Source organism: Micromonospora sp. A200 (assembly GCF_029893845.1).
Classification (GTDB): domain Bacteria; phylum Actinomycetota; class Actinomycetes; order Mycobacteriales; family Micromonosporaceae; genus Micromonospora; species Micromonospora purpureochromogenes.
On sequence record NZ_JARXXY010000007.1, the window covers coordinates 57672 to 115342 of the forward strand.

General features: G+C 73.2%; 45 protein-coding genes, 2 pseudogenes and 1 riboswitch (2 of these 48 cut by a window edge). Of the genes and pseudogenes, 29 read left to right on the forward strand and 18 right to left on the reverse strand.

Going from position 1 to position 57671, the window contains the following annotated elements:
- Together M2302_RS09090 and M2302_RS09095 are read left to right on the forward strand one after the other, a co-directional pair.
- On the forward strand, nt 1-1820 hold the 3' portion of the coding sequence (locus M2302_RS09090) for a M14 family metallopeptidase (protein ID WP_280837469.1). 1297 nt of this gene lie to the left of the window's left edge; only the last 1820 of its 3117 coding nucleotides appear in the window; its start codon lies beyond the left edge, outside the window; its stop codon occupies nt 1818-1820.
- Between the two features lie 88 nt (nt 1821-1908).
- Nucleotides 1909-2838, forward strand: a complete 930-nt coding sequence (locus M2302_RS09095; protein WP_280837470.1) for an NAD(+)/NADH kinase — start codon at nt 1909-1911, stop codon at nt 2836-2838.
- Nucleotides 2839-2853: 15 nt separating this feature from the next.
- Here the strand turns inward: M2302_RS09095 and pgm are convergent, their stop codons facing one another.
- Nucleotides 2854-4497 carry a phosphoglucomutase (alpha-D-glucose-1,6-bisphosphate-dependent) gene (gene pgm, locus M2302_RS09100; RefSeq protein WP_280837471.1) on the reverse strand — a complete coding sequence of 548 codons (1644 nt, stop codon included), beginning with the start codon at nt 4495-4497 and terminating at the stop codon, nt 2854-2856.
- Nucleotides 4498-4566: 69 nt separating this feature from the next.
- Nucleotides 4567-5799, reverse strand: coding sequence for a glucose-1-phosphate adenylyltransferase (gene glgC, locus M2302_RS09105; RefSeq protein ID WP_280837472.1), 1233 nt, complete (start codon nt 5797-5799; stop codon nt 4567-4569).
- A gap of 72 nt (nt 5800-5871) precedes the next feature.
- On the opposite strand from glgC, the gene glgA reads away from it, so the two are divergent.
- The 4 genes from glgA (at nt 5872) to M2302_RS09125 (ending at nt 13267) form a co-directional block, all read left to right on the forward strand.
- Nucleotides 5872-7080, forward strand: a complete 1209-nt coding sequence (gene glgA / locus M2302_RS09110; RefSeq protein ID WP_280837473.1) for a glycogen synthase — start codon at nt 5872-5874, stop codon at nt 7078-7080.
- A 38-nt stretch (nt 7081-7118) separates the two neighbouring features.
- Complete coding sequence (locus M2302_RS09115) at nt 7119-9212, forward strand: alpha-1,4-glucan--maltose-1-phosphate maltosyltransferase (RefSeq protein WP_280837474.1); 2094 nt, start codon at nt 7119-7121, stop codon at nt 9210-9212.
- Nucleotides 9200-11302 carry a 1,4-alpha-glucan branching protein GlgB gene (gene glgB / locus M2302_RS09120; protein ID WP_280837475.1) on the forward strand — a complete coding sequence of 701 codons (2103 nt, stop codon included), beginning with the start codon at nt 9200-9202 and terminating at the stop codon, nt 11300-11302. The genes M2302_RS09115 and glgB overlap by 13 nt, the downstream gene beginning before the upstream one ends.
- Nucleotides 11303-11929: 627 nt before the next feature.
- Nucleotides 11930-13267 carry a hypothetical protein gene (locus tag M2302_RS09125; protein WP_280837476.1) on the forward strand — a complete coding sequence of 446 codons (1338 nt, stop codon included), beginning with the start codon at nt 11930-11932 and terminating at the stop codon, nt 13265-13267.
- A 36-nt stretch (nt 13268-13303) separates the two neighbouring features.
- Here M2302_RS09125 and M2302_RS09130 read toward each other — a convergent pair whose 3' ends face one another.
- Nucleotides 13304-14347 (reverse strand): phosphatase domain-containing protein, encoded by a 1044-nt coding sequence (locus M2302_RS09130; RefSeq protein WP_210775143.1) that lies wholly within the window; start codon nt 14345-14347, stop codon nt 13304-13306.
- A gap of 124 nt (nt 14348-14471) precedes the next feature.
- On the opposite strand from M2302_RS09130, the gene M2302_RS09135 reads away from it, so the two are divergent.
- From M2302_RS09135 to M2302_RS09150, 4 genes are all read left to right on the forward strand, one after another.
- Complete coding sequence (locus M2302_RS09135; RefSeq protein WP_280837477.1) at nt 14472-16082, forward strand: hypothetical protein; 1611 nt, start codon at nt 14472-14474, stop codon at nt 16080-16082.
- Between the two features lie 21 nt (nt 16083-16103).
- A complete protein-coding gene (yaaA, locus tag M2302_RS09140; protein WP_280837478.1) occupies nt 16104-16898 on the forward strand; it encodes a peroxide stress protein YaaA in 795 nt (264 codons plus the stop codon).
- 99 nt (nt 16899-16997) lie between these two features.
- Entirely contained in the window at nt 16998-17645 is a 648-nt protein-coding gene (locus M2302_RS09145; protein WP_280837479.1) for a hypothetical protein, read from the forward strand.
- Between the two features lie 120 nt (nt 17646-17765).
- Nucleotides 17766-18668, forward strand: a complete 903-nt coding sequence (locus tag M2302_RS09150) for a TAXI family TRAP transporter solute-binding subunit (RefSeq protein ID WP_280837549.1) — start codon at nt 17766-17768, stop codon at nt 18666-18668.
- Between the two features lie 215 nt (nt 18669-18883).
- On the opposite strand, the pseudogene M2302_RS09155 reads toward M2302_RS09150, so the two are convergent.
- Nucleotides 18884-20242, reverse strand: a pseudogene (locus M2302_RS09155) (HAMP domain-containing sensor histidine kinase); the annotation flags it as partial.
- A gap of 10 nt (nt 20243-20252) precedes the next feature.
- Nucleotides 20253-20909, reverse strand: a complete 657-nt coding sequence (locus M2302_RS09160; protein WP_088962950.1) for a response regulator transcription factor — start codon at nt 20907-20909, stop codon at nt 20253-20255.
- A 134-nt stretch (nt 20910-21043) separates the two neighbouring features.
- Between M2302_RS09160 and M2302_RS09165 the strand changes: the two genes are divergently transcribed.
- Entirely contained in the window at nt 21044-21514 is a 471-nt protein-coding gene (locus M2302_RS09165; RefSeq protein ID WP_280837480.1) for a DUF952 domain-containing protein, read from the forward strand.
- On the opposite strand, the gene M2302_RS09170 is transcribed toward M2302_RS09165, so the two are convergent.
- From M2302_RS09170 to M2302_RS09180, 3 genes are all read right to left on the reverse strand, one after another.
- Nucleotides 21442-23184 carry a CDP-glycerol glycerophosphotransferase family protein gene (locus M2302_RS09170; protein ID WP_280837550.1) on the reverse strand — a complete coding sequence of 581 codons (1743 nt, stop codon included), beginning with the start codon at nt 23182-23184 and terminating at the stop codon, nt 21442-21444. The genes M2302_RS09165 and M2302_RS09170 overlap by 73 nt on opposite strands.
- Before the next feature lie 234 nt (nt 23185-23418).
- Nucleotides 23419-25503 carry a DUF6077 domain-containing protein gene (locus M2302_RS09175; RefSeq protein WP_280837481.1) on the reverse strand — a complete coding sequence of 695 codons (2085 nt, stop codon included), beginning with the start codon at nt 25501-25503 and terminating at the stop codon, nt 23419-23421.
- 170 nt (nt 25504-25673) lie between these two features.
- Nucleotides 25674-26273 (reverse strand): TetR/AcrR family transcriptional regulator, encoded by a 600-nt coding sequence (locus tag M2302_RS09180; protein WP_280837551.1) that lies wholly within the window; start codon nt 26271-26273, stop codon nt 25674-25676.
- Nucleotides 26274-26489: 216 nt separating this feature from the next.
- On the opposite strand from M2302_RS09180, the gene M2302_RS09185 reads away from it, so the two are divergent.
- The 9 genes and pseudogenes from M2302_RS09185 to M2302_RS09220 all read left to right on the forward strand — a co-directional run bounded on the left by M2302_RS09185 (nt 26490) and on the right by M2302_RS09220 (nt 37506).
- Complete coding sequence (locus M2302_RS09185) at nt 26490-27383, forward strand: ABC transporter permease (protein ID WP_280837482.1); 894 nt, start codon at nt 26490-26492, stop codon at nt 27381-27383.
- On the forward strand, nt 27376-28194 hold the full coding sequence (locus tag M2302_RS09190; protein WP_280837483.1) for an ABC transporter ATP-binding protein: 819 nt from the start codon (nt 27376-27378) through the stop codon (nt 28192-28194). Before M2302_RS09185 ends, M2302_RS09190 begins: the two co-directional genes overlap by 8 nt.
- A 111-nt stretch (nt 28195-28305) precedes the next feature.
- On the forward strand, nt 28306-29817 hold the full coding sequence (locus M2302_RS09195; protein WP_280837484.1) for a bifunctional cytidylyltransferase/SDR family oxidoreductase: 1512 nt from the start codon (nt 28306-28308) through the stop codon (nt 29815-29817).
- Nucleotides 29818-29844: 27 nt separating this feature from the next.
- The gene (locus M2302_RS09200) at nt 29845-31560 is read left to right on the forward strand and encodes a CDP-glycerol glycerophosphotransferase family protein (protein ID WP_280837552.1); all 1716 of its coding nucleotides are present in this window, start codon (nt 29845-29847) and stop codon (nt 31558-31560) included.
- A gap of 732 nt (nt 31561-32292) precedes the next feature.
- Complete coding sequence (locus M2302_RS09205; RefSeq protein WP_280837485.1) at nt 32293-33066, forward strand: maleylpyruvate isomerase N-terminal domain-containing protein; 774 nt, start codon at nt 32293-32295, stop codon at nt 33064-33066.
- A 138-nt stretch (nt 33067-33204) separates the two neighbouring features.
- On the forward strand, nt 33205-33597 hold the full coding sequence (locus tag M2302_RS09210; protein WP_280837486.1) for a hypothetical protein: 393 nt from the start codon (nt 33205-33207) through the stop codon (nt 33595-33597).
- 1875 nt (nt 33598-35472) lie between these two features.
- On the forward strand, nt 35473-36684 hold the full coding sequence (locus M2302_RS09215) for a helix-turn-helix transcriptional regulator (RefSeq protein ID WP_280837487.1): 1212 nt from the start codon (nt 35473-35475) through the stop codon (nt 36682-36684).
- Between the two features lie 193 nt (nt 36685-36877).
- Nucleotides 36878-37201: pseudogene (locus tag M2302_RS33075) on the forward strand (hypothetical protein); the annotation flags it as partial.
- On the forward strand, nt 37198-37506 hold the full coding sequence (locus M2302_RS09220) for a hypothetical protein (protein ID WP_280837488.1): 309 nt from the start codon (nt 37198-37200) through the stop codon (nt 37504-37506). The pseudogene M2302_RS33075 and the gene M2302_RS09220, both read left to right, overlap by 4 nt.
- 237 nt (nt 37507-37743) lie before the next feature.
- Here M2302_RS09220 and M2302_RS09225 read toward each other — a convergent pair whose 3' ends face one another.
- The 5 genes from M2302_RS09225 to M2302_RS09245 all read right to left on the reverse strand — a co-directional run bounded on the left by M2302_RS09225 (nt 37744) and on the right by M2302_RS09245 (nt 42857).
- Nucleotides 37744-38499 (reverse strand): alpha/beta fold hydrolase, encoded by a 756-nt coding sequence (locus tag M2302_RS09225; RefSeq protein WP_280837489.1) that lies wholly within the window; start codon nt 38497-38499, stop codon nt 37744-37746.
- A gap of 106 nt (nt 38500-38605) precedes the next feature.
- Nucleotides 38606-39430, reverse strand: coding sequence for a C39 family peptidase (locus tag M2302_RS09230; RefSeq protein WP_280837490.1), 825 nt, complete (start codon nt 39428-39430; stop codon nt 38606-38608).
- 236 nt (nt 39431-39666) lie between these two features.
- Nucleotides 39667-39807, reverse strand: a riboswitch (cyclic di-AMP (ydaO/yuaA leader).
- Between the two features lie 303 nt (nt 39808-40110).
- Nucleotides 40111-40869 carry a hypothetical protein gene (locus M2302_RS09235; protein WP_280837491.1) on the reverse strand — a complete coding sequence of 253 codons (759 nt, stop codon included), beginning with the start codon at nt 40867-40869 and terminating at the stop codon, nt 40111-40113.
- Between the two features lie 152 nt (nt 40870-41021).
- Nucleotides 41022-41417, reverse strand: coding sequence for a hypothetical protein (locus M2302_RS09240; protein WP_280837492.1), 396 nt, complete (start codon nt 41415-41417; stop codon nt 41022-41024).
- Nucleotides 41418-41621: 204 nt separating this feature from the next.
- Complete coding sequence (locus tag M2302_RS09245) at nt 41622-42857, reverse strand: acyltransferase (protein ID WP_280837493.1); 1236 nt, start codon at nt 42855-42857, stop codon at nt 41622-41624.
- Between the two features lie 303 nt (nt 42858-43160).
- Between M2302_RS09245 and M2302_RS09250 the strand changes: the two genes are divergently transcribed.
- From M2302_RS09250 to pseI, 3 genes are all read left to right on the forward strand, one after another.
- Nucleotides 43161-44486: a polysaccharide pyruvyl transferase family protein gene (locus M2302_RS09250; protein WP_280837494.1), complete on the forward strand. Its 1326-nt coding sequence runs from the start codon at nt 43161-43163 to the stop codon at nt 44484-44486.
- A gap of 89 nt (nt 44487-44575) precedes the next feature.
- Nucleotides 44576-45718, forward strand: a complete 1143-nt coding sequence (locus M2302_RS09255) for a glycosyltransferase (RefSeq protein WP_280837495.1) — start codon at nt 44576-44578, stop codon at nt 45716-45718.
- 142 nt (nt 45719-45860) lie between these two features.
- The gene (gene pseI / locus M2302_RS09260; protein ID WP_280837496.1) at nt 45861-46910 is read left to right on the forward strand and encodes a pseudaminic acid synthase; all 1050 of its coding nucleotides are present in this window, start codon (nt 45861-45863) and stop codon (nt 46908-46910) included.
- Between the two features lie 320 nt (nt 46911-47230).
- Here the strand turns inward: pseI and M2302_RS09265 are convergent, their stop codons facing one another.
- The 4 genes from M2302_RS09265 to M2302_RS09280 are packed head-to-tail and all read right to left on the reverse strand — an operon-like array spanning nt 47231 to nt 49862.
- A complete protein-coding gene (locus M2302_RS09265; protein WP_280837497.1) occupies nt 47231-47653 on the reverse strand; it encodes a hypothetical protein in 423 nt (140 codons plus the stop codon).
- Nucleotides 47637-48383 carry an SDR family NAD(P)-dependent oxidoreductase gene (locus M2302_RS09270; protein WP_280837498.1) on the reverse strand — a complete coding sequence of 249 codons (747 nt, stop codon included), beginning with the start codon at nt 48381-48383 and terminating at the stop codon, nt 47637-47639. Before M2302_RS09270 ends, M2302_RS09265 begins: the two co-directional genes overlap by 17 nt.
- Nucleotides 48376-49605, reverse strand: coding sequence for an AMP-binding protein (locus tag M2302_RS09275; RefSeq protein WP_280837553.1), 1230 nt, complete (start codon nt 49603-49605; stop codon nt 48376-48378). Before M2302_RS09275 ends, M2302_RS09270 begins: the two co-directional genes overlap by 8 nt.
- A gap of 5 nt (nt 49606-49610) precedes the next feature.
- Nucleotides 49611-49862 carry an acyl carrier protein gene (locus M2302_RS09280; protein ID WP_170285331.1) on the reverse strand — a complete coding sequence of 84 codons (252 nt, stop codon included), beginning with the start codon at nt 49860-49862 and terminating at the stop codon, nt 49611-49613.
- Nucleotides 49863-49951: 89 nt separating this feature from the next.
- On the opposite strand from M2302_RS09280, the gene M2302_RS09285 reads away from it, so the two are divergent.
- Complete coding sequence (locus M2302_RS09285) at nt 49952-50461, forward strand: GNAT family N-acetyltransferase (protein WP_280837499.1); 510 nt, start codon at nt 49952-49954, stop codon at nt 50459-50461.
- 69 nt (nt 50462-50530) lie between these two features.
- Here M2302_RS09285 and M2302_RS09290 read toward each other — a convergent pair whose 3' ends face one another.
- The gene (locus M2302_RS09290; RefSeq protein ID WP_280837500.1) at nt 50531-52261 is read right to left on the reverse strand and encodes a hypothetical protein; all 1731 of its coding nucleotides are present in this window, start codon (nt 52259-52261) and stop codon (nt 50531-50533) included.
- Nucleotides 52262-52697: 436 nt separating this feature from the next.
- Between M2302_RS09290 and pseB the strand changes: the two genes are divergently transcribed.
- The 5 genes in view from pseB to M2302_RS09315 are tightly spaced (at most 17 nt apart) and all read left to right on the forward strand, a layout consistent with a single transcriptional unit that may run on beyond the window.
- Nucleotides 52698-53681 carry a UDP-N-acetylglucosamine 4,6-dehydratase (inverting) gene (pseB, locus tag M2302_RS09295; RefSeq protein ID WP_280837501.1) on the forward strand — a complete coding sequence of 328 codons (984 nt, stop codon included), beginning with the start codon at nt 52698-52700 and terminating at the stop codon, nt 53679-53681.
- Nucleotides 53678-54838: a DegT/DnrJ/EryC1/StrS family aminotransferase gene (locus M2302_RS09300; protein WP_280837502.1), complete on the forward strand. Its 1161-nt coding sequence runs from the start codon at nt 53678-53680 to the stop codon at nt 54836-54838. The genes pseB and M2302_RS09300 overlap by 4 nt, the downstream gene beginning before the upstream one ends.
- A gap of 11 nt (nt 54839-54849) precedes the next feature.
- On the forward strand, nt 54850-55686 hold the full coding sequence (locus tag M2302_RS09305) for a hypothetical protein (protein WP_280837503.1): 837 nt from the start codon (nt 54850-54852) through the stop codon (nt 55684-55686).
- Nucleotides 55683-57503, forward strand: coding sequence for a class I SAM-dependent methyltransferase (locus M2302_RS09310; protein WP_280837504.1), 1821 nt, complete (start codon nt 55683-55685; stop codon nt 57501-57503). The genes M2302_RS09305 and M2302_RS09310 overlap by 4 nt, the downstream gene beginning before the upstream one ends.
- A 17-nt stretch (nt 57504-57520) precedes the next feature.
- Nucleotides 57521-57671 carry the start of a glycosyltransferase family protein gene (locus tag M2302_RS09315; RefSeq protein ID WP_280837554.1) on the forward strand. 581 nt of this gene lie beyond the right edge of the window, so only the first 151 of its 732 coding nucleotides appear in the window; it begins with the start codon at nt 57521-57523; its stop codon lies beyond the right edge, outside the window.

Genomic DNA, 57671 nt, shown 5'->3' on the forward strand with positions numbered 1-57671 from the left:
TGTCGGTGGCGAAGTCCGCGGCCGACCCGGACGACCCGGTGTCGGTGGTCGGCCGCAGCACCCCCGACTTCGTGGTCGACTCCTTCGACACCTCCTACGGACGCACCCAGCAGGTCGCGTCGATCACCCGGCGGGCGATGAAGGACGTCCGGATGCACTACGTGGTCAACGGCGGCCGTCCGAAGACGGTCAAGGTCCGCGAGTGGCGCGGCGGCGAGCGGTACGGCGACACCCACGACGACTACTACGCCGAGCTGCGCGGCACGGTCACCGGCACCAAGCCGGGTGACCGGGTCGAGGTGTGGTTCACCGGGGTCAAGCCGCGCCAGGGCCCGGTGGCCAGCGAGCACTTCACCTACCGGGTGCACACCGACATCGGCGGTGACGTGCTGGTGCTGGCGGTGGAGGACGTGACCGGGCTCAGCCCGGTGCAGACCGGCGGCGGAGGCGCCAAGTACGCCGACGAGGTGGCCGAGTCGCTAACCAAGGCGGGCCGCAGCAGCGACGTGTACGACTTCGACGCGATGGGCCGTAAAGCCCCGCACCCGCTGGGTGTGCTCTCGCACTACCGGGCGGTGGTCTGGGAGACCGGCGACGACATCATCCTGCGCTCGCCCGGCCAGGTCGGCGGCACCGCCGCCCGGGCGGCGCTCGACACCGAGCTGGCCGTCCGCGACTACCTCAACGAGGGCGGCAAGCTCCTGGTCAGCGGCAAGTACGCGCTCTTCGCCCAGGCCGCCAACGGCAGCTACGTCTACCAGCCCGATCCGGCAGCGCCGGAGTGCGCCGACCCGGACGACCCCGCCTGCCTGCCGCTGTTGAACGACTTCCAGCAGTACTACCTGGGGGCCTACAACTACGTCAGCGACGGCGGCAGCGACCCGGACGGCACGCCGTACCCGCTGCGCGGCGCGGGCGGGGCCTTCGCCGGCTTCCAGGGGCAGCTCAACGCGGCCGGCTCGGCGGGGAACCAGGACCACACGGCCTCGTTCCTCACCACGTCGAGCTTCCTGGCCCCGGACGAGTTCCCGCAGTTCGCCAGTTCGGCGGCGGTGGACTGGGCCCGGCCGGGCAGCGCGCCGTTCGACCCCCGCACCGGCGACTGGTACCTGTACAGCGGGCGGTCCGACGAGTCGTACAAGCGGCTCACCCGGACCGTCGACCTCACCTCGGCGACCAGCGGGCAGCTGCGCTTCTTCGCCTCGTACGACATCGAGCAGAACTGGGACTTCCTGATCGTCGAGGCGCACGAGGTGGGCAGCGACGACTGGACGACGCTGCCCGACGCCAACGGCCGCACCGGCACCGAGACCGGCGACAGCTGCGAGTCGGGCTGGGCGGAGACCCTGCATCCGTTCCTCGCCCACTACCAGGGCGCCGACTGCTCTCCGACGGGCAGCACCGGTAGCTGGAACGCGGCCACCGGCAGCTCCGGCGGCTGGCGGGAGTTCGCCGTCGACCTGTCGGCGTACGCCGGCAAGCAGGTCGAGATCTCCATCTCGTACGTCTCCGACTGGGGCACCCAGGGCCTGGGTGTGTTCCTGGACGACGCGCGGGTGATCACCGACGGCGAGGTCGTCTCGGAGACCTCCTTCGAGACGCCGGACCTGGGTGGGTGGACGGTGGCCGGGCCGCCGCCCGGCTCCGCGCCGGGCGGCAACGACTGGGCCCGTAGCCAGCAGGCGTTCACCGAGGGCGCGGCGGTGGTCACCGACGACACCGTGTACCTCGGCTTCGGCCTGGAAGGGCTGGCCCCGGCGATCCGGGACGACCTGGTCGCCCGGTCGCTGGCCCACCTGAGCGGCCGGCCGCGCCGCTGACGGACGCGGGTGCGGCGGCGGGCTCCCACCGCCGCCGCACCTGTCCGTACGGCTGCCGGACCGTCCGCCCGTGTGATGAGCTGTACCGGTGGCGGGGTACGTGTTCGGTCTGGTGCTGCATCCCACCCGGGACGCCTCCGAGGTCGTGGAGATCGTCGAACGGTGGGCGACCCGGCACGGCAAGAGCCTCGCCGTCCGCGCCGAGGACCGGCACCGGGTGCCACCGTCGGTGGAGCCGGTGCCGGCGGCGGAGCTGGCCCACCGGTCGGACGCTTTGATCAGCATCGGTGGGGACGGCACCATGCTCGGTGCGCTGCGCTCGGCCGTGCGGGACCCGAAGCCGGTGCTCGGGGTGCACCTGGGCAAGCTCGGCTTCCTCGTCGAGGTCGAGCCGCCGGATCTGCCCCGGGCGCTGGACCGGCTGGTCGCCCACGACTTCACCGTCGAGTCGCGCGCCTGCCTGGCCTGCGACGTGTGCGGGGACGACGTGGTGGCGTTCAACGACATCGCCCTCGTCCGCCATCCGGGTTCCGGCTTCGTCACCGCCACCCTCGCCGTCGACGGGCAGCGGTACGGCTACTACCGCTGCGACGCGCTGGTGATCAGCACGCCGACCGGCTCGACGGCGTACAGCTACGCGGCGGGCGGGCCGCTGATCTCGCCGGCGACGCAGGCGCTGGTGCTGACGCCGTCGGCGCCGATGAGCGGCATCTCCCGGTCGATCGTGCTCTCCCCCGACGAGACCATCCGGTTGGAGCTGCTGCCCGAGTCGGCGCCGGTGGCCGTGGAGATGGACGGCGTGATCATCCGGGACGCCTCGACCGAGGGTGCGGTGCACGTGCGGTACCAGCAGAACGCCGGGCTGGTGGTGCGCCTCGACCCCCGCCGCTTCCAGGAGCGCAAACAGCTCAAGCTCAGCCTGCTGGACCTGCCGCTGCTGCCGGAGCAGCTGCGCGAGCTGCTGCCGGACGGGATGCGCGAGCACCTGAACCGCCGCGAGCTGCCCCCGCCGCGCTGACCGCGTGCCCCGCGCTCAGGCCTTGGCCAGCACCCCGTCGACGAGCGCCTTCGCCTCCTCCTGGATGCGGGCCAGGTGCTCCGGCCCCCGGAACGACTCGGCGTAGATCTTGTAGACGTCCTCGGTGCCCGACGGGCGGGCGGCGAACCAGCCGGACTCGGTGGTCACCTTCAGCCCGCCGATTGCCGCGCCGTTGCCGGGGGCGGTGGTGAGCGTCGCGGTGATCGGCTCGCCGGCCAGCTCGGTGGCGCCCACCTGCTCCGGGGAGAGCTTGCCGAGCACGGCCTTCTGCTCGCGGGTGGCCGGGGCGTCGATCCGGGCGTACGCGGGGGCGCCGAAGCGCCCGGTCAGCTCGGCGTAGTGCTGGCTGGGGGTCCGGCCGGTGGTGGCGATGATCTCCGAGGCGAGCAGGCAGAGCAGGATGCCGTCCTTGTCGGTGGTCCAGGTGCTCCCGTCGCGGCGCAGGAAGGACGCGCCGGCGCTCTCCTCGCCGCCGAAGCCGACCGCGCCGTCGAGCAGCCCGGGCACGAACCACTTGAAGCCCACCGGGACCTCCAGCAGCGGACGACCCAGGTCGGCCGCGATCCGGTCGATCATGGAGGAGGAGACCAACGTCTTGCCGACCGCCGCCGCCGGGCCCCACTGCTCCCGGGTACGGAACAGGTGCCCGATCGCCACCGCCAGGTAGTGGTTGGGGTTCATCAGGCCGCCGTCGGGGGTGACGATGCCGTGCCGGTCCGCGTCGGCGTCGTTGCCGGTGGAGACCTGGTAGTCGGCGCGGGCGGCGATCAGCGAGGCCATCGCGTTGGGCGAGGAGCAGTCCATCCGGATCTTGCCGTCGCCGTCCAGGGTCATGAACCGCCAGGTCGGGTCGACCGTCGGGTTGATCACGGTCAGGTCCAGCCGGTGCCGCTCGGCGATCTCCCCCCAGTAGGCGACGCTGGCCCCGCCGAGCGGGTCGGCGCCGATGCGCACCCCGGCGTCGCGGATCGCGTCGATGTCGATCGCGGCGGGCAGGTCGTCGACGTAGCCGGCGAGGAAGTCGTACCCGGCGGTGGTGTCGGCGGCGCGGGCCCGCGCGTACGGGATCCGCCGGACCTCCTTGAGGCCGGCGGCCAGGATGGCGTTGGCCCGGTCCTGGATCCACTTCGTGACGTCGCTGTCGGCGGGCCCGCCGTGGGTGGGGTTGTACTTGAACCCGCCGTCATCGGGCGGGTTGTGCGACGGGGTGATGACGATGCCGTCGGCGAGGCCGCTGGTGCGCCCCCGGTTGTGGGTGAGCACGGCGTGCGAGAGCGCCGGGGTGGGGGTGTAGCCGTCGCGGCTGTCCCGCAGCACGGTGACGCCGTTGGCGGCGAGCACCTCCAGGGCGTCCGCCTCGGCGGGGGCGGAGAGCGCGTGGGTGTCCCGGGCGAGGAAGAGCGGGCCGTCCAGGCCCTGCTCCCGGCGGTAGTCGCAGAGCGCCTGGGTGACCGCGAGGATGTGGTCGGAGTTGAAGGCGTTGCGCAGCGACGACCCGCGGTGCCCGGACGTGCCGAAGGAGACCTGCTGCGCCGGGTCGTCGGGGTCCGGGTGCTCGGCGTAGTAGGCGGTCACCAGCCGCGGCACGTCCACCAGGTCGGCGGGCTCGGCGGGCTGTCCGGCGCGGGGATGTGCCACTGCTGCAACCTCCAAGGGCGGTACTCCGACGCTCATTGCTTCCCGGCCACGGCCGGGGTCACACCTGGTTCACGGCTCCACGCGCTGGCCCTTGCCGATCACCACGATGCCGTTGTCGGAGACGGTGTAGCGCTGCCGGTCCTTCTCCAGGTCGACGCCGATCTCCGCGCCCTCGGGGACGAAGACGTTCTTGTCCAGGATGGCCCGGCGGACCACGGCGTGCCGGCCGATCTCGACGCCCTCCATCAGCACCGCGCCGTCCACGTGCGCCCAGGAGTGGACCTTGACCTTCGGCGACACGATCGAGTTCTCCACCAGCGAGCCGGAGACCACCGCGCCGGGCGAGACCATCGAGCCGACCGCCCGGCCGACCCGCTCGCCCCACTGGTGGACGAACTTCGCCGGCGGGTACGGCGGCTGGTTGCTGTAGATCGGCCAGTCGAAGTTGTAGAGGTTGAACACCGGGTGCACGTTGATCAGGTCCATGTGGGCGTCGTAGAAGGAGTCCAGCGTCCCGACGTCCCGCCAGTAGCCGCGGTCCCGGTCGGTGCTGCCCGGCACCTCGTTGTCCTTGAAGTCGTAGACGTTGGCCTCGCCCCGCTCCACCAGCATCGGGATGATGCTGCCGCCCATGTCGTGCTTGCTGGTCTTGTCCTCCGCGTCCCGCTCGACCGCCTCGCAGAGGGCGCCGGTGCTGAACACGTAGTTGCCCATCGAGGCGTAGATCTGGTCCGGCGCGTCGGGGAGGCCGACCGCGTCGGTGGGCTTCTCGCGGAACGCCCGGATCCGCCGGCCGTCCTCGCCGACCTCGATCACCCCGAACTGGTCGGCCATCGACAGCGGCTGCCGGATGCCGGCCACGGTCACGCCGGCGCCGGAGGCGATGTGGTCGTCGACCATCTGCCGGGGGTCCATCCGGTAGATGTGGTCGGCCCCGAAGACGATCACGTAGTCGGGCTGCTCGTCGTTGATCAGGTTGAAGCTCTGGTAGATCGCGTCGGCGGACCCGGCGAACCACCACGGGCCGCGGCGCTGCTGCGCCGGCACCGGGGTGACGTAGTTGCCGAGCATCGTCGACATCCGCCAGGTCTGGGTGATGTGCCGGTCCAGCGAGTGGGACTTGTACTGGGTCAGCACGACGATCTTGAGAAAGCCGGCGTTCGCCAGGTTGGACAGGACGAAGTCGACCATGCGGTACATCCCGCCGAACGGGACGGCCGGCTTGGCCCGGTCCGCGGTGAGCGGCATGAGGCGCTTGCCTTCTCCGCCGGCCAGGACGATCGCGAGCACCTTGGCAGCCATGCACCGACGCTATCCATCCCGCTGCGACTTCACCACTCGTACGGGCACAGTTCTGCACTAGGGTGCGGGGGCATGACGGAATCGGCACGGCTGCGCGTGGATCTGCTGACCCGGGAGTACCCGCCCGAGGTGTACGGCGGCGCCGGCGTGCACGTCGAGTACCTGGCCCGCGAGCTGCGCCGACTCGCCGACGTACGGGTGCACTGCTTCGGCGCGCCGCGCATCGAGCCGGGCGTCACCGCGTACGCCGAACCGGCCGGCCTGGCCGGCGCGAACGCCGCGCTGCGCACCATGGGCGTCGACCTGGCGATGGCCGCGGGCTGCGCCGGCACCGACGTGGTGCACAGCCACACCTGGTACGCCAACCTGGCCGGGCACACCGCGAAGCTGCTGCACGGCGTGCCGCACGTGGTGACCGCGCACAGCCTGGAGCCGCTGCGGCCGTGGAAGGCCGAACAGCTCGGCGGCGGGTACGCGCTCTCGTCCTGGTGCGAGCGTACGGCGGTGGAGGCGGCCGACGCGATCATCGCGGTCAGCGCGGGCATGCGCCGCGACGTCCTCACCGCCTACCCGGAGGTGAACCCGGACCGGGTCCGCGTGGTCCACAACGGCATCGACACCGCCCAGTACGCCCCGGACACCGGCACCGATGTCGTGGACCGGCTCGGCATCGACCCGTCCCGCCCCAGCGTGGTCTACGTCGGCCGGATCACCCGGCAGAAGGGACTGCCCTACCTGCTGCGCGCGGCCCGGGAGCTGCCCGCCGACACCCAGCTGGTGCTGCTCGCCGGCGCACCCGACACCCCGGAGATCGCCGCCGAGGTCGAGGGCCTGGTCGGCGAGCTGCGGGCCAACCGTTCCGGGGTGGTCTGGGTGGCCGAGATGCTGCCCAAGCACGAGGTGATCCAGGTGCTCACGCACGCGACGATCTTCGTCTGCCCGTCCGTCTACGAGCCGATGGGCATCGTCAACCTGGAGGCGATGGCCTGCGAGACGGCCGTGGTGGCGACCGCCACCGGCGGCATCCCCGAGGTGGTCGCCGACGGCGAGACCGGGCTGCTGGTGCCGATCGAACAGGCCGGCGACGGCTCCGGCCGGCCGCTGGAGCCGGAGCGGTTCGTGGCCGACCTGGCCGCCCGGATCAACGAGGTGCTGGCCGACCCGGCGCGCGCCGCCGAGCTCGGCCGGGCCGGGCGCCGGCGGGCGGTGGCGCACTTCTCCTGGGACGCCGTCGCGGCCCGCACCATGGAGGTGTACCGGTCGGTGGGCGCCGCAGGCTGACCCGAGCGCGAAGCGATCTCGGGCAGTAGGTTGGCGGGGTGAGCGGACGGTTCCCGATCGAAGACGTCTCCCCCGTCGTCGCCTGCGGTCGCTATCCGGCCAAGGCGGTGGTCGGCGAGGTGGTGCCCGTGTCGGCCCGCGCCTACCGGGAAGGGCACGACGCGCTCGGCTGCAACGTGGTCTGGCTCGGCCCGGACGGCGCGGCGCGGCCCTTCACCCGGATGCGCCCCGGCGAGCCGGGCCAGGACACCTGGCACGCCACCATCCGGCCCGACGCGGTCGGCGACTGGGTCTTCACCGTCGAGGCGTTCGGAGACCCCTACCTCACCTGGCAGAACGCGGTGACCAAGAAGATCGCCGCCGGGCAGGGGCCGGCGGACCTGGCCAACGACCTCGCCGAGGGCGCCCGCGTGCTGACGGCGGCGGCCGAACTGGTGCCCGCCGCCGACGTCGTGCGGGTGAAGGCCGCCGTGGCCGCGCTGCGCGACACCGAGCTGGACCTGCCCCGCCGGGTCGCCCCGGCGCTGGAGCTGGCCGACCTGCTCTGGGAAAACCCGGTGCGCGAGCTGGTCACCACTGGCGAGGAGCACCGGCTCTGGGTGGACCGCCCCCGCGCGCTCTACTCCGCCTGGTACGAGTTCTTCCCCCGCTCCGAGGGCGCGATCCCGGCCACCGTCGACTCCCCGGCCCGCTCGGGCACCTTCGCCACCGCGATGGAACGGCTGCCGGGCGTCGCGGCGATGGGCTTCGACGTGCTCTACCTGCCGCCGATCCACCCGATCGGCCGGGTCAACCGCAAGGGCCCCAACAACTCGCTCACCGCGGGGCCGGACGACGTGGGCTCGCCGTGGGCGATCGGCGCCGCCGAGGGCGGCCACGACGCCATCCACCCCGACCTGGGTACGCCGGAGGACTTCCGCGACTTCGTCGCGGCCGCCGCCGAGCAGGGCCTGGAGGTGGCGATGGACCTGGCGTTGCAGTGCGCGCCGGACCACCCCTGGGTGACCGAGCACCCGGAGTGGTTCACCACCCGGGCCGACGGCAGCATCGCGTACGCGGAGAACCCGCCGAAGAAGTACCAGGACATCTACCCGCTGAACTTCGACAACGACCCGGAGGGGATCCGGGCCGAGGTGCTGCGGGTGGTGCTGCACTGGGTCGGCGAGGGCATCCGGATCTTCCGGGTGGACAACCCGCACACCAAGCCGTTCGACTTCTGGCACTGGCTGATCGCCGAGGTCAAGAAGGTCGACCCGGACGTGCTCTTCCTCGCCGAGGCGTTCACCCGGCCGGCCATCATGCACGGGTTGGGCAAGATCGGGTTCACCCAGTCGTACACGTACTTCACCTGGCGTACGTCGGCGGCGGAGATGCGGGCGTACTGCGAGGAGCTGGTCGCCGCGGCCGACTACATGCGGCCGAACTTCTGGCCCAACACCCCGGACATCCTGCACTCCTCGTTGCAGCACGGCGGCCCGCCGATGTTCAAGATCCGGGCGGTGCTGGCCGCGCTGCTCTCCCCCTCCTGGGGCGTGTACGCCGGGTTCGAGCTCTTCGAGCACGTCGCCCGCCCCGGCGCCGAGGAGTACCTGGACAACGAGAAGTACGAGCTGCGCCCCCGGGACTGGGCCGGCGCGCAGGCGCAGGGCCGCTCGCTGGCGCCGTTCATCGCCACCCTCAACCGGGTACGCCGGGACAACCCCGCCCTGCACCAGCTGCGCAACCTGCGTTTCCACGACATCGACAACCCGGCGCTGCTCTGCTGGTCCAAACACGACCCGGACAGCGGCAACACCGTCATCGTGATCTGCTCGTTCGACTCCCGCGGCGTGCAGTGGGGCAACACCACCCTCGACATGCCCGCCCTCGGCCTCGACTGGCACGAGCGGTTCACCGTCCACGACGAGCTGACCGGCGCCCGCTACGAGTGGGGGCAGCGCAACGCCGTCCGCCTCGACCCGTATCTTCAGCCCGCCCACGTGTTGACGGTGCGCCGTCCGGCCGCCGCGGCCGCGGCGGAGCCCACCGGGCACGCCCCGGCCGACCTCACCGTCGCCGACGTGCCGACCGACCTTTCGGGCGGCACCGCCCCGACCGCTCCCGCCCCGGAGGACGCGCGATGGACCAGCTGATCGCCGGCGAGACCCACGACCCGCACGCCCTGCTCGGCGCGCATCCCGCCGACGGGTGGACCACGATCCGCGCGATGCGCCGGGGCGCCGGCGACGTGATGCTGCTGGTCGGCGAGGAGCGGCACCCGATGAAGCGGGTGCACGACGTCGGCGTCTTCGAGACCCGGGTCGAGGGCGCCGTGCTCGACTACCGGATCGAGGCCGACGGGCAGGTCACCGACGACCCGTACCGCTACCCGCCGACGATTGGCGAGCTGGACCTGCACCTGATCGGCGAGGGGCGCCACGAGCGGCTCTGGGAGGCGCTCGGCGCGCGGGTCTTCGACGAGGGCGTGGCGTTCTCGGTGTGGGCGCCGAACGCCCGGGGCGTGCGGGTGGTCGGTGACTTCACCGGCTGGGGCCCGGACGACGGCTGGCCGATGCGCTCGCTCGGCTCCAGCGGCGTCTGGGAGCTCTTCGTGCCCGAGGCGCGGATCGGCGCCCGGTACAAGTACCGGGTCCTCGGCGCCGACGGGCGGTGGCGGGACAAGGCCGACCCGCTGGCCGCGTACGCGGAGGTGCCGCCGGCAACGGCCTCGGTGGTGCACCACTCGACGTACGAGTGGTCGGACGCCGTCTGGCTGGAGCGGCGGGCGCGGCGGCAGCCGCACCAGGAGCCGATGAGCGTGTACGAGGTGCACCTCGGCTCCTGGCGGCCCGGCCTGGGTTACCGGGAACTGGCCGAGCAGCTCACCACGTACGTCACCGAGATGGGCTTCACCCACGTGGAGTTCCTGCCGGTGATGGAGCACCCGTTCGGCGGGTCCTGGGGCTACCAGGTCACCGGCTACTTCGCGCCGACCTCCCGCTTCGGCGACCCGGACGACTTCCGCCACCTGGTCGACCGGCTGCACGGCGCCGGCATCGGCGTGATCCTGGACTGGGTGCCGGCGCACTTCCCCAAGGACGAGTGGGCGCTGGCGCGCTTCGACGGCACCCCGCTGTACGAGCACCGCGACCCGCGGCGCGGCGAGCACCCGGACTGGGGCACGTACGTCTTCGACTTCGGCCGCCGCGAGGTGCGCAACTTCCTGGTCGCCAACGCGCTCTACTGGTGTGAGGAGTTCCACGTCGACGGCCTGCGGGTGGACGCCGTCGCCTCGATGCTCTACCTGGACTACTCCCGCCAGGAGGGGCAGTGGGCCCCGAACGTGCACGGCGGCCGGGAGAACCTGGAGGCGATCGCGTTGCTCCAGGAGGTCAACGCGACCGTCTACAAGCACCATGCCGGGGTGGTGATGGTCGCCGAGGAGTCCACCGCCTGGCCCGGGGTGACCCGGCCGACCGCCGACGGCGGGCTCGGGTTCGGGTTCAAGTGGAACATGGGCTGGATGCACGACACCCTGCTCTACACCTCCAAGGACCCGATCTACCGCCAGCACCACCACCATCAGCTCACCTTCTCCCTGGCGTACGCCTGGAGCGAGAACTACGTGCTGCCGATCAGCCACGACGAGGTGGTGCACGGCAAGGGTTCGCTCGCCGCCAAGATGCCCGGCGACACCTGGCAGCGGCTGGCCAACGTGCGGGCGCTGCTGGCGTACATGTGGGCGCACCCGGGCAAGCAACTGCTCTTCATGGGCTGCGAGCTGGCCGACGACCGGGAGTGGAGCGAGGAGCGCGGCCTCGACTGGTACCTGACCCACGACCCGACCCGGGCCGGCGTGCAACGCCTCGTGGGGGACCTCAACACGGTCTACCGGGCGACGCCGGCGCTCTGGGCGCAGGACACCGACCCGGCCGGCTTCCGGTGGATCGCCGGGGACGACGTCGCCCACAACACCGTCTCGTTCGTCCGGATCGCCCCCGACGGCGCCACGCTGGTCTGCGTGGCGAACTTCTCCGCGCTGCCGCTGGAGGACTACCGGATCGGGCTGCCGGCCGGCGGCACCTGGACCGAGGTGATCAACACCGACGCCCACCACTACGGCGGCTCCGGGGTCGGCAACCTCGGCGCGGTACACGCGCAGGACGTGCCGTGGCACGGGATGCCGGCGTCGGTCGCGCTGCGGGTCCCGCCGCTGGGCGTGCTCTGGCTCCGCCGCAACTGACCGGGCTGTTTCGGGTTCGGCTGACCGTGTCCCGCCCGCGTCCCGAGAATCGGTGCGGGTCTTCGGACACGTCGCCCTCCTCGCCGGACAGTCGCCGGGCCGGTCGGTCAGCTCGCGGGCCGGTTTGTCAGGTCGCCGCCGGGGAGACATGTTCGTGGTGAGCGATATACCTGTGAGTCATAAATATGCCTCAGAGTCATATCGGTCACCCCAACACCTACCAGCCATGCACTACCGTTGGTAACCAGAGACGCCCCAATTTTCACCCTCCGTCGAACTTTGCGTCGTCGCCGTGCCGCGACGTGAACCGTCTCCGCAGTCGCCGCCGTATCCCGGATCGGATGCCGGACACCGTGACGACGAGGCGGAGGAGCTTCGATGGCGTGGAGCAGGGGCACGACGAGCAGACGAAGGATGACGGGTTCGTCCCGTCAGCGGAAGATCGCCGGCGGGGTCGCGCTCGCGGTAACGGCCGGCGCGGCGTTCGCGGTCGCGACCGGGACCGGTCAGGCGGCGGAGAACTGTCAGGGCCTGGACACGGCCCTGCGCAACAACCTGACCTTCATCGCCGGACAGCGGCAGAATCCGGACGCCAACTCGCCGGCCCGGATCGCCAACCGACAGGCCGTGGTCGACCTGATCCAGCAGCGCCGCGCCGCCGCCGGCTGTGACGGCGACGTGGACGTCGCCGGGGCCGCCTGCCCGATGGTCCCGTGGGAGGTGGCCATGGCCACCCGCCTGGACCAGGCGTGGGCGATCACCGAGCAACTGACCGGGAAGCGGACCGGCCAGCTCGCCGACCCGCAGGCGACCCAGGCCCGGGTGCAGCGGCTCGACGGAATCTTGAGCGGCGTCCGCGACATCGTGCAGGGTGCGCAGCAGGCTCAGGCCGGGAAGGCCGCTCCCGGCGGCGATGCGGAAGCCGGCGCCGACGCGGAAGCCGGCGCCGACGCGGAAGCCGGCGGGGACGCGGCTCCCGGCGGCGACGCGGAAGCCGGCGGCGACGCGGCTCCCGGCGGCGACGCGGCTCCCGGCGCAGGCGCGGCGGCCGACGGCGGCGCGGCGCGGGCGGCCGGGATCATCGACGCTGTGGGTGCGCTGCTCGGGCAGATCGCCGACATCATCGAGGCCGCCGGGGCTGGCCAGCAGGCCGGCGCCGGAGAGCAGGGGGCCGGCGGGCAGCAGGCCGGCGAGGAACAGGGCGCAGGGCAGCAGGCGGCCGGCGGACAGCAGGCCGCAGGTGAGCAGGGGGCCGGCGGGCAGGTCGCGGGCGCCGAGCAGGCCGCCGGCCAGCAGGCGGGGAACGCCGGCGGCCAGAAGGCCGGAAATGCAGGCGGCCAGAAGGCCGGGAACGCTGGCGGCCAGAAGGCGGCGAATGCCGGCGGGCAAGTCGCCAACCGGATCCAGCAGATCCGCGTCCGGATCCAACAACTGCGGGCGATCGTGCAGCAGGTGCGGGAAGCCCGGCAGGCGGCGCGCGACCAGGCCGCCGCCGAGGACCAGGCGCAGAACGAGGCCGGTGCACAGAACCAGAACGAAGCCGGGAACCAGAACGAGGCCGACAACCAGGCCGACGCACAGAACCAGGCCGGAGCCGAGAACCAGGCTGGCGCCCACGACCAGAGCGGCGCAGAAGACCAGGCCGGAGCCAACGACCAGGCCGGGGCACAGGACCAGGCCGGAGCCAACGACCAGGCCGGGGCACACGACCAAGCCGGAGCCGAAGACCAGGCCGGAGCGCAGGACCAGGCCGGAGCCGAGGACCAGGGTGCGGGCGGTGCCGGTTCGGTCTACATGGTGGCCGATCCGAGTGCGCCGGGCTGCGCCGACGCAGCCGGGGAGAAGTCCGGCGGGTCCGCCGCCGACGGCGGGACGGCCGACACCGGCACGGGCACGGGTGCGGGTGCGGGTGCGGGTGCCGACGGTCGCAGGGCCGGCACGGTCAGCGGGTCACGCACCGACTAGGACCGACGCGGTGGGCGCGGCCTGGTCGGGCGTACGTCAGACCAGGCCCGCGTCCCGCATCAGCTGCCAGAGCCCGGCGCCGTCCGGCGCGGAGAGCCACTTCTGCCCCACCGGCCCCGAGGAGGAGGACTGGCCGGCCGGGGCGGGCAGGCTACCGGCCAGCACCGACTGGGTCGGCGAGAGGCGGCGGATCGCCACTCCGGCGACGTTGTCCGGGTGGGCGGCGGCGAACTCGCGATAGATCTCCTGGTCGTGCTGCCCGTCGTCGCCGATCAGCAGCCAGCGCACCTCGGGGAACTCCCGGGCCAGCCGGGCCAGGGTGGCCCGCTTGTGCTCCCGGCCGCTGCGGAACCACCGGTCGGCGGTCGGCCCCCAGTCGGTCAGCAGCAGCGGACCGGCCGGGTAGAGGTGCCGGGAGAGGAACCGGGTCAGCGTCGGCGCGACGTTCCACGCGCCGGTGGAGAGGTAGAAGACCGGCGCACCCGGGTGGGCGGTGGCCAGCCGCTCGTAGAGCACCGCCATGCCGGGCACCGCGGCCCGGGCGTGCTCGTCCAGCACGAAGGTGTTCCAGGCGGCGAGCAGCGGTCGGGGCAGCGCGGTCACCATGACCGTGTCGTCGATGTCGGAGAGGATCCCGAACCGGACCTCCGGGTCGAGGATCCGCACCAACGCCTCGGCCGGCTCGGCGTCGGCGACGCTGAGGCGTACCGAGGACCAGCCGGGGGTGAAGTCGCCCTCGACGAGGGTGTCGACGAAGCCGCTGCGGTCGGCCTGCGCCTCGTGGGTGACCCCACCCGCCTCGATGGTCACCTTGACGTGCTTGGCCGGCAGGGTGGTGAAGCTGCGCCAGCCGCGTACCTTGTCCAGCCGGCCCCGCTGCCGGGTGTCCGGGCGGCCGAGCAGCACCCGGCAGAGCACCCGCGCCCAGCCCGGCGCGCCGTAGCCGGCGTACGCGACGATGTTGGCCTGCCAGCCGGTGCGGCGCAGGCGACGCTCCACCAGCTGGTGCACGGCGTCCTCGAGCCGCGCGGCTCGGTGCAGGTTCGGTACGGCCAGCTGGCCTGCGGGAGTGGGTGGCACGCTGCAACCCTGCCACACCTGGGCGGAAGCGGCCACGCGAGAGATGCCCGGCTCCCGGGATCCGCCCCGGGCGTCTGGTACGGCGTGAAACACTCCGGTCGGGACGACGACGGGGGCGTTGGTCGTGTCGACATCGCAGGACCACGCGGAGCGGCCGCGGCTCGACCGGCCGGCGCTCGTCGCGCTGCTGCTCGGGGCGGTCGGGGTGGGTTACCGGCTGGTGCTGACCCTGCTGACCGTGCCCCCGTCGAACAGCGACGAGGCCACCTTCGGGCTCGCTGCCCTGCACATCGCCGCCGGCCGGGAGCGCCCGGTGTTCCTCTACGGGCAGCACTACATGGGCATGGTGGAGGCGTACCTGGCGGCGCCGCTGGTGGCGCTGTTCGGGCCGAGCTGGCCGGTGTTGCGGCTGCCGCTGCTGGCGCTGTACGCGCTCTTCCTGTGGTTGTCGTACCGGCTGACCCGTCGGCTCTACTCGCCCTGGTTCGCCACCTTCGTGGTGGGTCTGCTGGCGCTCGGCACGGAACGGGTGGTGCGCGACCAGTTGACCGTGGTGGGCGGCCGGCCCGAGGTGAAACCGGCGGTGCTGGCGATGCTGCTGATCGCGGTGGCGCTGGCCCAGGACCGGGTGCGGCGCCGGTGGGCCGCGATCGGCCTGGCCGGGCTGCTGGCCGGGCTGGCGCTCTGGTCGGACTGGCTGATCGTGCCGTACCTGGCGGTGGCCGGGCTGCTGCTGCTCTACGCCGCCCGCCGGGACCTGCTCGGCTGGCCGGGGCTGCTGCTGGTGGCCGGTTTCGTCGTCGGGGTGGCGCCGATGATCTGGGACAACCTGGTCGCGCCGCCCGGGTCGGACTCGCTGTCGGTGCTCCGTGAGATCAACTCCACCGGCGGCCCGCCGCCGCCGTGGTCGCTCCGGGTGCGCGGCGGCCTGCTGGAGGGGGTGCCGCTGGCCACCGGGCTCTGCCCGATCACCGGCTGCGCCCGCTGGCAGGAGTGGTTCGGCCTGCTCTACCCGATGCTGCTGACGGTCGCGGCGCTGCTCGCGCTGGTCGCGTACCGCCGGACCGCCGGCCTGCCCACGGCCCGGCGGGTCCGGCCGGTCGCGCAGCTCACCCTGGTCGCCGGCGCGGCGCTGACCCTACTCGCGTACGTCCGCAGTCCGCTCACCGTGACCGACCCGCTGGGCAACGCCCGCTACCTGTCGGTGCTCCAGCTCTCCCTGCCCGCGGTGCTCTGGCCGCTCTGGGCGGCGGCGGTGGCCTGCTGGCGGGGCACGGTCGGTGCGGCGGGCCGGCTGGCCGGGGCGACCGCGACCGCCGTGCTCGCCGGGCTGACCGCCACCGCCGTGGTGGCCACCGGGCTCTTCCTGACCGGGACGGAGGCGGCCCAGGACGAGGAGCGGCAGGCGCGGGAGCTGGCCGACGCGATGCGCCGGACCGGGCTGCGCGAGGTGTACGGCGACTACTGGACCTGCAACCGGCTGACCTTCGCCACCGGCGAGCGGGTGGTCTGCGCGGTGCTCGACGGCGCGCTCACCCCCGGGCAGAACCGCTACCGACCGTACTGGGCGCAGGTCGGCCGGGCGGAGCGACCCGGGTACGTGGTGGAGGTCGGCTCCGCGGCGGAGCGGCGGCTACGCCGCCTGCTCGGCGAGCAGGCCGGCGCCGCCGCCCTGGTGGAGGTGGCCGGATATCGCGTGTACCACCCGCCGACCGCCGTGCGGCCGTGGCGCTGAGCCGGCCCGTACGCTGGCGGCGTGCTCATCCTGCTGCCGCCCTCCGAGGGGAAGGCCGACGCCGGCACGGGCCGGCGGCTCGACCTGACCCGGCTCTCCCTGCCCGAGCTGACCCCCGCCCGCCAGGAGGTGCTGACCGCGCTGATCGCGCTCAGCGGCGGCGACGAGGCGGCGGCGCTGGCCGCCCTCGGGCTCAGCGCCGGACAGCGGGGCGAGCTGGCCCGCAACGCGCGGCTGGACCGGGCGGCGACCGCACCGGCGGGGCAGGTCTACACCGGGGTGCTCTACGAGGCGCTCGACCTGGCCTCGCTGCCGGCCCCGGCACAGCGGGCGGCGCGCCGGACCGTGCTGATCAGCTCCGGCCTCTGGGGCGCGGTACGCCTCACCGACCGGATCCCGCCGTACCGCTGCCCGATCGGGGCGAAACTGCCGGGGGTGGGGGCGCTGTCGGCGTACTGGCGTCGGGCGTTGGCCCCGGCGATGGCGGCGGCGGCCGGCGACGGGCCGGTGCTGGACCTGCGCTCCGGGGCGTACGCCGCGACCTGGGCGCCGCGCGGCGAGCAGGCCGGCCGCACGGTGACGGTGCGGGTGCTGCACGAGCGGGACACTTCGGCCGGGCCGACCCGCAGCGTGGTCAGCCACTTCAACAAGGCCACCAAGGGCCGGCTGGTCCGCGACCTGCTGGTGGCCGGCGCCCGGCCGCGCACCGCCGCCGGGCTGGTCACCGCGCTGCGTGACCTCAAGTACACGGTCGAGGAGCAACCGACGCCGCCCGGACGCCCCCGGCAGCTCGACGTGGTGGTCACCGAGCTCTGACGAGCCGCAAGATTTCCTCAAGGCTGGGCCGGATCGGTGGAACCCGGCCCGCGTGCGGGTGACGGTATGGGGACCCCGACGCCGACAAGGAGCGGTCCGATGGCCCCGCAACCCACCCTGCTCGACCGGCCCCCCGTTCCGCCGCCCCCGCCGCCGATGGACTGGCTCACCCTGGGCGACGCCTTCGAGGTGGCCTGCCTGGTCCGCTGCACACCCCCACCCGCCGCCGAGCGCGGCCCGATCGAGCCGTACCGGCCGGTGGAGTTCAACCGGGAGGACGCCGCGCTGCGGATGCGGCAACTGCTCAACCGCCTGGCCGTGCCGGTGGAGCACGAGGTGGTCAGCGGTGGCCTGCGCCGCCGCTACGAGCTGCACCGGCTGCACGTGCCCCGGGAACACCGGGCGGCGTACGCGGAGCTGCGTGAGTCGGGCTGGCGGCGGGGCCGCCGGGAGCTGCTGGGCGGGCCGGCCCCCGGCGCGTCGACGGCCCGGGCCGCCTGGCGGTCCCGGCTGGCCGCGGCGGCCTGGCGGTCGGCGCTGCTGGCCGGCGGCCGGCACGTGCGCCGGCACATCCTGGGGGTCCGGCTGACCGACCGGGAGCTGGCCGCCGTGCTGGTCCGTAGCGCCGCCCTGCTGGACGTGCCGGCCCTGCTCCGGCCGGGTGCCGGCTGCTTCGTGGTCAGCGTCGCCGACGGCCCGGACCGGCTCAGGATCATGGACCGCGCGGCGCTCGCCCCGGCCCGCTGACCCGGTACGCCGACCGGGCGGGCTTGCGCCCGGGGCGGTGCGCGGCGCAGAGTGCTGCGCGTGAGCCGTTGCTGGTCTGTCCCCGGCCGGCGGCGTGCCGCCGCCTCGGCGGCGCTGCTGATGCTGCTGCTCGTGTCGACGGGCGGGCTGGGCGCCTGCCGCGATTCCCCGCCCGAGCCGGTGCCGATCCGGATCGCCACCGGCAGCGCGACGGCCGTGTACCACGCCTTCGGGCAGTCGCTGGCCGCCATCCTCAACCGGGAGCTGCCCGAGGTGCGGGCCAGCGTGGTGGTCACCGCCGCCTCCGCCGAGAACATGCGGCTGGTCGGCGCGGGTGCGGCCGAACTCGGCTTCACCCAGGCCGACGTGCTGCCCACCGGCCCCGCCTCGCACCCGTCGGTGCTCGCGGTGGCCCGGGTCTACGACGACCTGCTGCACCTGGTCACCACCGCCGGCGGCCCGGTCCGGACGGTCGCCGACCTGCGCGGGCGGCGGGTGTCGGTGGGCGCGGCGGGCTCCGGCACCGAGGTCACCGCGACCCGGCTGCTGGAGGTGGCCCGACTCGGCGGCGACCGGGTCCAGCAGAAGCACCTCAACCTGGACGACTCGGTGGCCGCGCTGCGGGCCGGTGAGATCGACGCGTTCTTCTTCTCCGGCGGGCTGCCGGTGCGCGCGGTGCGCGAGCTGACGGCCGACTCGGCCACCCGGGTCGTCGACCTCGGCGAGTGGACCGAGCCGCTGCGCCGCAGTTACCGCGAGGTGTACGTGTCGCGGGACATCCCGCGCTCGGTGTACCACCTCGACCCGGTCACCACGGTGGCCAACCCGAATTACCTGATCGTCCGGGCGGACCTGCCGGAGCCGCTGGTGCGGGAGGTGACCCGGCTGCTGATGGAGCGCCGGGCCGAGCTGGCCGCGGCCCATCCGGCGGCCGGCCGGATGAGCCCCCGCTCGGCGATCGCCACCGCGCCGCTGCCGCTGCACCCGGGCGCGGCGGGCTGGTACCGCTCCGTCAAACCCTGACCCGCTCAGGTCCCGGCCGGCGCCCCGTCGACGCCCACGTCTTCGGCGGGGTGCCCCGGGCCCGCCTGCTTCGGCACCGGGGCGTCCGCCGGGGTGGGCCCGGTGGCGGCCAACGCCGGTGGCCGGTCGACCGGGCCCGGTGGTGGGTCGTCGGGGGCGGGGCCGTCGGGGGCGGCGGGCGATCCCTCGGCGCCGCTGGTCGAGCCGTCCCACGGGGCCGGGAACCACAGCTCCGCGACCAGGCCGCGGGGCTCCCCCGCCCGCATGGTCAGTCGCCCGTCGGAGGCGTCCACCAGCACCGCGACGATGGTCAGCCCGAGCCCCGCGCCGTCGATGTTCTGCGCGTCCGGCGCCCGCCAGAACCGCTCGGTGGCCTGGTCCAGCTGGCCCGGCGTCATGCCCGGCCCGGTGTCGCGTACCTCCAGGGCGGTGCCGCCGTCGGCGTACCGGACGGTGACGGTGACCTCTCCCCCGGCCCCGCTGAACTTCACCGCGTTGTCGATCAGCGCATCGAGGGCCTGGTCGACGGCGGTGGGCACGGTCCTGGCGTACGCCGGGCCACCGGCGCGCAGCCGGAGGGCCACCGAACGGTGCCGGGCCAGCGGCTCCCACGCGGCGACCCGCGAGGCGGCGACCTCCGCCGCGTCCACGGTCACCCGCTGGTTCTCCTCCCGCTCCGCCCGGGCCAGGGTGAGCAGGGCGTCGAGCACCAGCGCCAGCCGGTCGGTCTCCTCCAGCGCGAGCCGGTGCTCGGCGCGGCCGTCCGGGTCGGTCAGGCTCGGCCCCAGCTCCTCCACCCGCAGCCGCAGCGCGGTCAGCGGGTTGCGGAGCTGATGGCTGGCGTGGGCGACGAACGCGCGCTGCCGGTCCATCACGTCGGAGACCGCGTCGGCCATGTTGTTGAAGCTGGCCGCGAGGCGGCGCAGCTCGGGCGGGCCCAGCCGGTGCTGCACCCGCGCTCCCCCGTCGCCCTCGGCGATCTCGTGGGTCACCGCGTCCAGCTCGGTCACCGGTCGCAGCACCCAGCCGGCCAGCCCGAACGCGGTGGAGACGCAGGCCAGCACGGCGAGCAGGCCGATCCCGGCCAGCAGCAGCCACCAGACCGTCACCGTGCGCCGGACCTTGCCGGCCGGGGTGGCGGTGACCACCGCGCCGAGCACCTCGCCACCGTCGTTGATCGGCACCGCCACCACCAGCGGGCCGTCCACCCACGGCCAGACCGCCTCCGGCCCGCTGAACTGCTGGCCCGCCAGGGCCGTGTCGCGCGCCGTCTCGGCGTCCCGGCCGGCGCGCCAGTCGGGCGACACCACCACGGTACGGCCGTCCCGGTCGACCACCGCCGCGCCGATGCCGTACAGCTCCTCGTAGGCGGCCAGTTCGCCGCTGAGTGGTCCGGGCACGCCGCCGCGCAGCGCCGGCCCGGCCAGCGAGGCGAACCGGGTCGCGTCGGCGAGCCGGTCGGCGCGGACCCGGTCGGTCTCCCGGGAGGCGAGGGTGGCCGCCAGCGGGGTCTCCAACGCCAGCAGCACCAGCACCATCAGCAGCAGGTAGCTGATCACCAGTCGGCGACGCACCGGCCGCCCCTCACTCGCCGCGGAGCCGGTAGCCGACCCCGCGCACGGTCTCGACCAGCCGGGGCTCGCCGAGCTTGCCGCGCAGCGAGCCCACGTGCACCTCGACGGTGTGCCGGTCGGCCCAGGTGGTGCCCCAGACGTCCAGCAGGATCCGGTCCCGGGGCACCGCGACGCCGGGCTGGCGGGCCAGCGAGAGCAGGATGTCGAACTCCTTGCGGGTCAGCGCCACCGGCCGCCCGGCGACGGTGACCGTACGGCCGGCGACGTCGATGCGCACGGCGCCGGCCTCGATCAGGTCCCGCTCCGGCACGGTGTGCGACGCGCGGCGCAGCACCGCCTCTATCCGGGCCTGGAGTTCCACCATCGAGAACGGCTTCACCACGTAGTCGTCGGCGCCCAGCCGCAGGCCGAGCACCCGGTCGCGTTCCTCGCCCCGGGCGGTGACCGCGATGATGCCGAGCTGGCTGCTGCGCCGGCGCAGCTCCCGGCAGACCTCGGTGCCGTCCCCGTCGGGCAGGGTCAGGTCCAGCAGCACCAGGTCGCAGGGGGCGGCGGAGAGGGCCGCGGCGACGGTGGCCGCGTGCTCGACCTCGTACCCGCGCCGGGTCAGCGCCGAGGAGAGGGCGGCGGCCACCCGACGGTCGTCCTCGACCAGCAGGATGCGCACGGGTGACCCCCCAATTCGTCGTACGGATGACGTGCGAATGGTGGCAGAAGAGCGCGACGGGCGGGAGGCCCGGTCCGGCCACCGGACAGCTCGACCGGCCCCGGGGCCGCCGGAGCGGGCCGTACGCTGCCGTCATGATCTACAAACTGGTGACCCTCGACGAGTGGGCGCGGGCCGGGGTGGACGGGTACGTCCCCGCCTCGGCCCTGGACCGCCAGGACGGGTTCCTGCACCTGTCGGCGGCGGACCAGATCGTGGAGACCGCCCGGCGGCACTACGCCCGGGCCACCGGGCTGGCCCTGCTCACGGTCGACCCGGACCTGCTCGGCGACGACCTCCGCTGGGAGCCGTCCCGCGACGGCGCCTGGTTCCCGCACCTGTACGGCGCGCTGCCGCTGGCGGCGGTCACCGGCGTCGCGGAACTGCCGGCGGACGTGCCCCGCCGCCGAGGCGGTGGCCGACCTTTTGCGCTGAGCCGGCAGCCGACGAGGCCCGGGACGAGTCGTCGTCCCGGGCCTCGTGGTGTGCTGGGTCAGCGGCAGAGCCGCCCGATCTCCTCGGAGAACCGGTCCATCGGGTTCGCCTCGGCCGGGCCGAGCAGGTAGGTCTTCAGCTCGCGCCGGGCCTCGGTCATCGGGTCGTCGCCGGTGCGGGTGAGCGCGAGGATCTTCTCCAGTTCGCCGCAGTCGACCGAGAGCAGGTACGCCGCCCGCGAGGTCGGGAACTCCCGGCGGAACTCGTCCTCGGGCAGCCCGCTCGGGTTGGCGACCACGTACGGCCGCTGGCTCTGCACGAAGTCGGAGACCACGCTGGACACGTCGCTGACCAGCAGGTCGGTCTGGTTGAAGCAGTCGAACAGCGCCGGGACGCGGCCGGTGACCACCCGGTGGCCGGGGCCGTCCAGCGAGGTGGCGTCGACGTCGCCGCCGGCCGCCCGGACCAGCGACACGATCCGCTCGTGCGCGGCCTTGGCCTCCTTGGAGCGGGAGCCGGTCAGCGGGTGCGGCTTGTAGATCAGGCGGACCGCGGGCGAGGTGGCCAGCAGTCCCTTGACGATCCGCTCGCCCATCAGCACCACCGAGGTGTGGTACGGGTCGTCGTCCAGCCAACCCTCCCAGGTGGGGGCGTAGAGGACGGTGAACGGCCGGTCCTCGGTGCGCGCGCCGAAGGTGTGCACGCCGGCGAGCTGCGGCCGTCCGATCTCGACGATGTCCTCGTCGCGTACGCCGACACCGGCCCGGGCGTAGCGCTCCCGGCCGGCGAGGCCGGCGACCCACACCTCGTCGTACACCTTGCTGTAGGGGTTGACGCTGGCCTGCTTGTCGCTGTCGCCGTGCCCGACGAAGACGTGCTTCATGCCCGGCTCGCGGAGCAGGTGGATGTTCGCGCCGACGTTCGCGGCGTAGAGCGCGGCGCGGACGGTGCCCAGTTCGAGGTTCATGAAGTCGACCCCGGCCGGTACGCAGACCACCGGCAGCCGGGTGTCGGCCAGCTCGAGGAAGGCCTCCTTGCTGCGCATCAGCACGATGCCGCGCTGGTTCAGCGCCTCGGTCGGGGCCAGCCACATGTTGGCCTGGTAGACGTCCTTGGCGGGGCCGGCGAAGTAGAGCGCCACCTCGGGCCGGTAGCTGTCCAGCCAGCGCTGGAGCACCGGCAGCACCGGGCTCTTGCCGGTGCCCCGGCCGCGCAGCCAGGTCAGCGCGATGATCCCGCCGACCGCCGCGGCGGCGACGACGGCCACCGCGCCGACGACCAGGACCGGGGTGACGTCTTCCTGGACCGCGGCCACCACGGCGGCCGGGATCAGCAGCACGTTCGCCACCGCCAGCGGGACGCCGGCGAGGTCGGACGCCCACTGCGGCGGGCGCGGCGCGGACCGGATCGGGCCCAGCTCGATGTTGCGGACCAGCGCGGAGATCGGGTTACGGCGGTCGATCATCGTGTTGAGCGCGCCGGAGAAGACCGCGATCACCCACACCGCGGCCGGCAGGATCAGCAGCCAGGTCACCTCGATCGCGGTCAGCCGGACGGTCGCGGCGACCAGCAGCACCGTGGCCAGGTCGCGGCTGAGCTGCCGGTAGCCCCGGTTGAGGCCGACCTTCTCCAGCAGGAGGTCCGACGGCGGCGACCACCGGGAGAGGGCGAACTCACCGACGACGGCGGCCAGCCCGGCCACGGCGAAGACGGGCACCCAGCCGAGGGCGCCCGCGACGAGCATGACCAGGTAGGACAGCACCAGCAGCGCGCCACGGGCGGCGACGCCGGTGCGTTCCATAAACGTGCCGAACAACGGTTACGCTCCTATGAGATCGATGACGGGCATTGCCCGTGTCGTCGACGTCACGCCGCGACGTGGGTGGTATTTCCCGCGCCGTGTCCGGTTCGACCCGGCTGCGGGTGACTGCGACCTTAACGCGAGTGGATGCCCCGGCGTCGCTCGGGTGTCGGGAACGATCATCGTCGCCGCGACCCGGGCCGGCGCGCCGCCGGGGCGTGGGTGTCGGATTGCTCAGGCGGCCGGTCGGTAGCAGGTCATCGCCCCCGGCCCCTTGCGCGCGGCAAACTCCTCAAAGCCGAGGTCGACCACGGTGTCGCGGGCGTACCGGTTGCTGTTGTAGACGCAGATGGTGCCCACGCCGACCCGCCGCACCGCCGTGGCCACCTCGTCCTTCGGGGGCTGGATCCGGCCGTCGGCGAACCTGGCGAGCAGCAGCCGGTCCTTGGCGAAGTCCGAGTTGAGGTCGTACTCGACCAGGTAGAAGTCGCGCGGCAGGACCACCCGGACCTCGCTGGTGACGATCAGCGAAGTCCGCATGATCACCGACGGGGCGAGCAGGAAGCCGTCCGGCCGGTCCTGGTCCTTGATCCAGAACGCGATCTTCTGCCGCTGCTGGGGCAGCTTCCAGGTGGGCCGGTCGTGCGTCTGCACCCAGCTCACCGGAGACCACATCGGAGTCGCCCAGAGCGCGAAGCAGGCGACCATCGCCGCCGCGAGCACGGCCCCGACCGCGCCGCGCAGCAGCGGCGCGGGTGACGGAACGTCCACCGTGCAGAGCAGGCCGATCAGCGCCGGCAGGGCCAGCAGCCAGGGCACCCGCCAGAGCACCACGGAGATGCCGCTGAGATCGCCCAGCACCTCGAGCACGCCGGGGACCAGCAGCACGCTCATCGTCAGGGTGGCGCCGGCGGCCAGCAGCGCCGGGGTGCGGCGCCGGGCCAGCAGCGGGCCGCACCAGAGCGCCAGGCCGCTGATCACGCCGACGATCCCCACCAGCAGCGTCCGCCGGTAGGTGTACTCGGCGTCGAAGAAGGCGTCGTCCGCGCCGGTCGCGGTCATCCCGCCGAGCACCAGCCGGGACACCACGATCGCCCCGACCGGGTACGCGATGGCGGCCACCCCGCCGATCAGGGCGTCCTTCCAGCGGCCGACCAGCAGCATGGCCAGCCCCGCCGCGCCGACCAGCAACGGCAGGATGATCGCCGAGGTGGTGGTCAGGCCGGCGGCGGTCACCGACAGCGCGAAGACCAGCAGCAGTGACCGGCGCGAGCGGGTGTCGAACCACTCGGTCAGGTAGAGCCACATCAGCGGGATGACCGCCGAGACGAACATGCCCTTGCCCTCGTAGAGCCGGGGCAGGTGGAAGGTGCCCAGCGCGGCGTCCGCCCCGGCCACCAGATATAGGTAGGCGACGGCGACGCTGAAGGCGAGCACCGGGCGGCGGGGCGCCCACCGGTGGACCAGCCGCCAGAGCGCCAGGATGGCCAGCACGGCCAGCGCCGGCAGCAGCACGTACCAGGTCGCGGAGGCGCCGTGGATGCCGAGCACCCGGCCGAGCGCGCCGGCGAACACCTCGATGGAGGGGGTCGGCGGCTGCGAGCCCATCGCCGGGGCGACGTTCTCGGTGAAGAGGAAGTCGTTGAGCGGGACGATGTCGCGCTCGGCCACCCAGACCGACTTGCCGACGTAGTAGACGTCGTCGGGGGTGTTGCGGGCGATGAACAGCGAGGAGATCGCCACCCCGACCGAGACCAGCAGCGCGTACGCCGACTGGAGCGCGGTCGGCGCGGGCGCCGCCGGCTCCGGCGCGGGCCCGGCCAGCCAGGCCCGCCGGGTCAGCAGCATCGCGCCGACGGCCGCGACCATCCCGGCGGCGGCCGGCACCCACCAGGAGATGCCGTCGCCGGCCGGCGTGCCGGCCAGGCCGGCGGTGATCGCCGCCACGGCGGCGGCCGCCACCACCGGCAGCACCCAGCGGCGCGGGTGAGCCGCGGGGGCCGGGCCGGGCGCCACCGGCGTCGACGCGGCGGCCGGGCCGCTGCGCCGCCAGGCGCGCACCCCCGCCCAGCCGGCCAGCAGGACGCCGGACGCCACCCAGATCAGGAAGGTCACCGACGGGCGGAGGCTGAACAGGAACGCGGCGTGGTAGAGCACGGTCCACAGGGCGAAGCCGACCACGCCCGCGTCGGTGACGGCGGCGGGCGCCGCCGCGATCAGCGCGGACAGCCGGCGCCGATCGGGCGCCTGCGGGCTCTCGCGAGACGCGTCCGGCGGGGCGGAACGCTCCTCGACGGCAACGTGGTCGGCGTTCGACACGGGTCGTCCTTGTCGTTGTGTGGGCGATGTGCGCGACAGGCATGCGGCGGGCGGCGCCACCGGGGCGGCCCGGCTCCGGTCCGGGTTGCAGAGTAGCCGGAACCACCTTTTTGTGATGTCCGACAGGTGGCGTGGCGGTGACGCGTCGGGGCTCACTCGTGTCTTCCGGGTCAGCCGGACACCGGCGCCTCGCGCTGGCGGGGCAGCGTCGGTTCGGCGCCGAGGCCGGCCGCGACCGCCTCGGCGAGGGTGTCGAGGTAGGTGTCGGTGAGCGGGGTGCGGGCGATGGCGAGCCGCCAGTAGAGCGGCCCCACGATCAGGTCGACCGCGGCGTCCGGGTCGGTGCCGGCCGGCAGCTCGCCGCGCTCGATCGCCCGGCCGATGAGCTGGCCGCCGATCTCCTGCTGCTTGCCCCGGAGCACCTGCTGCAGGGTCTGGTCGATGGTCGGGTTGCGGGCCGCCTCGGCGAGCAGGTCGGGGATGATCTGCGAGGCCAGCGGGTGGCTCAGCGCGTGCGCCATCACCTGGAACAGCAGCGCCAGGTCGCCGCGGAGGGTGCCGGTGTCCAGCGCGGGCAGCTTGCTGCCGGCGGCGGCGACCACGTTTTCCAGGACCAGTTCGAGCTTGGAACTCCACCGCCGGTAGATGGCCGTCTTGCTGACCCCGGCCCGGCGGGCGACCGCCTCGATCGAGAGCCGGCCGTAGCCGACCGCGGCGAGCTCCTGCATCAGCGCGCGCCGGATGGCCTTCGTGATGTCGCCCCGGAGCACCGCGGCGCCGGCCGGCGTACGCCTCTTCTCGCTGGTCATCGGGGACCTTCCGCAGCTGTCACGTGGGCCAATGTACCGCAACGACGGTACGGTTGCGTCCCGACGTGTTTTGGACTACCGTCCACGCAGCGACGAGGCGGCCTCCGCGAACAGCTCCCCCGTAAGATTCCATCGTCGCGAGCATCCCGTTGGCACGAAAGATCGGAGTGCCCTTCCATGGCCGACACCGCGCTGGTCGACCCCGAAACGGGCCTGACCCAGGCGCAGCTGGCCGCCCGGCACGGACTACGGGTCGCCGGTGAGCGCCCTTCCCTGGCCGAATACAGCCGCCGGCTGTGGTCCTACCGGCACTTCATCGCCGCGTACGCCAACGCCAAGCTCGTCGCGTCGTACAGCAACGCCAAGCTGGGTCAGGTCTGGCAGGTGCTGACCCCGCTCACCAACGCCCTGGTCTACTACCTGATCTTCGGGATCGTGCTCGCCCAGAACCAGATCCCGAACTTCATCGCGTACCTGACCACCGGGCTGTTCATCTTCAACTTCACCCAGAGCGCGGTGCTGGCCGGCACCCAGTCGATCAGCGGCAACCTCGGGCTGATCCGGGCGCTGCACTTCCCCCGGGCCAGCCTGCCGCTGGCCGCCACGGTCACCCAGTTCCAGCAGCTGCTGGCCTCGATGGTCGTGCTGGTCGGGATCGTGCTGGCGACCGGCGAGCCGATCACCCTCAAGTGGTTGATGGTGGTCCCGGCGCTGCTGCTCCAGGCGATCTTCAACGCCGGCATCGTGATGCTGGTCGCCCGGATGGGCTCGAAGGCCAGCGACCTGAAGCAGGTCATGCCCTTCATCCTGCGCACCTGGATGTACGGCTCCGGCGTCCTCTACAGCGTCAGCCTCTTCGAGCGGCTGCCGGGCTGGGCGACGACCGTGGTCCAGTTCAACCCGATGCTGGTCTACATCGAGCTGGCCCGCTACTCCCTGCTCGAGCAGGCGCCACTGCTCAACGAGTCGCTGGCCCAGCTCTGGCTGGTCGGCGCGGCGTGGGCGGTGCTGGCGGGTGTCGGGGGCTTCATCTACTTCTGGCGCGGCGAACAGGAGTACGGCCGTGGTTGACCACTTCGAGGCGTCCAACGACGTCACCGTCACGCTGCCCCGGCTGACGGAGCGGATCCCCACCGTGGTGGTGGACGACGCGCACGTGATCTACCGGGTGCACAAGGGTGCCGGTGGGGGCAGCACGCCGGTGGCCGCGCTGCGGCGGCTGGTGAAGCGGTCCTCCGCACCGAACATCCAGGAGGTGCACGCGGTCAAGGGGGTCTCCTTCACCGCGTACCGGGGCGAGGCGATCGGACTGATCGGCAGCAACGGCTCCGGCAAGTCCACCCTGCTGCGCACCATCGCCGGCCTGCTGCCGGTGAACCGGGGCGCGGTCTACACCCAGGGCCAGCCCTCGCTGCTCGGCGTGAACGCCGCCCTGCTCAACGACCTGTCGGGTGAGCGGAACGTCACGCTCGGCTGCCTGGCCATGGGCATGCACCCGGACGACGTGGCCCGGATGACCCCGGAGATCATCGAGTTCTCCGGGATCAACCAGCGGGGCGACTTCGCCAGCCTGCCGATGCGGACGTACTCCTCCGGCATGGCGGCCCGGCTGCGCTTCTCCATCGCGGCCGCCAAGAAGCACGACGTGCTGCTGATCGACGAGGCGCTCGCCACCGGCGACAAGGGCTTCCGCAAGCGCAGTGAACAGCGGGTCCGCGAGCTACGGGAGGGCGCCGGCACGGTGTTCCTGGTGAGCCACCAGCTCTCCTCGATCCGGGACACCTGTGAACGGACGATCTGGCTGGAATCGGGCGTGCTGCGGATGGACGGGCCGACCGACGAGGTCATCCGGGCATACGAGGCGTTCTCGAACGGTAAGTAACATCCCGGACCGCGTCGCCCCGTTGGGACGGCGCGGTCCGCGTTAAGGTTCAACCCGCCGCCACTCGGGCGCAATCTTTCATTCAGGCATTCCTGGAAGTGAGGATCGGCAATGACGCAGGACCACACCACTGGCCCGGACGCCACACCGGAGACCCCGGCGCCGTGGCGGCCCTCGCGGACGGTGGCGGTGGTGCTGGCCGGTGGCACCGGGACCCGGCTCGGCCTGGGCATCCCGAAGCAGCTGCTGAAGATCGCCGGTAAGCCGATCATCGAGCACACCCTGGCCGTCTTCGAGGCCGCGGCGGAGATCGACGAGATCATCGTGCTGATGGCCACCGGCCACGTCGCCGACGCCCAGCAGATCGTCGACAAGGCCGGCTTCCGCAAGGTCAGCAAGGTGATCGAGGGCGGCGACACCCGCAACGCCACCACCCGGATCGCCCTGGACGCGGTCGGCGAGGGCGACGTCAACATCCTCTTCCACGACGCGGTCCGGCCGCTGGTCAGCGCCCGCATCGTGCGCGAGTGCGTGAATGCGCTCTGGACCTACTCCGCGGTCGACGTGGCGATCCCCTCGGCCGACACGATCATCCAGGTCGACGAGAACGAGTGCATCACCGACATCCCGGTCCGCGCCACGCTGCGCCGTGGCCAGACCCCGCAGGCGTTCCGCTCCGGCACCATCCGGGAGGCGTACCGGCGGGCCGAGGGTGACCCGGACTTCGCCGCCACCGACGACTGCGGCGTGGTGCTGCGCTACCTGCCCGGCACGCCGATCAAGGTGATCGACGGCTCGGACGAGAACATCAAGGTCACCCACCCGGTCGACGTGCACCTGGCGGACAAGCTCTTCCAGCTCGCCGCCGCCCAGGCGCCCCGGCTGACCGACCACCGCAGCTACACCGAGGAGCTGGCCGGCCGCACGATCGTCATCTTCGGCGGCAGCTACGGCATCGGCCACGACCTGGCCGAGCTGGCCCGCCGCTACGGCGCCCAGGTCTTCCCGTTCAGCCGCTCCTCCACCGGCACCCACGTCGAGCGCGCCGAGGACGTCGAGGCCGCGCTGAAGACCGCCTTCGAGGCCACCGGCCGGATCGACCACGTGGTGGTCACCGCCGGCATCCTGGAGAAGGGCTCGCTGACCGACATGGACCAGGAGACGATGGACCGGGTGCTCCAGGTCAACTTCGTCGGCCCGGTCATCGCCGCCCGGCAGTCCCTGCCGTACCTGCAGCAGACCAAGGGTCAGCTGCTGCTCTACACGTCCAGCTCCTACACCCGGGGCCGGGCCCAGTACGCCCTCTACTCCGCCACCAAGGCGGCCCTGGTCAACCTGACCCAGGCGCTGGCCGACGAGTGGGCCGAGTTCGGCGTACGGGTCAACTGCATCAACCCGGAGCGCACCGCCACCCCGATGCGCACCAAGGCCTTCGGCGAGGAGCCCGAGCACACGCTGCTCGCCGCCGAGACGGTGGCCCAGTCCTCACTGGACGTGCTGATCTCCGACCTGACCGGCCAGGTGATCGACGTACGCCGGGCGCCGGGCGAGCCGGCCCCGGTGCCGGCACAGCCCACCGCCGCCGACCAGGACCGGCTGGCCAGCGGCGTCGACGCCGGCTGACCCGCGACCCGGAGGCGAGTGGGCGACATGCGTGGTGACCTGGTCAGGAAACTGATCGCGCGGTGCCTGACCACCGGTCTGGCCGTGGTCGCGTTCCTGGTGGTGGCGCTGACCGGCGCCACCGGCTGGGGTCTGGCGCTGGCGGTGGCCGCGCTCGTCGCGGCCACGGCGGAGCGCCGGGTCCGCCCGGGCGCCGACATCAGCGCCGAGTCGGTGCTGCTCGCCGCCGGGATCCTGGTCGGGTACGCCCGCCGGCTCGACGGCGGCTTCGACCCGGCGCTGGTGCTCACCGCGCTGGCGCTGCTCGGCGTGGTGCTGCTGGTCGGGCCGCTGCGCGACGCCGGCGACCTGGAGATCCGGGCATGCAACCTGCCGGTGCGCACCTGGACCCCGCTGGTCGCCGCGCGACTCGGCGGCGCGCTGCTGGCCCTGCTGGGGGTGGTGGCGGTGTGCGCCGCGCTCGCCCTGCCCGCCGTCGTCGCGCTGGCCGCCAGCCTGCTGGTGGCCGGCGCCTGCGCGGCGGTCGGGCTCGACCTGGCCCGCCGGCGGTTCCGGCCGGCGGCGGGCGGCGGGCCGGTCGCCCGGGCGCTGCGGGCGCACCAGCCGGAGTTCCTGCTCTACTTCTCCGCTCCCCCCGGCTCCGAGTACCAGGTCACCATGTGGCTGCCGTACCTGGAGCGGCTCGGCCGGCCGTTCATGGTGCTGCTGCGGGAGCCGGAGTTCCTGCCGACGGTCGCCGCCGCGACGAGCGCCCCCGTCGTCTACTGCCCGACGCTCAAGGCGATGGACGACACGCTGGTGCCGAGCCTGCGGGTGGCGTTCTACGTCAACCACGGCGCGAAGAACAGCCACTGCATCCGGTTCTCCCAGCTCACCCACGTGCAGCTGCACCACGGCGACAGCGACAAGGCGCCGAGCGCCAACCCGGTGTCGGCGATCTTCGACCGGATCTTCGTGGCCGGTCCGGCCGCCGTCGAACGGTACGCCCGCGCCGGCGTGGAGATCCCGGCGGAGAAGTTCGTCGTGGTCGGCCGCCCGCAGGTCGAGGCGATCGAGGTACGCACCGAGCCGGTCACCGGCCTGGCGCACCCGACCGTGCTCTACACCCCGACCTGGACGGGGCACCACGCCGACGCCAACTACTGCTCCCTGCCGGTGGCCGAGACGCTGCTGCGCCGGCTGCTGGACCGGGGGGCGACGGTCATCCTGCGGGCCCACCCGTACACCTCGCAGAACCCGGCCTCGGCCCGGCAACTGGCCCGGCTGACCGAGCTGCTGGCGGCCGACCGGGCCGGCACCGGCCGGCAGCACCTGTGGGGGGCCGCGGCGAGCCGGGAGCTGTCCCTGGTCGAGTGCGTCAACCGGGCGGACGCCCTGGTCTCCGACGTCTCCGGGGTGATCTCCGACTTCCTCTACTCCGGCAAGCCGTACGCGGTGACCGACATGGGAGTGGACGGCGACGACTTCGTGGCGCGGTTCCCCCTCGCCGGCTCCGGCTACGTGCTGCGGCGGGACATGTCCAACGTGGACGACGTGCTGACCCAGCTGCTGGACACCGATCCGCTGGCCTCGGCCCGGTGGGAGACCCGCCGCCGCTACCTCGGCGACTTCCCCGCCGACTCGTACGCCGAGGGGTTTCTCGAGGCGGCCCGGCGCGAGCTGGAGCCGGGTTGGGAGCCCCCGTCGCCCCGCGCCGCCGACGCGGTGGCGCAGGAGGGGTCATCCCTCTCCCCCACCGCCTGAACGTCGGCCCGGGGCGCGTCCACCGGCTCCGGTCCGGCTAGTCCAGCGCGCCTTCGGTCAGATGCCGATGGCGAAGACCAGATCATGCTGGAGCTGAGAGCCGGCGCGACTGCTCCCTAGAACGAGGCACTTATGGGCACGGATGAGAAGGAGATATCCCTACGGGCCTTCTTGCGGTCGTTGCCTTCAAAAGCGGTCTGGATGCTGTTGGCGCCTGGTCGCCGCCGCCCCCCAAACCTCTGCGCGCCCACCTGACCAAGGTCAGCGCTGCCGTGCTGGTCAGCCGCTGCGCTGCGCTGACCTACGACCCGGCCAGACTTCACGAACCGGAGCACGCCACCGCGGCAGCCCTGGTCGGGCTCGCCCGCCGGATCACGGCCCTCACCGAGGAGATCACCGCCCTCGAGTCGCGTCAGGCTCCGGCATTTGGCCCCGCTTCCGGTAATTCGTCACGGTCGCCACCTTGACGCCTAGGTATGCGGCTACGTCGGAGGTTGTCCACCACTCCGCGGTCGGGTCTGGGCCAGTTCCCACGGCTTCATTCTGGCATCAAAGGCCCTGTGCACGTCGAAGCCGGCTGCCAGCGCTAGCTGGGAAACCCACAAGCGGCATATGTGGAGCAGTGCGCGGAGTTTCAGGACGGCTTCGGCGCCGGCGCTCCGCCCGGCTGTCGACGCGTTCGTCCGACAAATTCGCTACCCGGCGGCCGGAGCGCAGTGATACACAACCGAGGTGCAAAACATTTTGGAGTTCCCCGAGGTCCTGCGGCTGATCGAAGACCGCTCGGCCGCGTTCCGCGCCGCGATCGCGTCCGCCCCCGACCTTGACGTCCAGGTCCCGACCTGCCCGGACTGGACGCTGCGCGAACTGGCGCAGCACCTCGGCGACGGCCGCCGCCGCCAGGCCGCCATCATCGCGGCGGGCCCGGGCGCTGAGCCCCCGGCGAGGACGGACCCGAAGGGTGCCCCGACCGCGCCCCGCGACCGCGAAGCCCTGGACGCCTGGCTCGCCGAGTCGACCGAGCTCATGCTCGACGCGATGCGCGAGGCCGGCCCGGACCGCGGCTGCTGGACCTGGTGGGGCCGCTCGCAGGCCCCGGAGACCAGCGGAGCCGTGGCCCGGCACCAGATCCAGGAGATCGCCGTCCACACCTACGACGCCCAGCTCACCCAGGGGGCCGCACAGCCGCTGCCGACGGACGTCGCGGTCGAGGGCGTCGACGAGTTCCTGACGACCGTCTCGGCGACGACCGTCCCCTGGCCGTTCAAGCCGGCGACCATCGACCTGCACACGACCGAGGGCCGCTCCTGGCGCCTGGCCCTCAACGCCGACGGCGTCCGCTGCGACGACCTCGCCGCCGACGCGGAGCCGGGCGACATGGCGATGCGAGGCGCAGCGAGCGAACTGGTCCTCTACTTCTACGAGCGCGTCCCGCTCGACGGCCTGGAGACCACCGGCGACACCGAGCCGATGGAGCAGCTCGCAGACTGGGACCCGAACGCGTAAAACGCGCACTTGTGACGCATCTGTCGGTTGTGCGCGCGCTCCTGCGGGCGCCACTGGGCCCGGGGTTAGCGCAGGGCCTCGCGGCCGATGCGGATCACCCGGCCGTGCACCTTGCGCAGGTAGGCGAGCAGTTTGCTGGTGGCGGCCGGCTATGGCTGGGGCCTGTACGTGGACCGTCGACAGGCAGTTGAGGCTGCTGAGGCCCAGACGGTGCTGGTGGCCTATCTGGAGCGGGTCCGCAACGAGGACTTCCATAGGGCCTACCTGCTGCTCTGCAGTGACGTGTTGGAGGGCTACTCCGAGGCCGAGCACGAGGAGTTCCTACGGAGTCGGCCACCGCTTGCGCGCTTTCGCCTCGGAGAGCCGGAACGACGATCGAGTCTCGACGGCACGTTCTTGGTCTACGGAGTCCGCCTGACATCGACTGACGGAGCAAGCCAGGTCAGCGGCTTTGCAGTCGCGCTGTACTCCGACCGTGACCCGCTGGTCTGCGACGCGTCCGACTGGCGCAGCGAGCGGGTGAGTGACTAACTGGGTGACGACCGGTGTGAGCGACCGTGGACTTCCTCGGACCGACGTGGACGGATTCCGCAGCTGCGCGCACGCGGCCATGCAGGTCAGCAAGCTGTGTTGGTTGCGTGGGGGTCAAGGGGTCGCAGTTGACATCCATAGGAGCATCGGGATAGCGGCAGGTGAGAGCGATGGGGCTGCTACCAACTCACTCCAGACCCTGTTCGGGCGCGAGAATGCGGTCCGCCAAATCCGCTGCATCAACTGCGCCATCGGGGTCAACGCTGATCGGAGTAGCTCGACCATCACTATGGATAAGCCAAGCAAGTACCGCCTCAGTTAGCGGCGTGCTGCCGTCGTACCCACTGTTCCAGTGGGCACGCCATCCACCCCCAGGTATGACGCCCACAACACGCTCTCCACGTTCCAAATGGGAGAAATCCGGCCAGCCGGTGACGGGTCGCAGCGCACCACGTTGAGGATCCACGACAAGCGCCACCCCAGTAGCCGGATCCCACGCCTCCACTGGTCGCATGCGTCCGCTCTCGGTCTCCGTCCCGGTAAAGATCGCCGTCCAACCAGTCGCACTGAAGTACCGCATTGATCAATTCTCGCACTACTGGTCCCTTCGCTGCCCTCCGCCGGCCGGGCGAGGCTGACGACCTGCGTACCGGACCGTCAGAAGCCACCTTGCCGGCGGCGGTGGATGTAGCCGCCGTCAGCGAGGAGTCAGCGAAAGGCATGACAACGACCGACAACCGCTGGCACAGGGGCACGCTGTCCCTGACTCCAACGCCAGTCGTTGCCATCGATCGGCCTGCGGCGACTACATCGAGCCGCCTTTGCAAGGCAGGGTTAGGGGTTCAAGCCGGAACCTCTCCCAGCGCCGCGCATGGGCTCCGCGTCTTGCCAAAAACTACTTCGACCTCGATGCCTTCTCAGGAACCTCGATGAGTCGGTCGAGGCCCTCGGTGCTCGGGATAGGCCGGCAGGCGTCGATGTAGCCGTAGGGCGACCTGCCACAACTCGTCGGCTACCTTAATCTCGGCCGACCGGTTGGGCCTAGCTCCGAGTGAGGATCGAGCCTCGCCGAAGATAGACCGGAACTCTGCTGCCTGCTGCGGCGCCAGGAGTACCGACGCGCCGCGCTGAGGCAACAACACGAAATAGGCAGATATCGCCCCGATCGCTGCCGATACTAAACCCAGGACCAGGGCCGCGATCCCAAGGACCAATCGGCTTGACGCCAGCAGGCGCACACCACCCACAAACACGCCGACACCCACGCCCGCAAGCGAGACAAATCCAACGACCAGCCATCGAGCTCGACGCCGCGTGGCGGGTGACTCAGGGATAGGAGGCGCGCCGGCTCGGCGGCTAACGTTCGGACGGAATACAACCATCCTTCCGTCCTCCCAGTGATGCCAGGCAAGATCTGGCAATCGCCCGTTCGATATCCCAGCGTCGGGGATTCCTCCCTGCATCATCCCCCCATCTTCTCCTGCTTCTCGCCATCAGACGTGGCCGTATGGTTGGGCTGGCCCCTGAAGGCGGCGAACCCGCCTCCCAAGCTGACCGTCGCCCTAGGTCAGCGCCACGGCCAAGCCGAGGCCGGAGGCAGCGACGAGGCAGCAAGCCCTTCGATCCAGGCCAGTACGACGCGTCAGAGGACGCTTCCCGCCAGGTGCTCACCGGCACAGCTCGACACCGATCGGCATGAGTCGACAACAGGTGTCCGGCTCCCCCCGACGGGGGTCAGCGCGAGACGGTCGACGAGTTGATAAGCCCGCATGTCGGTGCCGCGAAGGGTTACCCGGTGGGGAGCCCGTGGGTACCGTGGGGCACGACGGCGGTCGACAGGCCGGCGAGGCATCCCGCGCTACGAGGAGGTCCGGGATGGATCCCATGCCGGGGCTGACCTTTGGGCAGCGACTCAAGGTCTACCGTGAGCGCTCGGGCAAGACCCGCGCTGTGCTCGGGGGGCTAGTAGGCCGTAGCGCCGAGTGGGTCAAGGCCGTGGAGAGCGATCGCATCCTGCCGCCGCGTGTCCACATGCTCGATCGGATCGCCCGCGCCCTCAAGGTCGACGTGTCCGCCTTGATCGGGGAGTTGAGCGATCGATCTGGAGTCGTCAACGGGCCCGAGCATCCAGCACTCGCCTCGGTACGCGACGCCGTCAACCGCTTCGCGTTGTCCGACGACATGTCACCGCAACCGCTACAGCAGATCAAGGGCCGGCTCGCCGCAGCCTGGCGCGCCCGTCATCAGGCGTCAGACCATCGAACGGTGCTCGGCGCTCTGCTGCCGGATTTGGTCCGGGACGCTCAGCGCGCCGCGCTGACGTATGAGGGTGACGAGCGTCGTCAGGCTCAGGCGCTGCTTGCCGAAGTGCTCGGCCTGGCCCAGATGTTCCTTGCTTACCAGCCTGCCGCCGAGTTGCTGTGGCGCGTAGCTGACCGCGCGATGGTGGCGGCGCAGGAGTCGGGAGATCCGGAGGCGTTGGCCTGCGCGGGATGGTTCCTGTGCCAGGTTCACCGGGACGCCGGGGACTGGGACACCGGCATGGCGGTGACGCTCGACGTGGTCTCGGCGCTCAAACCCCGAACGACCGACGCGAACCCGAACCTGCTCGCTCTCTGGGGCGCCCTGAACTTTGAAGCTGCCTATACCGCCGCTCGGGCCGGTGAGGACGGTCGCGCCTGGCGGTACTGGGACCGTGCGGACCGGGTGGCGCAGCGGCTGCCGGAGAACTTCTACCAGCCGCAGACTTCGTTCTCGCGGGTCATCATGGGCGCCCACGCCGTGACCGTCGCCGTCGAGCTTCAGAAGTCCGGTGAGGCGGTGCGACAGGCCAATCGCCTTGACCCGGCGGCGATCCCATCGAAACCGCGCCGTGCCCGGCACCTGATCGAGGTGGCCCGCGGCCACTACGGCAAGGGCGACAACGAGGCCACTGTGGCGACTCTTCGTCAGGCATACGAGTCCGCGCCGGAGACGATCCGCTTCAACGGCTACGCCAGGCAGATCACCCTCGATCTACTGGACGGACCGCGCTCTTTGCGAGGCGATGTGCATGACCTCGCGCTGAAGGTCGGCCTCGTCGCCTGATCAAGGGGTACGAACCCTACCCATTCACGCCGACCACGCTGCGTACGTTCCTCCTCACGGGATGCGGCGGGCGGTGTGGATTGGCCTGGTCGCCGCGTCCCTCTCAACCCCCGGGGGCGAGACAGCGTGCCCTCGTGACTGACGAGGGAGATCCGGTGCGGCGCGTCTCGTACGAGGAGTACCTGCTCGCCGCCGCCATGACCCTCGCGCGGCGGCTTCGGCCCGTCTGGTCTTGGCGGCGATGGCGGCGGGTCTGCCGCTGCGGAGCCGACCTGCCCTGTCATGCCCGGCACCGGATCCCGATCAACCGAGGCCACTGGCCCGGGGAGGGGGAGCAGTGAACGACCGCCAGGAGCAGACGATCCTCGCGGTGCACGTCCGAGGACTCGACGGCATGTGCGCTGGCTGCCGCGCGTGGTGGTCGCGGCTGGCTCCGTACCCGTGCTGGCAGGTGAACTGCGCGACCAGCCGGCAGGCCCGAACGATCACCGCGCGCTTCCTTGGAGGCCAAGAGTGACCACCCACGGCCCAGTCATGCCGATCTGGAGCTGCGGCGGCTGCGACCTGCCCTGGCCCTGCCCGACCCGGAAGCGTGAGCTGCGGGCGGAGTACGCAGACGCCCCCGTGTCGTTGGCCCTCTACCTCGGCTCCTACCTCGTCCAGGCCGCCGAAGACATGCCCTGCATGCCGGCCGGCGCGTTGCACCACCGCTTCCTCGGCTGGACCCGGGAGGCTGACCGATCGACGCCAGCAGTACAGCAACGAAGTACAGCAACCAAGGCCGCCGAAAGGGACCAAGACGAGCGTCACCAGGCCGTCTGACCTCGCATCAGGCCCGACCCGACCGGCTCGCCGAGAGTTCACACCGAAGAGGTCACACGGGGCTTTATCCCTGGCCAGGCCTCACGAACGGATAGCGGTCAGTGGCGGACAACGTCCTGCGGTACACCAAGCGCCGTGGCAACGTCCGGTGTGGACGACGAGCTCGAACCTCCGGGTCGGCAGGTAGTCCCTAGTCGCGTGCCACCCACGGCGGCGACGCCCGCCGTCCGCAACCGGTCACAGGTACGGGTCGAGCAGGGCCAGCACCGCCGCCGGGTCCTCCACGTGCGCGTTGTGGCCGAGGCCGGGCAGGGTCGCCACCGGCACGCCCAGCTCGGCGAGTTGCGCGTCGCTGACCATCGGGTCGTGCTCGCCCCGGGCCAGCAGCACCGGGACGTCGGTGGCGGCCAGCAGGGCCGGCAGCTCCGGCGCGCCCACCGCGAAGGCGGCCGGGTCCATGGCCAGCCGCCAGCGGCCGTCCTCGGCACGCAGCCCCGCGTCGACCACCGGGTGCTCCGGCGCGAAGAGCCCGCCCAGGCCGGCCACCTTCAGGTAGCGGCGGGCCGCCTCGTCCCGGGTGGCAAACCAGGTCACCGGGCGCTCCGCCAGCTCGCGCGCCCGGGCCAGCTCGGCCGGCGACCAGACCGCCTTGATGCCCAGCCCGACCACCGCGTCCACCGGGAGCCCGGCGGCGCGGGCGGCCAGCGCCAGCGCGACCACCCCGCCGAGGGAGTGGCCGAGGACGACCAGCCGGTCACCCGGCCGGGCCCCCTCGGCAACCGGGCCGAGCCCCGCCGCGACCTGCTTCGCGAACCCGGCGAAGGAGTACCCGGGCAGCGGCGGCGAGAAGCCGTGGCCGGCCAGGTCCGGCGCCAACCAGCGGCCCGGCCAGCGGTGTTCCAGCAGCGGCGCCCAGGGCAACCACACGTCGCCGGTGGCGCCCATCCCGTGCAGCAGCACCAGCAGCCGGCGGGTACCCGAGTCGTCGGTCATGGGCCGCAGTGTGCCACCGCCCGGTTCCGCCGCGCGAGACCCGCGCCAACGGCGACGGGCACCGGCCCCCGAGGGGAGCCGGTGCCCGGCCGAGCGACGGTATGGATCAGGCGGAGTAGCCGCGGGTGGCGATCCAGTTCGCCAGGTCGATGGTGCTCATCCAGTACGACGGCAGGCTCGGGTTCGCCGAGTCGGCGATCCGGACCGTCCGGCCGTCGTTCTTGTAGCCGACCACCGCGATGTAGTGGCCGCCCGGGAAGGAGTGCCAGCCGCCGTCGGTGTCGGTGGCGGTGCCGGCGATGTTCGCCACGACGCCCCGGCCGTCGGTGATCGCCGCGACCACGTCGGCCTGGAGCCGGTCGATCTGCGCGGAGCTGGGGGTGCCCCGGAACATCCGGGTCCGGTACGGGTCGCCCTTGACCGACTGGTTCAGCACCCGGGTGGTGTCCAGCGCGGAGTTGGTGCCCATCTCGGTGGTGCCGAGCGGGCCCTCCAGCTCGTACTGGGTCCGCTCGATGCCGGTCGCGCTCAGCGCGTTGCGCACCGCCGCCGGACCGCAGTTGTAGAAGGTGGTCTGCGCCTGGTAGTCGTAGCGGAGGACCTTGGTCGACGGCGGCTTGGGGGCCGCCTTGCGGGTCAGGTCCGGGTCCGCCTTGGCCTTGGTGGCGCTCGCCGACGGCGAAGGGCTGGCCGAGGGCGACGGGCTGGCGGACGGGGCGGCGACGCGGGCCTGGCTGCGGGTCGCGACGTCGTCCAGCCGGGGTGCCACCTCGGCGACCGCGGCCGAGGTCTGCTGGCGGGCGGGCGCCTCGTCGGCGAGCAGGGTGCTGGCGCCGGAGACGAGCACGAGCGCGGCGGCCGAGCCGGCGACCAACTGGTACGACCGTTCGGTGGCCAGGCGTCGCAGCTGCCGCTTCAGGGGGTGCTTCACGTGTTTTCCTCCACGGTACGAGGGCGGGAGCGGCGTGCCGGACCGGCGCGTGACGGGACGTCACGCGCGGTGTCAGAACCGGTGTGCGAGGCCGCTCGGCGGGGGTGCGCCCGGTCAGTGGCCGGGCGGCGGGGTGGGGCCGGGATCAGCGCGCGAGGGCGCGGCGGACCGGCACGAACACCCCGGTACCGAGGTGGAGAGAGAGCCGAGGAATGCGAGGGGGCAGCAAAAGTGGGAACTCCTTCCGACACCGCCTACCGGGTTAGCTGACGGATTCGGGCGGGAAGAGCGCCCTACCACGGGCCGTGGCCCGCGGATTCACCCCGGACGTGCATGGGTCCCCGGTTCGTGGAATCACGATTGAGCGGGTCGGCGCGGCGTCGCCTCTTGCGATCGGAAACCGCACCGGACCCGGGCGACACTACTGGTCGGTCACGTGTCGGCCAAGCGCCACCAGCTGCGTAAACATGATCAGGGCGACAAATTTGCCGTACAGTTCGGCACTGACGTCACTCAATGGGACAGGCGGTTGTTCCGGGACCGCCGGGCGACAACCGGACAGCGCGGCGGCAAACCCTGCCGATCGTCGGGATCGATGTCACCGGCTGTGACCGGATGACCGGTTTCTCGATTGCCGTGACGCGACTCACGGAAATACGGGTAACAATTTGGTCGCGTCCTCAGCCCACCCGGGCCGGCCGCCACCGCGCCGCGAGCGCGGTCCGCGCCGTCGCCGTCGCCGTCCGCTGGGCGGGCAGCCGCGCCGGACGCAGCCGCTCCGCCGCCGCGTACGCCTCGACGGCGAGCGTGCGGGCCGCCTCGGCGGCCAGTTCCGCGTCCCGCCACGCCGACCGCTCCCGCCCGGCCGCCGCCCGGTACGCGTCCCGCCGGCCGTCGCGTACCGACCGGGCCAGCAGCACCTCCTGCTCGACGGGGTGCCGCCGGGGGTCCCAACCGTCCCGGTGCGCGAAGACGTCCCGCAGCCGCTCCACCGGCAGCTCGCCGCGCCAGTGCGCCGCCACCGCCGCCTGGTGCAGCCAGCGCTCCCGGCCCGCGTACTCGGCCGGCGTACGCGGGGTACGCGGGGCGGGCAGCGCGGCGGCGCCGGTGAACCGGCGGGCGGCGGTCTCCGCCTCGTCGTACTCCGCCCAGGCCCGGTCCACCTCCTCCTGGGCGGCCAGCCAGGCGTCCCGCCACCGGCGCGCGGTCTGGGCGGCGCCCGCCGCCGCGACGGCGACCTCCTCGGCGTACCGGCGCAGGTCCGCCAGCTCAGTCTCGGGGTCGACGGCCGGGTCGACGACCGGCTCGCCGGGGGCCGGGTCCCGCTCGGGGCGGGCGACCAGCACGGTGAGCACGGTCAGGGCGAGCACGAGCAGGGCCGACCAGATGGCGGCGGCGGTCGGGACCTCGACGAGGAACTGGTAGAGGACGGTGTTCACGGTGGGCACCTCCCGGAAGCGGGATGCGGAAAGAGGAGTTCCACACCGGCCCGGGGAGCGACGGGGCGAGGCCGGGGCGGCGCCGCGTGCCGGGGGGCGGGTGCGGTGGTGAGGTTCTCGAAGGCGCGGTCGCGGGTGGCCCCGCGTGGCGGTCAGCCGACCGGCGGGGCGCGGGGACCGGTCGTGCCGGCGGCCTGCCCGGTCAGGGGCAGCAGCGGCGCGGTGACCGCATGGGCCGGCCGGCCCACCGGGTCGATCGAGGTGACCGGAGCGGGCGGGGCGACGAATGCGCGGCCCTCGCTCTGGTCGTTGCCGACGGCGAGCGTCACGGCGGGGACGGCGGCCGCGCGGACCGCGGACCCGTCGGGCACCGCCAGATCGGCGAGGACTGGGGCGCCGGCCTGGCTGGGGGCGGCGGAGAGCGGGCCGGCGTCCGGCACGGCCGGACCGCCGACGGAGAGCGCGACCGCCAGGGCGAGGCCGGTCAGCAGCCGGGAACTCCAGCGCGCCACCCACCACAGAGGACTGGTGAGCGGGACCGGGAGCACGGCACCACGCTACCGCCGATGCCGGGTGATCGCAGCGTCGCCGGGCGTGTCGGCGCGGCGCTCACCAACGTGCGTCGCGACGAGCGTCCGCCCGTTTGCGGCGTGTCGCGCCCTCCGCGACGAACGTCACCGCGACACGCCGCAAACCGCGCGAGGGGCACGGGAACCGGACCGGACCGGGCGTCGGCCAGGGTGGACGTGGGGTCAGTGGGGGTCGCGCGGGCCCGCGTACTCGATGGGTCGGCCGGCCGGCGCGCCGTCGGCGGCCGCCCTCGGCGCCGGCGTGGGCGGCGGCGTCGGCGCCGGCGTGGGCGGCGGCGTCGGCGCGGTCTGAGCATCCAGGGTGGACGGGGCGGGGCGGGGCCGGCGACGGGGCGCCAGGCGGCGCATCATCGGCGTCTCGACCCAGCGGTGCAGCAGGGCGGCCAGCACCAGGTTCACGGCCAGGAAGCCGAGCACCGCCAGCGGTCCCCACCAGCCGGGCAGCCCGACGCCGAGGTGGCCGGTGGCCCGCAGCACGGTGACCATCACCAGCACGTGCACCAGGTAGAAGGCGAAGGAGACCTCACCGAGCCAGACCAGCCGGCGGTGCCGCCAGGGCGAGGGCAGACCGCGCACGTCGGCGTCCGCCGCGGCGGTGATCACCAGGATGTACGCCACGGACAGGATCGCCGCCCAGAGCTCGGCGCGGATCCACTGCGCCGCCACCGCCCAGGTGACCACGAAGATGAGGCTGGCCAGCGGCAGGCCGGGCCCCCGCCAGCGGCCCCGCCGCATCAGCTCGGCGGCCGCCACGCCCAGCCAGAACTCCAGCGAGCGGACCACCGGGAAGATCTGGGTGAACCACCAGGTGCTCTCTTCCGGCACCAGCGCCTGCCCGGGCCAGAGGGCCACGATCAGGAGCGGCACCGCCGCCACCACCGCCCAGAGCAGGCCGGCGCGGGCCCGGCGCAGGGCCGGCAGCACCAGGGGCAGGCAGAGGTAGAAGAACAGCTCGCAGGAGAGCGACCAGCTCACCGTGTTGATGGCGTAGAAGTAGCCGGGCGTCGGGTCCCAGGCCTGCACGAGCAGGAGGCTCTCCAGTGCGGCGCGGGGCACGATGGTGTCCGCGAACCACCACATCACCAGCAGGGCCGCCACCCAGGTCAACAGGTGGTTCGGGTAGATCTTGGCGAGCCGTCGCCGCCAGAAGTCGCGCCGCCTGTCCCCGTCGCGAGCCGACCAGACCAGCACGAACCCGCTGAGGATGAAGAAGAACTGCACCCCGGACAGGCCCAGGGTGAACACGCCGCCGACGACCGCCTGGTAGTCCGGTTCACCGACGATCCGCATGGTGCCCGCGTGGTAGCCGAAGACCAGCATCGCGGCCACCCAGCGCAGCCCGGTCAGCGAGGGCAGCCGGCTCGCCGTGGCCGTCGGTGCGCCCACCGCGCTCGTCATGCCGGGCACCCCGCCGTCGCCACGCTCACCCGCACGTACCTCTCCTCCCCCGGCCGCTCGCCGCCGCGACCGCGGCCCGGCGCCGGACGGCGGCACCGGTCGTGCCACCGTCCGGGCACCCTACCGGCTGGTGGGGCCGCCACGACCGGGCCGGGGGACGCGGACCCACCGGGAGATGTACGCCGGCTGCAGATTGCCCTAACATTCCCCGGACCCGCAGCCGACGTCGTGCCCGGCGGCGGGCCGGCCGGCGTCCTCCCTCCGGGCCGCCCCGGCACGCGTGGACCACGAGATGGAGCGGCGATGCACCAGCGGATTCTGATGCGGGCGAAGAAGGGCCCGTTCGACGTCCGCTCCGCCGAGGAGGCCTTCGAGGGCGACTGGATCGGGGTCAACAACGGTAACCTCGTCTTCAGCCACGCCGCCCACAAGCTGCTCAGCACGACGACCGCCGAGATCACGCCGACCGAGTTCAAGGTCAACCCGCGCGACGCAGAGGAGATCAACGAGCGGTACGACGTCTACGTCATGCCGCTGGCCAACGCCTTCCGGCGCAGCTACGCGCACCGCATCGAGCTGATGGCCCGGCTGGTCGAGCGGCTGAAGATCCCGGTGGTCGTGCTCGGCGTCGGGGTGCAGACCGACGTCACCGGCGACCGGGAGTACCTGCGCCCGATCGACGCCGTGGTCAGCCGGTTCGTCCGGGCCGTGCTCGACCGCTCGCCCAGCATCGGCGTACGCGGCGAGATCACCGAGAGCTACCTGCGCACCCTGGGCTTCTCGGCGGTCGACGTGATCGGCTGCCCGTCGATGTTCCTGCACGGCGACCGGCTGACGGTGGAGAAGACCACGCCGACGCTGGAGCGGGACGCCCGGGTGGCGCTGACCGTCTCCCCGTACGTCAAGTCGATGGCGAAGATCATCGCCGCGCACCACCGGCGCTACCCGAACCTGCGCTACCTGCCGCAGGACCTCACCACTCTCGGCACGCTGCTCTACGGCGACGCACCGGAGGACCTCGGGAAGACCAGCCCGATCCCGGTGCACACCTCCCACCCGCTGTTCGTCGAGGACAAGGTGCGGATGTTCCTCGACCCGTGGACCTGGATGGACTACCTCTCCGGGTTCGACTTCGCCTTCGGCACCCGCATCCACGGCACCATCACCGCGCTGGTCGCCGGGACCCCCGCCTACCTCTTCGCGCACGACTCGCGCACGCTGGAGCTGGCCCGGTACTTCGACATCCCGCACCGGACGATGAAGGAGGTGCCCGCCGACGTCGACGCCGCGCAGCTCTACGCCGAGGCGGACTACACCGCCCTGCACGCCGGCCACCGGGACCGCTACGAGCGGATGGCGGCGTTCCTGGCCGCGCACCGGCTCGGCAACGCGTTCGACGACGGGGACGCCACCACCCGCTTCGACGAACGGGTCCGCGCCACCAGCTTCCCGCCGGCCGTCCGGCCGGCCACCGCGACCTCCCCCGAGGCCCTGCTTGAGCGGATCCAGTGGCTGCGGGACCGCAACACGGCGCTGGCCGGCCAGGTGCGGACGCTGGAGGAGCAGCGGTTGCGGGCCCGGGTCAGGCGCGCGGTCGGCGCGCCGGTACGGGCCATCCTGAGTCGTTAACCCGCCGCTCGGCGGCTGTTCAGTAACTCCATCTCCACCGGATACGTCAGGTTCCGGGGCCGTCCACCCGGGTGCACCAGGGTGGCGGCGTGGTCAACGAGCCGACGCCCGCCACCCCGCTGTTGAGCATCGTCGTGCCGGTCCACGGGGTGGAGGCGTACCTGTACCAGTGCCTCGAGTCGATCCGGGCGGACGTCCCGGCCGGCGAGCGGGGCACGGTCGAGCTGGTCGCCGTCGACGACGCCTCCCCGGACCGGTGCGGCGACATGCTGCGCTCGTACGCCGTCGGCCGGTCCGAGGTCCGCACCGTGCACCTGAGCAGCAACGTCGGGCTGGGCCCGGCTCGCAACGCCGGGCTGGAGGTGGCGACCGGCGACTACGTCTGGTTCGTCGACAGCGACGACTGGCTGCCGCCGGGCACCATCCCCGCGGTGCTGGACCGGCTGCGCGCACACCGCCCCGACGTGCTGCTGCTGGACCATGTGCGGGTGCACGAGGGCGGGCGGCGCGAACTGGACGCCAGCAGTCCCCTGCTGCGCGGGGTGCCCGACGTGGTCCGGCTGGCCGACCGGCCGCAGCTGCTGCGGGTGCAGCACACCGCCTGGAACAAGGTGGTCCGCCGCGCCTTCATGGACGAGCTGGAGCTGCGCTTCCACCCCGGCTGGTACGAGGACATCCCGTTCAGCCACCCGCTGCTGATCGGCGCGGAGAAGATCTCGGTGCTGGACCGGGTCTGCTACCTCTACCGGCAGGGCCGGCAGGGCGCGATCACCTCCACCCGCAGCGGCCGGCACTTCGACGCCTTCGAGCAGTACGACCGGCTGCTGGACTGGGTCGGGCGACGGTACCCCGACGAGCGGCTGCGGGCCGAGCTGTTCGGGCTGATGGTCAACCACATGCTGGTGGTGGTCGGCAACGACGACCGGCTGCACCCGCACCTGCGCCGGGAGTTCTTCCACCGGGTGGCCGCCCAGTACCGTCGCCACCTGCCGGCGGGCGGCTACCCCCGCCCCGGCGGGGTGGCCGGGCTCAAGCACCGGCTGGTGGGCCGGGACAACTACCTCGCGTACGCGGCGCTGCGCCAGGCCCACCGGCTGGCCGGTCGGCTGCGCCGGCCCGCCGCGCCGCCGGCCGGCGCCGCCGGCGCGTCGGCGGGTGCGAACCGGGTCGCCGCCGACCCGGCGGAGCGGGCCGAGGCGACCGACGCGCTGGCCCGTCACGGCACGCCGTGACGGCGAGGATCGACACGTCGCGCCGCCGTGATGTCCGGACCCGGTTGGGGCGGCACCCGGCGGCGGAGTTTTCCAGGTCGTCCCCGGACGACGAGGCAGGGACCGCGCGCCTGCGCGGACGCACAGCGGACAGAGGTCGGGCATGATGACAGTGAAGATCGGGCCGCACGTGGTCGGCGCCGGGGAGCGGCCCTTCGTGGTCGCCGAGATGTCCGGCAACCACAACGGTGACCTGGACCGGGCGCTGGCCATCGTGGACGCGGTCGCGGCCAGCGGGGCGCACGCGCTGAAGCTCCAGACGTACCGGCCGGACACGATCACCATCGACGTCGACACCCCGGCCTTCCGGATCTCCGGCGGGCACGAGCTGTGGGGCGGGCAGAACCTGTACCGGCTCTACGAGCGGGCGCACACGCCGTACGAGTGGCACGCGCCGATCTTCGCCCGGGCCCGCGAGCGGGGGCTGACCGTCTTCTCCTCGCCGTTCGACGCGACCGCCGTCGAGCTGCTGGAGGAGCTGGACGCGCCGGCGTACAAGATCGCCTCGTCGGAGCTGGTCGACCTGCCGCTGATCCGGCTGGTCGCCGGCACCGGCAAGCCGCTGGTCATTTCGACCGGAATGGCGACAGTGGCCGAGATCGACGCCGCGGTGCGGACCGCCCGGGACGGCGGGGCCGGCGGCATCGTGCTGCTGGCCTGCACCGCCTCCTACCCGGCGCCGCCGGCGGACAGCAACCTTCGCCGCATCCCGGTGCTCGCCGACGCGTTCGGCGTGCCGGTGGGGCTCTCCGACCACACCCCCGGCATCGGCGTGCCGGTCGCCTCGGTGGCGCTGGGCGCCTGCTTCATCGAGAAGCACGTGACGCTGGACCGCGCCGACGGCGGGGTGGACTCCGACTTCTCCCTCAACCCGGAGGAGCTGGCCGCGCTGGTGGTCGAGTCGGGGCGGGCGTACGCGGCGCTGGGCGGCACCGCGATCGGCCCCACCTCCGCCGAGCGGGAGGGGCTGCGGTTCCGCCGTTCGCTCTACGTGGTGGCGGACGTGCGCGCCGGCGACCCGGTGACCGCCGACAACGTGCGGTCGATCCGGCCCGCGGGTGGGCTGCCGCCGGTGGAGATCGAGAAGGTGCTGGGCCGCAGCTTCGCCGTCGACGTCCCGCGCGGCACCCCGCTGAGCTGGGACCTCGTCTGAGCCGTCGCTGACCGACACCGGCTCCGGGCTTCCCGGGGCCGGTGTCGCCGTCCGCCGGCCAGCCGGGGTGTCCTGGCTCCCTTTCGAGGTGATGTCGCAAACGACTCAGCCACCCGGGCCGCGGCCACGGCACAGGCGGCGTCGCGCGGCCCCAGGCATGGCCGCACGGCCCGAGGCCCGGCCGTGCGGCGCGGCGCGAAAGGCACGGCCGCCCAGCCCTAGCCGCGCGCAAGGCACCGCAGCGCGGCGCGAGGCGCAGGCGGCGCGAGGCGCATGCGGCGGCAGGCGCGAGGCGACGCAGTGCGGCGCGGGGCGGCGAGTCAGGGCGCGAAGGCGACGGTCACCACCACGTCGCCCAGGCGCAGGGTCCGCCACACCGCGGGCGTGTCCGGCGGTACGGCCAGCCCGTGCCGTCGCCACCAGACGCCCACCGGCACGTCGGCCAGCTTGCAGAGGCTCTCCGCCCGGGTCCAGCGTGCCCAGAAGTCGGCGGGCCCGAAGCGCCGGGCCAGCGCCGGGGGCACCGCCGCCTGGGCGCGCTCAGCGTCCAGCGCGATCCGCCACCCGGGGATCGGCGGGCCGTACCAGCCGACGCAGCGTCCGTCGTCGAGATGGCTGCGGGTGACCGCGTACGCCAGGTCGGCGGGCGTGCCCACCCGCAGGAACCGTTCCGCGGCGGCGAGTAGCGCGGGCACCGGTCTCGGCCGGCGGCCGGCGACCTCCGGCTCAGACGGAGGCCGCACCGTCCACCACGATCACCTGGCCGTTGATGTTGGTCTGCTCGCGCAGCAGCATCCGCACCACCGGCACGACCTCCTCCGGCTCGGTGAGGTGGCCGGTGGGGGTGCGCCGGACGATCTGGTCGAGCTGGGTGCTGCCCAGCACGGCGGACATCTCCGAGGCGAAGAAGCCGGGCGCCACCGAGTTGACCAGCATCCGGCCGCCCAGCTCCCGGGCCAGCGAGCGGGTGGCGGCGTCCATGCCGCCCTTGGTGGCCGAGTACGCCACCAGTCCCGGGAAGCCGCGCTGCGCGCAGATGGAGGTGATGTTGACGATCCGCCCGCGCAGCCCCTTGCCCAGCATCCGCCGGATCACCAGGCGAGTGAGCTGCAACGGCGCGGTCAGGTTGGTCTCGATGATCCGGGCGATGTCGCCGGTGGAGGTGTGCACGTGCAGCGAGTCCTGCCCGACGGCGGCGTTGTTGACGACGCCGTCGATCGGGCCGAGCCGCTCCTCCACCTCCCGCACGAAGGCCTGGGTGGCGGCCGGGTCGGTGACGTCGACCGCGCCGACGTGCACCCGGTCGGGATGCTCGGCGGCCAGCTTCTCCAGCTCCGGCGTGACGGTACGGGCGAAGGCCGCCACCCGTACGCCGGCGTCGAGCAGGTCGGTGACGATGGCCAAGCCCAGCCCCCGGGAACCGCCGGAGACGAGGACCACGGTGCTGGGCGGGACGAGCGGGGAGTCAGACATCGCTCTTCAACGTCTCCTTGACGGGGATCTCGGTGAACATGCGGATGCGGCGCGGCACCGCGTAGTCGGGAAGCCGGTCGGCGCACCAGCGCACCAGCGTGGCCTCGTCCAGCGGGTCGCCGGACGGTGTCGGCACCACCTCGGCGACGACCATCCGGCCGAGCACGGGGGCGCGCCGGCCGGTGACCCGCGCCCAGGCCACCCGGGAGTGGGCGGTGAGCACGCCCCGGACCAGCCCGGCGGAGACCTTGCTGCCGCCGACGTTGATCTCGTCGGAGTCGAGCCGGCCGGTGATCAGCACCCGGTCGTCGACCACCTGCACCCGGTCGCCGGTGCGCACCGGCCCGTCGAGCCCGACCCCGTGGTACGGCGAGCTGACCACCAGCTCCTCGCCGTCGACCGAGAGCCGGGGCCGGCCGGGCACCTCCCGGTCCAGCCAGTCGACCGGGAACCCGGCGCGGCCGTCGTGCACCACGATGGACGCGCCGACCTCGGAGGAGGCGTAGATCCAGGAGATCCGGGCGGTCGGGAAGACCGCGCGGAGCTGGTCGAGGACGGCCTGGTCGACCGGCTCCCCGCCGAGGGTGAGCTGGCGCAGCGGCACCCGGGCCAGCGCCGCGCCGTCGCGGTGCAGGGTGCGCCGCCAGAAGGTCGGGGTGCCGGAGGCGGCGTCCACGCCGTGCGCGGCGGCGACGGCCGGCCACTCGTCCAGCTCGTCCGGGTCGACCACCACGAGGTGCTGCCCGGGCTGGGTGAGCGACAGCGTCACCACCTGCCACCAGGCGTACGTGCCGGGGGCGTACGGGCAGAGCCAGGTCCGCTCCGGCTGGGCGCCCCGGACGGTGGTCAGCGAGTCCAGGGTGTGCCCGACCCGCTTGGGCCGCCCGGTGGAGCCGGAGGTGAGCAGCCAGAGCCGGCCGGGCTCGGCGGGGCGGGGCCGGGTGGGCGGTACGGTCACCGGCCCGGCGGCGTCCAGGGTGGTCAGCGCGAAGCCGGCCTCGCGCAGCTCGTCCCGCATCGCCGGGTCGACCCGGTGCGCGGTGCTCAGCAGCAGCTCGGTGCCGTGCTCGGCGTGCTGCCGGGCGGCGGCCAGCGCGTCGGCGGAGCCGGCGGCGAGGACCGCGGCGGGCGACGGCAGCGCCGGCGCGGGCAGCGCCCGCCAGGTGCGCGCGGTGCCCCCGAGGACGACCCGGTTGTCCAGGCCGGCCGGGGTCGAGGTCATGACGGTCACTGCCGCTGGAGCGTGCCGAGGAAGTCGAGGACGTCGCCGACGGTGGCGATCCGGCGCAGGCCGGGGGCGTCGAAGTTCAGCTCCTCCCCCGTCTCGTCCTCGACCCGCAGGGCCAGCTCGGAGAAGTCCAGCGACCGGAAGCCGATCTCCCGCAGGTCGGCGGCGTCGTCGTCCGGCAGCACCTTGCCCTGGTTGGCGAGCACCTGCGCCATGAGGTCGCGGATCTGCGCGCGACTCAATTCGTTCATGCGGCGGAGTGTACAGCCCGGGAATTGGTCCCGGCATTTCCCGGGTAGGGTCTCCCGGGCCCGTAGGAACCGGATGGAAAGAGGTCGGCGTGCTGCGTGGGGCGACCGAGGACGACGTTAACCTGATGTTGTCCTGGCGTAATCAGGAAACCAACCGGCAGGTCAGCAAAAACAGTCACGAGATCACCGCCGAGGAGCACGCCGCGTGGTGGTCGCGGGTGCGCACCGACCCCGCCCGCCGGGTGCTCGTGTACGTCCGCGACGGCCGGCCCTGCGGCGTGGTGACCTTCTTCGACCTGCGTCTCGACGGGCCACGTACCGGTTCCTGGGGCTTCTACCTGGACGCCGACGGGCTGGCCGAGCGGGGCGAGACGCTGCCCGCCTGGCTGGCGGTGATGCGGGCGGCGGTGGACCACGCCTTCGACGAGTTGCGGCTCGACCGGCTCGACGGCGAGGTGCTCGCCGACAACACGGTGGTCCGCCAGATGAACCGCCGGTTCCGGTTCATCGAGGGCATCCCCGAAAAGCAGGTGCACGGCGGCCGGGAAATCACCGTCGTCCCCGTTTCGCTGCATCGGGAGAATCGTCGACGGCGCTGATGTCGACAATTGTCCGCCGCGCATTAACCGGCCGGCCATTCCCCGTTCATGGACGTGGGGAAAGAATCGTCAGCCGCGCCGCCAGGCCGCCCAGTGCTGGCCCGGATTGCCGCCGAGGCGGGTGAAGCCGTAGCGGGTGCCGTCCCAGTCGTCCGGGGCGCCGGGCGCCCAGCGGGCGAAGACCACGTCGGCGGCGGCCGGCGGCCGGTCGCTGAACCACCGCACGTCGCTCCAGGTCACCTGGTGGCTCAGGTTGAACCGCAGGATGTAGTGCACGCCCACCGAGGCGTAGACCCGTTCACCGGGGCGTACCCCGAGGTCGGCGACGCGCGGGGTCGGCGCGGTCGCCGCCACCATCGGCCGGACCAGCCGGTCGGTGATCACCTGCATGGTGCCGAGGTTCACCACGACCAGCGCGGCGAGCACCGGCACCCGCAGCCTCGGCACCCGGACCGCGGCGACCAGCAGCAGGCAGGCCACCACGCCCACCGCCGCCCCGGTGAACGGGCGGAACTCGCGCCAGCCTCCCGTCAGCGCCATCAGGTCGGGGGCGCCGAAGCCGCCGTAGCGCAGCTCGTGCCCCCGGCGCGCCACATAGGCGAGCCGGGCCGCGATCAGCGCCGCGCCCCCCACCAGCAACGCGACCGCGACGGCCGCCCGGGCCAGCAGCACCCGGTACGCCACGGTGAGCAGCACCCCCACCCCGACCAGCAGCCAGAACGGGGCCAGCATCTGCACGTACCGCCCGTAGATGGCGTCCAGCGGCTTGGTGGTGATGCCGGCCAGGATCACCGACGCGCCGCCGGCCACGCCGACGCTGGTCACCAGCGCGACGCCGAGCGTCCAGCGGACGGCCGGGTCGCCCCCGCGCCGGCGCAGCTCGCGCACCGCGGCGGCCCAGGCGATCCCGGCCATCCCGAAGGTGATCACCACCAGGTACCAGAGCTGCGTGGCGACGGCCGCCCCCAACCGCAGCAGCCCCTGGCCGGAGGCGACGGCCCGGACGGTGCCGCCGCCGGGCGGGTTGCCCAACAGGTAGACCCGGTCGCCGAGCAGCCGGATACCGACGGCGTTCACCAGGGCCAGGGCCAGCACCGGCAGGACCGCCGCCAGCGCCTGCCCGAGGGTGGCCCGGCGGCGGACCAGCAGCAGCAGGACCAGCCCGGCGTGCACCGCCACGATCACCAGGCCCCGCGAGTGCAGCAGGTGGAAGGCGCCGACCAGCGTGCCCACCGTCGCGGCGGCCAGCACTCCCGGCCGGGCGACCCACCGGTGCACGGCCAGCAACCAGGCCAGCACCAGCGGCGCCAGCACCGCGTCGATCATCGCCACCTCGGCGTAGAAGGCGGTGGCCGGCAGGGTCGCGGCCACCGCCGCGGCGACCAGCGCGTACGAGCGGCGCAGCGCGAGCAGCCGACGGGCCAGCAGGTACGCCAGCGGCAGCACGGTGGCGTTGACCGCCGCGTTGATCAGCTGCACCAGGCGGTAGCTGTCGGTGAAGTCCCGCTCGCCGAGGAACGCCGGGGAGATCAGCATCGGGTAGCCGACCCGGCGCAGCGGGCCGTTCTCGCTGCTGAAGCCGCCCGGCCCGCCGGCCAGCGCCCGGGCGGTGTTGAGGTAGCTGTCCTCGTCGGTGTGCGCGATCGGCAGGGTGACGTGCCGGGCCAGCCACATCCGCCAGGCCACCCCGGCGAGCCAGCCCAGGACCAGCAGCGCCGGCACCAGCCAACGCCGCCGGGCCGGCGCCGCCGCCTCGGCCGGGGCAGTTGCCCGTTCCCGTACGTCGGTACCGGACGCCATCGTCGCCTCCTGCTCGCTGGGTGGCCCCGGCGACCGTCGGTCGGCAGGGGGCGGTGCCTGGTGCCGCCCGGCGCCAGCCGAATCTTGGACACTTACCGTTCCGCTCGAACGGAAACTGTCCAAGATCTCCAGCCCGCTGCCCGGGTCCGCGGGCGGGGCGGGGCGCCATCGATCCGAGGCGCCGGGACGGTGGGGGCGGCCGACGGTGGGGATCCGCCGGGGGGCCGCGCGGCCACTGTAGCCACGACTGATCCGGCAGGTCAGCCGCTCGGCGGGGTCGGCGCAAGTGTTCGCCTGCCGGGTGTCCGGCATTCACGGGACCAGCGCGCTCGGTTCACCCGGGCGCGTCGGGGTGTTAACCCGCCGTGGCTAGCGTCCGTCCGGTCGCGTGGCCCCCGGCCGCCGACGCACAACCTGCGATCATGGGAGCACCACATTGAGCGAGCTGACGGGATCCTCCATCCTGGTCACCGGCGGCACCGGTTCCTTCGGTAGGACCTTCCTCCGGCACATCCTGGCCGAGGCCGACCCGGCCCGGGTGGTGGTCTTCTCCCGCGACGAGCTGAAGCAGTACGAGCTGCGCCAGCAGCTCGGCGACGACCCGCGGCTGCGCTGGTTCATCGGCGACATCCGGGACCGGCACCGGCTCACCCGGGCCATGCACGGCGTCGACCACGTGGTGCACGCGGCGGCGTTGAAGCAGGTGGACACCGCCGAGTACAACCCGTCGGAGTTCATCGCCACCAACATCACCGGCTCCCAGCACGTGGTGGACGCCGCGATCGAGGCCGGCGTCAAGAAGGTCATCGCCCTCTCCACCGACAAGGCGTCCAGCCCGATCAACCTGTACGGCGCCACCAAGCTGGTCGGTGACAAGCTCTTCGTCTCCGCCAACCACTACGCCGCCCAGCACCCCACCCGTTTCGCGGTGGTCCGCTACGGCAACGTGGTGGGCAGCCGCGGGTCGGTGGTGCCGCTGTTCCGCCGGCTGGCCGCCGAGGGCAAGAGCCTGCCGATCACCGACAAGCGGATGACCCGGTTCTGGATCACCCTCGACCAGGCCGTCCAGTTCGTCATGGACAGCTTCGACCAGATGCAGGGCGGCGAGCTGTTCGTGCCGCGCATCCCCAGCATGCGCATCCTCGACCTGGTCGAGGCGGTCGCCCCGGACGCCACCACCCACGAGATCGGCATCCGGCCGGGCGAGAAGCTGCACGAGGAGATGATCGCCCCGGACGACAGCCGGCGGACGCTGCGCGCCAAGGACCGGTTCATCGTCCAGCCCACCATCGCCACCTGGGGCTACCAGCCGCCGGTCGGCTGCGAGCCGGTGCCGGACGGGTTCGCGTACCAGTCGGACACCAACGACGAGTGGCTGCGCGTCGAGCAGCTGCGCGACATGCTCGGCCTCGGCGCGTGACGGCGATGCTGCCGTACGGGCGGCAGTCGGTCACCGCCGACGACGTCGCCGCCGTGGTCGCCGCGCTGCGCAGCGACTGGCTCACCACCGGCCCGCAGGTCGACGCCTTCGAGACCGACCTGGCGAGCTGGACCGGCGGGGTCGGCTGCGCGGCGGTCTCCAACGGCACCGCCGCCCTGCACGTCGGGTACGCGGCGGCCGGGGTGGGCCCCGGCGACGAGGTGGTGGTGCCGCCGATGACGTTCGTCGCCACCGCCAGCAGCGCGGTGGCGCTCGGCGCGAAGGTGGTCTTCGCCGACGTCGAGGAGGAGACCTTCACCCTCGACCCGGCCGCGGCGGCCGCCGCGACGACCTCGCGTACCCGGGTGGTCTCCGCCGTCGACTACGCCGGCCACCCGGCCGACTACGACGCCCTGCGCGGCGCCCTCGCCGGCAGCGACGCGCTGCTGCTGGCCGACGCGGCGCACTCCATCGGCGCCACCTACCGGGGCCGGCCGGTCGGCTCGCTGGCCGACCTGACCACCTTCTCGTTCTTCCCCACCAAGAACCTGACCACGGCCGAGGGCGGCGCGGTCGCCGCGCTCGACGCGGAGCTGCTGACCCGGGCCCGCCGGTTCCGCAACATCGGGCTGGTCCGCGAGCGGGACGCGCTGCGCTGGCCGGACGAGGGCGGCTGGCACCAGGAGGTGCACGAGTTCGGCCTGAACTACCGGCTGCCCGACGTGCTCTGCGCGCTCGGCCGCAGCCAGCTGCGCCGGCTCGGCGACTTCCTCGCCGCCCGGGACCGGCTGGTCGCCCGGTACGACGAGGCGCTGGCCGACCTGGACGGCGTGCTGCGGCCCGGCCGCCGCTCGTGGGCCGCCCCGGCCTGGCACCTCTACCCGATCCGGGTGCTCGACGGCCGCCGCCGTGAGGTGTACGACCGGATGCGGGCCGCCGGCATCGGCGTCCAGGTCAACTACCTTCCCGCGCACTGGCACCCGGCCTTCGCCGACCTCGGCTACCGGCGCGGATCCTGCCCGGTGGCCGAGTCGTTCTACGAGCAGCAGCTGTCGTTGCCGCTCTTCCCGACCCTGACCGACGCCGACCAGGATCGCGTGATCGACGCGCTGGGCGCGGCACTGCGGGGCGTCACGGCACGTCCCGCCGCCGCCTGACGGGGGAACCGATGCACCACGCGAACCATTTCTACGGCCACGCGCACGTGCTGGCCCGCTACTGCGGGCTGGGCGACGGGCACCCGCCCCGGATCAACGGGTACGTCCAGCACGGCTGGAACATCGGCGACGGGCTGGCCCCCGGCCACCCGTACGCCGAGTTCACCCCCAGCCTGCTCTGGTCCGAGCAGACCCGCCGGCGGGCCTGGTCGGTGGGGCGGCGCAACGTGGTCACCGTCGGCGCGCCGTTCACCTACCTGCTGTCGCTGCGCCCGCAGGACCCGCCGGAGACGGAGCGGGCGGGCACCATCTGGTACCCGTTCCACGGCTGGGAGGGCCAGCACGTCAAGGGCGACCACAAGGAGCTGATCGCCCGGATCCGGGCCACCGAACCCGGCCCGGTCACGGTCTGCCTCTACTGGCACGAGTACGGCATGCGCCGGGTGCGCCGGCTCTACGAGAACGCCGGCTTCCGGGTCATCTGCCACGGCTACCGCGGCCACTGGTGGAAGGACACCGACCCGCTCTTCCTCGACAAGCAGCTCACCGAGCTGCGCCGGCACAAGCGGGTCGCCTCCAACCGGCTGACCAGCGCGATCTTCTACGGCATCGCCGCCGGCTGCGAACCCGCCGTCTACGGCGACCCGATGATCCTCGCCGCCGAGGACCCGACCTTCGGCGGCACCGCCCGGATCCGCCGACAGTGGCCGGAGCTGCACGGCGAGTCCGTCCACCTGCCGACCGCCGTCGAGATCGCCCGCGCCGAGCTGGGCACCGACCACCGCTGTACGCCGGCCGAGCTGCGCGAGCTGCTCGGGTGGGCGAACCTCCAGGAGGAGAAGAGTTGACCACTGAGACGGCGGCCCGGATCGCGCTGCCCGGCGGGGAGATGCTGGCCTGGTCCGACCTGCCGGAAGAGCGGCTGCCCGACGGCGGGCCGGTGGCCGCGCTGACGGCCCGGGTCGTACCGGCGGGGGCGCGGGTGCTGCTGGCCGGGCCGCACGACCCGGCGCTGCTGACCCGGCTGGCGCACGCGGAGGTGACCTGCCTGCTGCGCAGCCACCCGGACGGGGTGGCGCTGGCCGAGCGGGGCGCCCGGGTGGTGGTGGGCGGCCCGTCCGGCCTGCCCGCCGGCGAGACCTTCGACGTGGTGGTGGCCGCCGCCGGGCTGGACGCCGTGGAGTCGGTGGAGGGCCCCCGGCTGGGCTGGGACGGCGTGCTGGACCGGCTGGCGCGGGCGCTGCGCCCGGGCGGAACGCTGCTGGTGCGGCTGGACAACCCGCTCGGCGTGCACCGGCTGGTGGCCACCGCCCCCTGGTACGCCGACCGCGCCGACTCCGCCTGGACCATCGGCGGGGTGCTCGACACCGACCGGCCGGCCAACCCGGAGCAGCTGCGCGCCCGGCTCACCGGGGCGGGACTGCGGCCGACGGAGTGCTTCGCGGCGTACCCCGATCCGACCGCGCCGACCGCGCTGGTGGCCGTCGACGAGCTGGACCGGCGGACCACGTCGGGGCTGCTCGACGCGGTGCTGCACGGTGCCTGCGCGGACGGCACCGGCACGGCCATCGTGCTCCAGGACCCGGCCCGGCTGGCCGTCGACGCGCTGCACGCGGGCCTCGGCTCGGCGCTGGCGCCGGGCTGGCTGCTGCTCGCCCGCCGACCCGCCGACCCGGACACCGAGTCGGTCGACCCGTCGCCGGACGCACTGCCCGTGGCGCTGGTGCAGACCGGGCCGCCGGGGATCGGCGTGATCGAGGTGGTCGACGGGCCGGACGGCTGGCGGTGGCGGGTGGGCGGCCGGGTCAGCCGGCCGGAGCCGGCGCCGTTCGCCACCCGCGAGGTGGCCTACCGGGACGCGGGCGCGCTGGACGGGCCGGTTCCCGAGGGGCGGCTGCTGCGCACCCTGCTGCTCGACGCCTGCCTGCGCCGCGACCTGGACACCCTGCGCCGGCTGCTGCGCGGGTACGCGACCTGGCTCGCCGCCGACGCCGACTCCCACGGTCGGCTGGGCGGCGCGGTGGCCCTCGCCGGCACGGACAACGTGGTGGTGGCCGGCGAGGAGCACGCGGTGCTCGACCCGAGCTGGCGGGCCGCCGCGCCGATGGACGTGGACGTGGTGCTCGCCCGGAGCCTGTGGCGGTTCGCCGCCGCGCTGCTCACCGGCGGGTACGCCCACCCCTGGCCGTCCACCCTGGACGTCGCCGGCCTGACCGTGGTGCTCGGCGGCCTCGCCGGCCGGGAGCTGGGCCGGCGCACCGTCGACGCGGCGATCGAGGCGGAGGCGGCGGTCTCCGCCGCGCTGCGCGGCCTCGACGCCGACGGGCGGGTCCGCCTCGCCACCGAGCTGCGCGCGGTCGAGCCGACCGACCCGCCGGCCGGGCCGCGCAGCTATCAGCAGCTCCGGGAGGCGTGGCTGCGCCAGCGGGAGGAGCTGACCCGGCTGGGCGCGCTGCTGAAGTGGACCGAGGAGCTGCTGACCTCGCGGGAGCGGGCGTTGCGCCGGGCCGACGCCACCATCAACCTGCTCAGCGGTTCGCTGAGCTACCGGGTGGGCCGGCTGGCGATCACGCCGGCCCGGCTGGCGAAGCGGGGCGCCCGGGCGGCCAAGCGCCGCGCCCGGGAGGCGCTGAACCAGCGCGGTCCGCGGGAGGAGCAGCAGTGAGCGGGGAGATCGGGTCGGTGCCCCGGATCGTGGGGATCGTGCAGGCGCGGATGGGCTCGTCCCGGCTGCCCGGCAAGGTACTGCGCCCGCTGGCCGGACGCAGCGTGCTCGGCCGGGTGGTCCGGGCCGCCCGGGACAGCGGCGTGCTCGCCGACCTGGTCGTGGCGA

Bases quoted from the DNA above. Each gene is read 5' to 3' on its own strand.
- glgB (WP_280837475.1), top strand. From the start codon at position 9,200: ATGGACCAGCTGATCGCCGGCGAGACCCACGACCCGCACGCCCTGCTC.
- M2302_RS09170 (WP_280837550.1), bottom strand. From the start codon at position 23,184: ATGGAACGCACCGGCGTCGCCGCCCGTGGCGCGCTGCTGGTGCTGTCC.
- M2302_RS09195 (WP_280837484.1), top strand. From the start codon at position 28,306: ATGACGCAGGACCACACCACTGGCCCGGACGCCACACCGGAGACCCCG.
- M2302_RS09185 (WP_280837482.1), top strand. From the start codon at position 26,490: ATGGCCGACACCGCGCTGGTCGACCCCGAAACGGGCCTGACCCAGGCG.
- M2302_RS09250 (WP_280837494.1), top strand. From the start codon at position 43,161: ATGCACCAGCGGATTCTGATGCGGGCGAAGAAGGGCCCGTTCGACGTC.
- M2302_RS09270 (WP_280837498.1), bottom strand. From the start codon at position 48,383: ATGTCTGACTCCCCGCTCGTCCCGCCCAGCACCGTGGTCCTCGTCTCC.
- glgA (WP_280837473.1), top strand. From the start codon at position 5,872: ATGACGGAATCGGCACGGCTGCGCGTGGATCTGCTGACCCGGGAGTAC.
- M2302_RS09245 (WP_280837493.1), bottom strand. From the start codon at position 42,857: ATGACGAGCGCGGTGGGCGCACCGACGGCCACGGCGAGCCGGCTGCCC.
- M2302_RS09200 (WP_280837552.1), top strand. From the start codon at position 29,845: ATGCGTGGTGACCTGGTCAGGAAACTGATCGCGCGGTGCCTGACCACC.
- M2302_RS09215 (WP_280837487.1), top strand. From the start codon at position 35,473: ATGGATCCCATGCCGGGGCTGACCTTTGGGCAGCGACTCAAGGTCTAC.
- M2302_RS09165 (WP_280837480.1), top strand. From the start codon at position 21,044: ATGATCTACAAACTGGTGACCCTCGACGAGTGGGCGCGGGCCGGGGTG.
- M2302_RS09145 (WP_280837479.1), top strand. From the start codon at position 16,998: ATGGCCCCGCAACCCACCCTGCTCGACCGGCCCCCCGTTCCGCCGCCC.
- M2302_RS09225 (WP_280837489.1), bottom strand. From the start codon at position 38,499: ATGACCGACGACTCGGGTACCCGCCGGCTGCTGGTGCTGCTGCACGGG.
- M2302_RS09150 (WP_280837549.1), top strand. From the start codon at position 17,766: ATGCTGCTGCTCGTGTCGACGGGCGGGCTGGGCGCCTGCCGCGATTCC.
- glgC (WP_280837472.1), bottom strand. From the start codon at position 5,799: ATGGCTGCCAAGGTGCTCGCGATCGTCCTGGCCGGCGGAGAAGGCAAG.
- M2302_RS09305 (WP_280837503.1), top strand. From the start codon at position 54,850: ATGCACCACGCGAACCATTTCTACGGCCACGCGCACGTGCTGGCCCGC.
- M2302_RS09280 (WP_170285331.1), bottom strand. From the start codon at position 49,862: ATGAACGAATTGAGTCGCGCGCAGATCCGCGACCTCATGGCGCAGGTG.
- pseI (WP_280837496.1), top strand. From the start codon at position 45,861: ATGATGACAGTGAAGATCGGGCCGCACGTGGTCGGCGCCGGGGAGCGG.
- M2302_RS09275 (WP_280837553.1), bottom strand. From the start codon at position 49,605: ATGACCTCGACCCCGGCCGGCCTGGACAACCGGGTCGTCCTCGGGGGC.
- M2302_RS09290 (WP_280837500.1), bottom strand. From the start codon at position 52,261: ATGGCGTCCGGTACCGACGTACGGGAACGGGCAACTGCCCCGGCCGAG.